The sequence below is a fragment of the Gemmatimonadaceae bacterium genome (genome assembly GCA_037721215.1).
Classification (GTDB): domain Bacteria; phylum Gemmatimonadota; class Gemmatimonadetes; order Gemmatimonadales; family Gemmatimonadaceae; genus UBA4720.
Map to the genome: position 1 here is coordinate 1 of JBBJNV010000015.1, position 57,671 is coordinate 57,671.

Below are 57,671 nucleotides of genomic sequence, written 5' to 3' on the forward strand. Positions count from 1 at the left end.
AGGGAGAATCACCGATGGTAAGAATTCGTCTCCGTCGCGTAGGACGGAAAAAGTCGCCGGTATACCGGATAGTCGTCGCCGATTCGCAGAGTCCGCGCGACGGCAAGTTCATCGAGATCATCGGTCAGTACGCTCCCCGTCAGATGGAGGGCGGGCTGAACGTGAACGAAGAGCGCGCCAACTACTGGATGAGTGTCGGCGCGCAGCCGAGTGATACAGTTCGCTCTCTGCTTCGGCGGGCGGGCGTGCTCAAGCGGCGGCACGAGAAGCGGCTCGGTCTCGCGTTGCAGCAGTCGGCGGTGCCGCTGCCCGAGCGAAGCGAGGACGAAGAGCGCGCTCTGCACGCCACCGAGGCCCGCCCGGAAGAGTCCACCGCGGAATAATGTATGGGAGCCCATGCATTTGCGGTCGTCGGGCTGATTCGCAATGCGCAGGGCATCCGCGGCGAGGTGGTGGTCGAACTGCTGACCGATGCGCCGGACGTGATATTCGCGTCCGGCGCTCGTGTGTTGATGGGCGATGCCAGAGGAAATGTCCGCGACGAGACGCCGCCTCTCGTGGTCGGGTCGTCCCGTCCGTTCAAAGGGGGTCTGATGGTGGCCTTCCAGGGAACGGCCGACCGGAATGCGGCCGAGCTTCTCAGGGGCCGGTACCTGCTCGTACCGTTCGCGGAGCTCACCCCGCCCGAGGACGACGAGATCTACCTGCATGATCTGCCGGGAATGCGGGTGGAGCTGGATAGCGGTGCGCACGTCGGCGACGTCAGATCATACTACGAGCTGCCTCAGGGGCTTACGCTTGACGTCATGACGCCCGAAGGGAGTGTACTTGTGCCTTATCGAGCGGAGGTGATCGAAAGCACCGACTCAATCGCGAGGGTGATCGTGGTAAAAAGCGCCTTGGGGCTCTTCGAATAGCTCGATGCCGCTTCGCATCAACATCATCACCATTTTTCCCGAGTTCTTCCATGCGCCGCTTGGGCTGAGCATTCCCGCCAGAGCGATGGCGGCCGGCAGCGTTGAATACAACATCGTGGATCTGCGTGACTACACGCACGACAGGCACCGCACGGTTGACGATGCACCGTATGGAGGCGGGGCGGGGATGGTGATGAAGCCCGGCCCCTTTTTTGAGGCGGTTGAAAACATCGGCGCGACTGCACCGATTCTGCTCCTGTCGCCCCGCGGCCGGGTGTTCTCTCACGCGGACGCGGTCCGTTATTCGTCTGGCAGCGAGTTGACGCTTTTGTGCGGTCACTACAAGGATGTCGATCAGCGCGTCGCCGACAATCTGGCGACGGAAGAAATTTCACTCGGCGATTTCGTACTCAGTGGTGGAGAGCCGGCGGCGCTGGCAATCGTCGACGCAACTGTGCGGCTGCTTCCAGGGGCGATGTCGGACCTCGACAGCGCGAGGGCAGACTCTTTCTACGACAGGGGGATCAGTGCTCCGAGCTACACTCGTCCACCTGACTTCCGCGGGCTGGGAGTTCCGGAGGTGCTTCTTTCAGGGGACCATGCGAGAATTGCCCGATGGCGTCGAGAGGAAGGCGAACGTCTGACGCGCGACCGGCGCAGAGAGGGATAGCCTCCACCCGTAGCTCCCAAAGTGGCATAACTGTCCGTCTTCGGTTATTTTGCAATTCTACCCTATTTACCCCGGGCCGACGTCCGCCCTGAGCTTGATATGCACCCATTTATTGAAACCCAGAAAGAGTGGCTACGTAGCGACGTACCAGCGTTCCGCGCCGGTGACACCGTGCGAGTGTCAGTCCGCGTGAAGGAAGGTGAAAAAGAGCGTCTTCAGGCGTTCGAGGGAGTCTGCCTCGCACGTCGTGGGAGTGGAATCAGTGCCACCTTTACGGTGCGGAAAATCTCGAGCGGTATCGGCGTCGAGCGCATCTTTCCGACGCATAGCCCGATGATCGCGACGATAACGGTGGTTCGCAGAGGGCGCGTGCGGCGCGCCAAGCTTTACTACCTCCGTCACCTCACTGGCAAGGCAACCCGCATCAAGGAGCGGAAGGTGCGCGTTCAGACTCCGAGCTCCAACGCCTAAGCCAGCTCATCGCAGGAAACGCTGGACGCATATCGAAAGGGATCTCCGCGCTGAGCGGGGTCCCTTTCTCGCTGGCGTCGATGAGGTCGGCCGTGGACCGCTGGCGGGTCCGGTAATGGCCTGCGCGGTGATCATGCCCCCTGAAATGCGGGCGATTGCCGGTGTCGACGACTCCAAGAAGCTCACGCCCGATCAACGCACCCGGCTGGCGGTGCGGATTCGCGACAAGGCGCTCGCCTGTTCACTCGGTGCCGCATCGGTGTGTGAGATCGAGCGAATCAACATCTATCAGGCAAGCGTCCTGGCGATGACCCGGGCATTGGCCCGACTGCCGGTCCGCCCCGATCACGTGGTGATTGACGGAAAGACGATGCGCACGCTTTCAACCGTGCACACCGCGGTGGTGCATGGCGACGCACGCTGTTTCAGCATCGCATGCGCTTCGATCGTCGCCAAAGTTACGCGCGACCGGCTGATGGCGCGGCTGGCACGCCGCTATCCCGCCTACACCTGGGAGACAAACGTCGGATACACGACCCCCGCCCACATCCGCGGCCTCGCCACGCACGGCATCACGGCCCACCACCGCCGGACGTTCTTCAGGATAAGCCAGCTTGTTCTCGACTTCGACGCCGCGATCGCGGAGGAAACCGCCACCGTCACCAACGAGCTCGGGCTGAGCCCGTGACGATTCGCGGCCCGCTCGTTGGCGTCATAATGGGGTCGAAGTCCGATTGGGAAACGATGCGGCACGGGGTCGACACGCTCGAGGCGCTCGGGGTTCCGGTGGAAACCAGAATCGTGTCGGCCCACCGAACCCCCGATCTCCTGTTTGAGTATGCTGCTGGTGCCATCGGCCGTGGTCTCCAGGTCATAATCGCGGGGGCGGGAGGCGCTGCGCATCTGCCTGGAATGATCTCCGCCAAGACGACGCTGCCCGTGCTTGGCGTTCCCATCGAGTCCAGAGCGCTGGGAGGAATGGACTCTCTTCTCTCAATCGTGCAGATGCCGGCTGGCGTGCCGGTCGGTACGCTTGCCATTGGAAAAGCAGGGGCAATCAACGCCGCGCTGCTCGCGACCGCCATACTTGCCATTGCGCACACGGAATACCGCGCGGCGCTGGAGAGTTTCCGTACCGGCCAGACGCAGTCGGTGATCGATCAGTCAAACCCGGCTGCCGCGGAGTGAAGGTCGGGGTGCTGGGCGCTGGCCAGCTCGGTCAGATGCTCGCGCTCGCCGGAATAAGACTGGGATTCGAATTTCGTTTCTTCTCTCCCGATCCTGACGCGCCCGCGGGCCGGATTGCCGAGCTCGTGATTGCCGACTACGAAAATCACGAGGCACTCGCGCATTTCGCGGATGGGCTGGATGTCGCCACGTATGAATTCGAGAGCATCCCCTCGGAAGCGGTAAAAATCGTCAGTGCGACAACTCGTGTTTTCCCCCCGCTGAATGCCCTGGAGGTTGCGCAGGACAGGGCAATGGAAAAAAAGTGCTTCGAACGGCTTGGCATCCCCACCGCGCCGTTCGTGTCGGTCGATTCACTGGGCGAAGTGCGAGCCGCATTACAACACACCGGGATGCCCGCGGTTCTCAAGACAAGGCGTTTTGGCTATGACGGCAAAGGCCAGTTCGTCATCCGCAGACTTGAGGACATTGCCTCTGCGTGGGTAGCGCTCAAAGGCGCTCCGTCGATCGTCGAGTCGTTCGTCGGATTTTCCCGCGAACTCTCGTTGATATCCGTGCGCAGCGGCGAGGGCGCAACGGCGTTCTATCCACTGGTAGAGAATCACCACATCGAGGGCATCCTGCGCTCCTCGCTTGCTCCAGCGCCCGGCGTTTCAGCGCTGCTGCAAAAACTGGCCGTGGATTACGCCCGGCGTCTGCTCATCGACCTAGATTACGTCGGAGTGCTGGCAGTCGAGTTTTTTGAGAATGAGGGTGGGCTTATTGCAAACGAGATGGCCCCCCGCGTGCATAATACGGGTCACTGGACCATTGAAGGCGCGGACACAAGCCAGTTCGAGAATCATCTCCGCGCGATCGCGGGGCTTGGACTGGGGTCTTCCGACATGGGGGGCGCGGCCGGGATGGTGAATGTGATTGGACGGGATCCTGACGTGCGGAAATTGTGTCTTATAGATGACGTTCACGTCCATATGTATGGAAAGGTTGCCGCGCCGCGGCGCAAGCTCGGGCATATCACTGTCACGGCGGATGATATGGACGGGGTACGCAGCAGGGTGGCCGAGATCCGGAGAGTGCTGTCGAGCGTTTGACTCGCAGAGAGTAAGCAGGTACTGTGGAGCGTCGTGACCCTCGCACGATCCAGGAGGATCCAATTCAAAAGGTTCGTCGTGTTGCAGTACTGGGCCTGCTTCTGGCCGCTGCATGCAGCAGTCCGTCCCAGCCGCTCGCTACGACCGGGAACGTTTCCGGAGCGAGCGTACAGCCCGGTCGCGATTTTCAACTTGCCGTGGGCGCGGCGGCGCGGATCGAAGGAACGGCATCGCGTATAGTCTTTCGATTGGTCAAGGATGACTCGAGGTGTCCGGCGGACGTCCAATGCGTCTGGGCAGGCAGCGCAAAGGTTGTGCTGACATTGCTGACGGAGGGACAGGCTGACAGGGAAATCGTCGTCAACACTGGGGTCGAGCCGCGTTCCGCTTCACTCTCCGGATTTGTACTGCGACTAACGAGCCTCAGTCCGGTGCCTCGCGCGGGTTCGCCCATACCTGCAGGCAGCTATGTGGCCACGTTCGAGTTGACTGCCCCGTAGCTCGGTAACGCACAGCAACTTTTCGGGGGATTCAAACGTTATGGGGATTGGCGATGTCAGACCGCCATCACCCATAACCCCGCCGGACAATGCCGAACGCGAAATTGCTGGTACGTGCCCTGATCGTCATCGCCGCCATAACGCCGGCAGTCCGCGCAGAAGGGCAGAACGATGATGCGGCGTGGATTCGCCAGTGTCGTGACAACCGGTGGAATGACCGGCGTGCAACGCATTGCGAAGTTCGGGAAATGCGGGTACGGGCGCCTGGCGGGACAGTAAGAATGGAAGGGCTTCGCAACGGCGGAGTTTCTGTTACCGGGTGGGACCGGGACAGCATCGCCGTAACGACGCGCATCCGCGCGCAGGCGCGCTCGGATGCCGACGCAAGAGCCATCGCCAGCCAGGTGCGGATTACGGTAAACGGTGCCAGCATCAGCGCGACCGGCCCGAGATCAGATGGCGATGAATCATGGTCAGCGTCGTTTATCGCATCTGTGCCGCGCCGATCCAATCTCAGGGTGGAAACCCGGAATGGCCCTGTCTCTGTTGCCGATGTCCGTGGCGATCTGAATGTCGAGACGCACAATGGTCCGCTCACGCTGAGAGATCTGGGTGGATCTGTCCACGCCCGTACAACCAACGGCCCCTTGAGCATTTCGCTATCGGGCAATCGCTGGGACGGTTCGGGCTTGGACGCGCGTACCACAAACGGGCCGCTGACCCTCAGCATTCCTGACGGGTACTCGGCGCACCTCGAGGCGGGAACGACAAACGGACCGCTGAGCGTCGGCTTTCCAATTACCGTATCAGGCCGGATCAGCCGTCACGTTTCAGCGGATCTGGGTGCTGGCGGGGCAACCGTAAGAGCCGAGACCACGAACGGGCCACTGGCTATTCGCCGCAGATAATTGGGCGGCCGTTCAAACCATCCGGTCCTCACGGCGATCTGAATTCTTACAAACGAGTGGCGAGACAAGGTTGGCATCTGCTCTGATGGTGGAGTCATCTGCGCCCGTTGATGACTCCAAAGACGTGGCATTGGCTGCCAGCGGGGACAGGCGCGCCTTCGAGCGACTCTACCATCTGCATGTGAGCAGGGTATTTACGCTCTGCACACGCATGTGCGGGAGCAGGATCAGAGGCGAAGAGCTAACGCAGGATGTCTTCGTAAGGAGCTGGGAAAAATTGCCGCAGTTCAGAGGTGAGGCTGCGTTCTCGACATGGATTCACAGGATCGCCGTGAACATCGTGCTCACTGACCGAAAGCAGGAAGGGCGCGACAGAATGCGGCTCGTTGACGATGATATTGAAACTGGTGGATCGGGTTTCGGCGTGACTCCTGCTTTTTCTCCGGGTTATGGGGACAGGATGGACCTCTCAGCGGCGATAGCGGGACTACCGCCGGGAGCAAGACAGATTTTCGTGCTTCACGACGTCGAAGGGTACAAGCACGAGGAGATCGCAAAGTTATGCGGGATAACATCGGGCGGCAGCAAGGCGCAGCTTCATCGGGCGCGGATGCTTTTAAGGGAGGCACTTTCACGATGAATCACCAGCCTGGCAAATGCGCGGATATCGAGGCGAGGCTCGCCGAGTACTTCGAAGGGACGCTCGACGGGGCACAGCGATCTGTGGTGGATGCTCACGCTTCAGTCTGCCTGCCGTGTGGATCCCTGATTCGCGACATCGAAAGCATCAGGGAAGACGCGGTTTCGATGCCCGGCCTCACCCCATCGCGGGACCTCTGGACTGGAATCGAATCGCGGATCCAGTCACCGGTGGTCAGTATTCAGCCGAAGCCATCGATCCGCGCGGTCTCGCGCAGTTGGCTGGCCGCTGCAGCGATGCTGCTGGTCGCATCGACTTCTGCAGTGACCTACCTCGCTACGTCCCGGTCGCTCGGCGAGGGCGGTCCAGCCACCGCAGGAGCGGTTGATAATCAGGTCGCGGCAACCATTGAGGATGCGAGCTCCGCAGAGCCTGAAGATGCAGGGCGGCTCGCGGCATCGCCGCCGGCGGTCGCGCCGCGTTCAGATAAGGGAGGTGTGTTCGCAAGTTCCAGCAATGCGACCGAGCTTCCATATGACGGCGAAATACGGCGGTTGCAGTCTGCCCTCGTGGAAAGGAGAACGCAGCTGGACCCGGCGACCGTGGCCGTTGTGGAGGACAACCTGAAACTGATCGACGCTGCGGTGCGACAGGCGCGTGCCGCACTTGCCGGCGATCCAGCGAGCGGTTTCCTCAGTGAGCAGTTGAACAATGTGCTCGAGAAAAAAGTCGAGCTGCTTCGTACGGCCGCGCTGTTGCCGTCGCGATCGTAGCCGGATTCACAGTTGACACATGCAATGCAATCATCGTTGAAGGCTGTGATCGCCTCAGCAATCCTTTGCCTGAGCGCTCGCGTGGCGGAAGCTCAGAATGAGCGATACCTCACGCAGATCGATACCGTCGTGACATTGAGCAGCCAGGGCACGGTGGACGTCTCTCTGCTGTCGGGCAAGGTGAACATCATCGGTGGCAGCGGGTCACGGGTCAGAGTCCGTGCAGTAAGCGGTGGCGACAATGTTCTGGAGTTCGACGCCAGCTCGACTCGGGTGAGGTTGAGAGTCGAGCATCATGGAGGTACGGGCGCGCGCTACCGGCCCCGGAGCCGGCGGAACGATGGCGCTGAGTTCGACATCACTGTTCCTCAAGGGACGCGCGTCGTCGTCGAGGCACTTTCGGCACCGGTATCTGTTAGAGGCGTGAAGGGAGAGGTGAAAGTGGAAACCGTGAGCGGTTCCATTACTGTTGCGGATGCATCGCGCAAGGTGACGGTCGAGAGTGTTTCGGGCAGTCTCGACGTCGCCAGAGTTGTCGGCGATGTCAGGGCCGAGACTGTGAGTGGGCAGCTCGGTATGGCGGCGGTTTCGGGAGAGATCGTGGGTGAGACCGTGAGCGGGCAAATCCGCATCACTGAGGCCAGATCCAAGTCGGTCCGCGCAGAGTCGGTGAGCGGGCGGGTGAGCTACGGTGGATCGTTCGACCCGGCCGGCAGCTACGATTTTTCATCTCACTCAGGAAGTCTTACGCTGAGCCTTCCCGCCAATGCGGGTGCGACGGTGAGGCTCGAGACTTTCAGCGGAAACGTGGATAGCGACTTTCCTGTCACGTTCGGCGCGAATCAGTCGCGCGCCTCGAATGACAGCAAGTTCGAATTCACGATCGGGAATGGACGTTCAAGCGTCGCTGCCAAAACCTTCAGCGGCAATATCAGGATTCAGCGCGGTGCCAGCCGCAACCAGCCGGAGTAACTGCATTACGAAATCTTAATCAACACGCACGATGCTCCGGGGATAATTTGTGCGACGTGGAGTCGCATTCTTCTCGTTTCCCGGTATTCAATTGATTCGACGTTTGCTGGCAGCGTGCGCGCTCGCGTTGGCTTTGGCGGGTGGCTCGTCTGGTCTCGCAGCTCAACAACCAGAGGCCGACCGGGGTCAGCTCCGGGTCTATATCGACTGCCAGTACGATGGATGCGATTTTGATTTCTTTCGCACCGAGATTCCCTTCGTCGACTACGTGCGTGACCGCCAGGACGCCGCGCTGAATGTCTTTATTACCCGACAGCGAACCGGCAGCGGTGGCAATGCCTTCACGCTGAATTTCATCGGCCAGAAGCAACTGGCGGGCGGGACCGATACGCTCCAGGTTTCGACGGCTCAGGAGGCGACGGAGGATGAAATCAGGAGGGCGCTGGCAAGAAGTATTAAGCTTGGCCTCGTGCGTTATGTGGCCCGATCTCCGCTCGGTGAACGGCTCCAGGTAACGCTTCTCCCCGTGGCGGCCTCGACGGCCAGGCCAGCCGCGCAGGTGGCAAGCGATCCGTGGAATTTCTGGGTTTTCAGGACACGAGCCAACGCGTTTCTCAACGGCGAAAAATCCCAGCGTTTCACAAATCTCAACGGATCGACATCCGCGAACCGGACCACCGAGGCGTGGAAGCTGAACGCATCGCTTTTTGGAAACTACAGCGAGGGGAAATTCACCTTCAGCAACGGTACGCGATTTTCCAACTACTCGCATTCCTACGGACTGAGTGAACTCATCGTCAAGAGCCTTGGTCCCCACTGGTCGGCGGGGCAACGTGCGTCCGCCAGCTCATCGACCTTTCTCAACCAGCGGCTTGCCGCGCGCTTCGCGCCTGCGCTGGAGTACAATGTTTTCCCGTATTCGGAATCGACTCGCCGACAGCTGACGTTCCTGTACACGGCGGGGATCAACTCATTTACCTACGAAGACACGACCATTTTCGACAAGCTGTCGGAGGTGCGCCCCGACCAGTCATTGACCGCATCGCTCGGGCTTAAGCAGCCATGGGGCTCGGTGAGCACGTCGCTCGAAGCAGCCAACTATCTGGACGATTTCAGCAAGCGCCGTCTGGTGCTTTTCAACAGCCTTGACATACGAGTGTTCAAGGGCCTGAGCGTCAATCTGTTCACGAGTGCTGCGCTCGTTCGAGACCAGCTGTATCTGGTCAAGGGCGACCTCACCGATGAAGATATTCTCCTCCGGCAGCGCCAGCTGGCAACTTCATACCGCTATTTCCTCAGCGGAGGTTTCAGCTACACATTCGGCTCTGTGCTGAATAACGTCGTCAACACCCGATTCGACGGCGCGAACCAGAACTTCTGACCTCTGGCCCGGCTTTCGCTGAAGACGGCGAGCACCCACACCTCAGAGTGACAAGTGACAGACGAAGCCGACACGACTCCGGCAGTCAAGCATAACGAGAGCAAGAGCAGATTCGAGGCGAATATTGGCGGTGACCTGGCTGTTGCCAGTTATGTGCGCGATGGAGACCGAATGACTTTCAACCACACCAGCGTGCCCACACAACATGAGGGCCGTGGTATTGGCAACGCGTTGGCCCGGGAGGCGCTCGAGTTTGCGTCGCGGGAGAAAGTCAGCGTTGTACCGCAATGCGAGTTCATCGCTGCGTACATCGAGAAACACCCTGAGTACCAGCCTCTGGTCAGCCAGGGTTCTTCGGGAACATAGCTTTACGTACCCGGCGCGTGTGAAGTGACTTTCGAGGATCACTTCTCAGCGAGAGCAGCGCTTTACGCGGCATACAGGCCTGGCTATCCGGAATCTCTTTTCGAGTATCTCGCTGGCCTTACGTCCCGCAACAATGTCGTTTGCGACTGCGCAACGGGAAGCGGGCAAGCTGCGATCGGCCTTAACCGGCATTTCGGGCGGGTTATCGCTATCGACGCCAGCCGGAGCCAGTTGCGGCATGCAGTCCGCGAAGGCGACGTTGCTTACGTGGCAGCCCGCGCCCAGGAGCTGCCGCTGAAGGCCGGATCGATCGATCTCATCACCGTGGCCCAGGCCTTACACTGGTTTGATCTGGAACAGTTCTACCAGGAGGTTCGTCGCATTGTCGCTCCTGGTGGTGCGCTCGCGGTATGGGGATATGGCGACCCGGTGCTGGATCATCCGGCTCTGAACTCCATCGTGCACGCCTACAATCGCGGGACAGTAGAAGACTACTGGTTGCCGGAACGGATGATTCTCCTCGACCAGTACTCGACCGTGCCATTTCCATTCCGGGAAGTGACTGTACCGTCGTTCACATTGACGTGCCGATGGACCCTTTCCGAACTTTGCGGCTATCTACGGACATGGTCGGCGACGGCTGCATACGTCGCGGCCCGGGGCGTTGATCCTGTTCTGCCAGTTGAGGCAGCACTGGCAAAACGCTGGGGGCCTCCGGAGACCCGGCAAACCGTGGAGTGGCCGCTATGCCTGCGCGTTGGCTACGCGTAACGTTTCAGAGCCCGACCAGCTGCCCGCCGGGTTCGAGCTTTCTGTGTGCGCTTGCAAGATTCTGGCTCAGGGTAGCACGCGATTCAGCCAGGTTCGCGCCATTGATGTGGTGCATCACCAGGCTGAAAACAAGAACATCGATCGAGCCATCGGGAAACTTGTTCAAGTCGCGCGCATCATCAACGATCTTCTGGATCCGGGGATCGGTGATTGCGTCCATCATCTGTGGAGCGACATCGACGGCAATGACACGAGCCGGCAACGAGGTATCGTAGGCGAAGCGCCCACCGTTTCCTACGTCGACTACCAGACGGCCCCTGACCAGCGGGTCCAGCTGTTGCCCTGCCTGCTCGTAAAATCATCTGCCACGATTCCGCAGACTTCTGATAATGCTGAGAGATATTGTCGAAGTGCTGCTGTTCGTGTGCCCGCATTGCGTGCAGTATCGCGCCGCGGACGCGGGTTTGAACAGAATCGCCAATAGCCGCGCGCGTGGCGGGCGGCATTGTCTATCGCGTAAATTTCCCTCGCAGTATTCACCTGACCCGGTAGCTCAGCTGGTAGAGCAACGGACTTTTAATTCGTAGGTCGTGGGTTCGAGACCCACCCGGGTCATTTCTCAATCGCTGTCTCTAGTATGAACTCTCTCCAGGGCATCGAGTAAGGCATGTGGCCGATGCCAATCTCTAACCTCAAACATATGAAATCGCTTTCCATTGTCCTCGTGACGCTTACCCTTGCGGCAGTCTCCGCCCAGGCTCAGGAGATTGCGATCCCGCACCGCAATACCTCGGTGATGGCTGCCCTGGCGGCGATCAAAGCCGACAATGCGTGGACGCTGGATCAACAGCAATCGATTTGCGAGATACCGGCGCCCCCGTTCAAGGAAGCAGTCAGGGCAGTTGAGTATCGCAAGAGATTCGAGAATCTCGGCTTCAAGAGCGTCAGAATCGACAGCGAAGGCAACGTGATTGCCGAACGGCCGGGTATTGGCAAGGGTCCGACGGTAATGATCATGGGCCACCTCGACACGGTGTTTCCGGAAGGAACCAACGTTGCCGTTACCCGCACGGGCACAGTCATGAAAGGCCCGGGAATCGGGGACGATTGCCGCGGGCTCGCCGTTCTGCTGCAGGTGGCAAAATCGCTGAACGTGGCGAAGGTGAGAACCGAAGGGACAATTTATTTCGTGGGAAATGTAGGCGAGGAGGGCGAGGGAAACCTTCGTGGCACCCGTCATCTGCTGCTGAAGGAATTTCCAGGTAAAATCGACTTTTTCATTTCCGTGGATGGAACGGGGCTCGGAGTGACCAGCAGAGCCGTGGGAAGTCACCGGTATCGCGTTACCTACCAGGGTCCCGGCGGTCACAGCTACGGGGCATTCGGAATGCCCAATCCGATCCATGCTCTTGGGCGAGCCATCGCCGGAATCTCGGAAATCAAGGTGCCGGCCTCGCCGAAGACGACGTTCAGTGTCGGAATTGTGGCGGGTGGTACGTCTGTCAACACGATCTCCCCGGTAGGCACCATGGACGTGGACATGCGCTCGGAGTCAGTCGCTGAGCTCGACCGCGTCGATGCCAGCATCCAGAAGGCGCTTCGCGCGGCGCTGACCAGTGAAAATGCCCGTTGGCCGGGGCGGCATCCGAGAATCACGATGAAGATCGATACGATTGGAATCAGGCCTACCGGCGCGCAGTCGGATGGAGCTCCCATCGTCCGTGCCGCGCTCGCGGCAGGCAAAGCGCTTGGATTTGGCGAGCCAACCAGCGCGAGCAGCACGGACGCCAATCTTCCGATCAGCATGGGGATTGCAGCGATAACTATCGATGGCGGCGGAAAAGGTATGGGATCCCATTCACTTTCGGAGTCATACGACGACACCGACCGCGGGTACCTCGGCCCCCAGTGGGCTGCCCTGATCGTTGCCGCACTCGCCAGAGTGAGATGAGGGTTGCGTTCTGCCAGTTCGATCGTCATAAGAAGGGCGCCCCGCTTGCTGCGAGGCGCTTCATACATTTGAATACCGGCCGAAAGGCCATCAGAGAGGTCAGTGATGTTGGCAGTGATTTGTAGCCTGCGCAGTTTGACGGTGATCGCCGCGGTCGTCCTCCCCAGCGGGTGCCAGGCCTGGAAAGTGGACAACCGCCCCGCGCCGACGGTGATCGAGCAGGCAGGCAACAACAGAGTCGCGATAACGATGGACGACAGGCGCTGGGTGGTGCTGAACAATGCCCAGGTGCAAAGTGACAGCATTGTCGGAATGAGAGTTACCGGGAATACAGTCGGCATCGGACGTACGGCCCTGTCGCTTCCGCGCGTCCGTGCGATCGAAACCCGGCGGTTCAGTATCACCCGGACGCTAGGGCTGGGAGTCGTCGCCTTGTTCATTCCAAGCCTCTACCGTTTCGCGATCATCGAGGAAGAATGACAACGGATCTGGTTGGTTGACTGGATTCGGATGCGCAGTCGGGGCGCGTCCTGATTACGCGGGAGTGGCGCATTCATCCAGACTTCCTGCAAGCACTGGCATGACGAACTACCCGCCAATTACTTCAGCGCAATGACTCGAAGATCCTGCCGACTGCTGGCGAGCGTGATACTGCTTTCCGGGTGCATACCGTTCCGCCAGCCCACGGCCACGCCGGTGAATACCGTCGAGCTGCCCACCCTTGACGATGCTGCCGCCGACTCTCTGCTGGTCGATGTGCAGCGTCTCGACAGTACTCTCGTCGTCGATCTGCGGTACGCGACCACAAACAATTTTACGGGCGCAGTGCTACCCGGGTACGAGGGCAACCGGGCGTATCTTCGCGCTGAAGCGGCCACCGCGCTGGCGCTGGTGAACGCGGATCTGAAATCGCAAGGTTACACTCTCAGGGTGTTCGACGCCTATCGTCCCGTTCGTGCAAGCGAAGCGATGGTGGATTGGACGCAGCGCACCAACCGGCCGGACCTACTGCGGGATGGCTATATCGCAAGCCGAAGCCGTCACAACCTCGGCGCAGCCGTCGACGTCACACTCGTGAATACCGCATCAGGAACCGATGTCGATATGGGGACTCGTTACGACCTTTTCTCATACGCCGCTCACACCGCCAACGCGCGCGGGCATGTAGCTCGCAATCGTCAGCTGCTGAAGCGGGCGATGGAGCGACAGGGCTTCGAGAATTACGACAAGGAGTGGTGGCACTTCAGCTACTCGCTGGACGATCCGGCGCGGTTCGACAAAGTCGTCCGCTAGTCGTCCGGGGATTCACGTCGTCGTAAGCTAGCTGTCGCTCCCTGTTGCGTCGCGGGCGGCTTCCAGCGCAATGGCGTCCCGGGCGCGCCGGGCGGGAAGAGTGAATGCAAAGACACTCCCTTCCTCCGGAAACTCGGCCCAGGCCGTGCCGCCAAGCGACTGAGCGGTGTCGCGCACGATGCTCAGTCCCAATCCGGTCCCGTCGGCGCCTGTTCTGGCATCGTCGTGGGCACGAAAAAACCTCTCGAACAGACGCGCACGCTTCGCTTCCGGCACGCCCAAGCCGTTGTCGCGAACTTCGACCACAACTGCTGACTCGCTGTCGGCACCGCTTACGCCTCCAGCGTCGACCGTCCGCCGCGCGCCGACCTCGACCCATCGTTCCGGTTTTGACATGTCGGAATATTTGATCGCATTCGCTACGAGATTCGTCAGGCACAGCTCCACCGCCGCGGCGTTGACCTCCACCTCCGGTAAGCTGCTCGAAATCCGCACCTCGACGTTCCTCGCCTGCGCGTTGTCGCGAAGCTGTCGCGCAACCTCGGCCGCGGCACGTGGCAGCGTGATGTGCCGCTGCTGTCGCACATCCGCGTCGAGCTGACTCAGCTCCATGAGGTTGTCAAGCACAGCCTGCATCCCCAGCACGTTACGGCCGATCACTGCGGTCAGCCGCTCCTTCTCGTCGGCGCTCAGCGAAGGAAGCTCCAGCACCGCCGCCGCACCGGTAATCGCGCCGAGCCTGTTCTTCAACTCGTGCGACAAGGTTCTGTTGAAGCCACGAAGGCGATTCTCCCGTTCATGGAGCCGCTCGCGCACGAGCGTGAGATAACGGGTGAGCGTCGCCTGCTGGATGAGAGCCACAGCGAGGTAGAGACGGTGCGCGCAGTTGAGCAGCTCGCTCCTGCTGCAGGGCTCTTCGATGTCGTCCACAATCCGACCCATGAACGCAAACAGAATTCCGCCGAACAGCTCATATTCTTTCAACACTTCGTATTCATCGAACTTCTGGTTGTAGCGAAGTTCGCCGAGCTCACGCGCCTTGGCGATTACCGGTGCATCCGTGATGACGATACTGTCGGGATTCTCGATGAATGCAGCTATTCCATGAATCAGCAGCGGCACGTGGTCGAGCAGCTGATCAGTCGGAAATATCCGGTTAGGGTCCCCCTGAACCCGCGCAACGATGCGATCGAGCCATCGCCGCGTCAGATCGATACTGTCTTCCCGCATCCGACGCGCAAGCGTTGCAGCCAGCGGGCAGTTTTCCGTAATTTCGGCCGTCGGCGCAGCTCCCGCTTCGCCCCCCATCATCGCGTTGACGTTCCCCTGATTTCAGTGGTAGTCGGTACAATCGCGGCCAGCCCCGCAGACTGCAACAGGCCGTTGACGGCCGGCAGCAGCCTCATGGCGGAAGCAACCCGCCCCAGTTGAACGTCGAGCTGTGCCGAAAGATTCCGGAACACTTCCAGCGTCTGATCGGTAGGCCGAGCGTCCGAGCTCGAGGCAACGCCGGCAAGCGCGGCGATCTTGTTGTTAAGTCTGATGGGATAGTTGAGCGGGTCCTGCCCCGACTGGTTTCGGACCTGATAAATCTGCGACTCCGCATCAGAAAGCTGGCTCACGAGTACCGATGATGACTGTCTGAAGGCGGCCGACTGTGCCGTCGGTATTTTCGCGCTGCGATCCGTCACTTGTGCCTTGATGCTGCGAATCTTTTTGACCGCGTCGTTTGCTTCGCTGGTACGGTTTCGGATGGCGAGCAGGAATGCGAACTGCTCGTCGAGCTCAGCCTGGCTTGCAGTCGACCGCGGATCTTTCATGAGCCGGAAAGTGCGAGTCTGCGGTGCGCCGCCCGCCCGCATTCGGACGGAATATGTACCAGGCACTGTAACCGGGCCCTGCGTTCCCCCAGCCCAGAGAATCATGTTTTCAAAAGTGGATGCGTCAGGGTGTCTGAGGTTCCACGCAAAGCTGTTGAGCCCCGCCTTGTTGGGGACCCTCGGAGGCACAGGTGTGCGGCGCGGACCATCGTCCGAACCATCCTCACTTCGTAACTCCGCGCGGATCGATGAATCCGCCTTGACACCGGCGCGTTTGAGGCTGTCTGCGCGCGCGACTCGAACACTGTCCGCACGAACGGAGTCGCGCGCAACGACCGGATCCTGCGCGCTTGTAAATGTTCTGATTACTGCGCCCCGGGAATCCATGAAGTCGAGTGTCACGGGCTGATTGGCATTCCTGAGCCAGTAATAGACCACTGCCCCGGATGCCGGATTCTGACCCGACGGCTGGCCGCCGGCAGCACCGGTACCGCCGCCGCCGCCGAACGTAGCCCGGTAGGCATCTCGCGGCTTGAAGAGATGAGCCGCGCTGCGTGTGATTTCGGGACTCATCTGCCGCAACGCCGAGAGGTCGTCCATGATCCAGAACGACCGTCCGTGGGTACCGGCGACCAGATCACCCTCTTTTACGGCGATGTCGTGGACAGGGACTATCGGCAGATTCTTACGGAGCGATTGCCATGAGACACCATCGTTGAAACTCACCCACACCCCTCGCTCGGTTCCCGCGTACAACAATCCCCGGCGTACCGGGTCTTCCCGCACGACCCGTACGAATTCAGTCGCGTTGATGCCGCCTACAACCAGACGCCACGTCGCGCCGTAATCGTCCGTCGCGTAGATGTACGGCCGCATGTCGTCCATCTGAAAATGATTCGCGGCCACGTAAGCCTTGCCGGGAGCGTAGCGTGACGCCTCGATCATCGAGATGCGGCTCCACTCAGGTATTCCTGCAGGCGTGACATTCTTCCAGCTTCGACCGTTGTCGCGGGTAACATGAACAAGCCCATCATCAGATCCCGCCCAGATAATACCTTTTGTCCCCGGCGACTCGGCAATCGTGAACACGGTGCCGTAATACTCCACCGAGGTCTGGTCTTTCGTGATCGGGCCACCGGACGGCCCAAGTGTCTTCGGATCGTTTCGCGTGAGGTCGCGGCTCATCGGCGTAAAGGTCTGCCCTTCGTTGGTGGATCTGAACACCACGCTGCTCCCGATATACATCGTCTTGGGATCATGCGGTGAGAGTACGATAGGGAAAGTCCACTGAAAACGATACTTCGCGTCTGCAGCGTCGTGGCCCATCGGATTGTCGGGCCATGGATTGATGTTGCGCTCGAAACCCGTGCGGTGGTCATATCGCGACAGATATCCGCCGTAGGAACCCGCGTAGACGATGTTCGGATCGTCTGGCCGAACCGCTATGTACCCACTCTCGCCTCCGCCCACTTCATACCAGTCCGAAATGTCGATGCCGCCGTTCGCGCGGCTTGGACCACAGAGCGTTGAATTGTCCTGCTGGGCCCCACAGACCTGATAGGGAAAATGATTTGTAGTTGTCACGTGGTAGAACTGCGCTGTCGCCTGGTCCTGCGCAGTCCACGTACGGCCGCCGTTGAACGAGACGTTCGCTCCTCCGTCATTGGCGTTGATCATCCGCGATGCGTCATCCGGCGCAATCCACAGGTCATGATTGTCGCTGTGGGGCACTGAGATGGGACGAAAGGTCTTACCGCCGTCGGTCGACCGATGCATTCCGACGTTGAGCGCGTAGACGGTAGCTGTATCCTTCGGGTCTGCGTAGATCCGCGTGTAGTACCAGGCGCGCTGACGAAGACTGCGGTCAGAGTTTATCCGCGCCCACGTTGCGCCTGCGTTCTCGGAGCGATACACGCCACCGGAGTCGGCTTCGATCAATGCCCAGAGCCGTCCTGGCCGGGCGGGTGATACAGTGATGGCAATTTTGCCGAGCACGCCGGCAGGAAGGCCGGCGTTGCGGCTGATGTCCTTCCAGGTCAGCCCAGCGTCGACCGATTTGAAGATGCCGCTGCCGGAGCCACCGGACACGAGTTTCCATGGCGTCCGATGCGCGTGCCAGAAAGTGGCGTACAGGATGTTGGCGTTCGAGGGATCGAGGATGAGGTCGACCGCCCCGGCCGAGTCTCCCCGAAAAAGCAGTCGGCCCCAGGTTTTCCCGCCGTTGACAGTCTTGAAAACTCCGCGTTCGGGGTTTGGACCCCACACGTGCCCGAGAGCGGCAACGTAGGCAATATCCGGGTTCGTGGGATGGATGCGGACGCGACCGATCTGACGTGTGTCGCCAAGGCCGACGGAAGTCCAGGTCTTGCCGGCGTCGATCGACTTGAAAACTCCATCACCATGCGAAACGTTGCCGCGGATTGGTGTTTCGCCTGTGCCTGCGTAAACGATGTCGGGATTGGATTCGCTCACCGCGAGCGCTCCGACGGTTCCACCGAAGAATTTGTCGGTGACCGGCGCCCATGTCATGCCGCCGTCGACAGTCTTGAACACGCCGCCGCCGGTGGTTCCGGCATAGTATTCGTGCGGTCTCGCCCGCGATCCGGCCACCGCGACGGAGCGTCCGCCTCTGAACGGCCCGATCTCGCGCCATCGGAGTGCCGCGAAAGCCGACGTGTCGTAAGCCGCTGGGGCAATATCTGGCCGCTGACCCGGAGAAGCAGTCTGACTCCACAACGGATTCATTCCGGCAAAGACTGGAAACAGAAGTGCAGAAGCGAAGAAAAGGCGGATGATGAAGGTCACAGTTCCTGGGGTCGGGGGCGGCGTGTCATGGCACTATCTAGCGGTCGGGACCGATTGGCTGCAAGTGGATCAGCGCGAAGTCACGCGATTTGCATCTGAGCCTTTCACACAACAACGGGAGAAAACCAGATGCAGCTGCCGCCAGAAAGCTCCGAGCAGCGGAGCGAAATGCTCGACCCGCACCGGAGGGAGGACAGACAGGACGCAGCGACAGAGATCGCGGGCCGGCTCGCACAGAAGGGACTCGATGTCGACTCGGACGAAGACTCGGCAGTCCTTGCCGACCTGATGAGCGCCGTCGAGAGATTCGAGGCCGCGGTCATTTGGAGGGGAGGCGACCCGATGGTAAACATGCCGTCGTCAACCGATCCGGAGAACCGTGCTTACGTTCTTCCCGAACGAACCAGCGGCGAAACTCTCCAGGTTTATGCAGGCCGCGTTGACGATGCTGCGGCCGGGCTGGAAGGGCCGCGAATAGCATAGGGCAGTCAGGGCTGAAGCTCGGCCCGGCGCCAAGTGCCGGAACGGCCGCCACTTTTCTCGCTCAAGGCGATACCGGTGATCTCCATTCCGCGGTCGATTGCCTTCGCCATGTCGTAGATGGTGAGCAGGGCCGCCGTAGTTGCGACGAGCGCTTCCATCTCGACGCCCGTCCTGCCGATGGTTGCGGCGCGGGTTTCGACCCGGATACCAGGCAGGGTATCGTCGAAGGCGAAGTCGAGCCCGATGTCGGTGAGGGCGATCGGGTGGCACAGCGGGATGGTATCCGATGTTCTTTTCGCGCCCATGATTCCCGCGATGCGTGCCACCGAAAGGACATCGCCTTTGGCCATTTGATTATTGCGGATTGCATCGAGCGTCGCCGGGCTCATACGAATTGCTCCTGCGGCCCTCGCGACGCGAACGGTCTCGGGCTTATCACTGATGTCCACCAGTCGCGCGCGACCAGTTTTGTCTGCGTGTGTCAAATCGCTCACTGTAGCTCTGAAGCTATCTCGCGGAGGAGCCGGGAGGTGATGAGCATTGGATTGACGTTCCCGGCAGCGCGGATTCTGGCGCGCCCGACGGCATCGCTGGCGCGGGCTGCACCCAGCGCCGCCGGTTGATCGTCATCGAGCATTGCGCGGCGCATACGTTCGCCGAGCGCTACGACCAGCGCGTCGAGAATGTCGGTATAAGCACCGCGCGCGCCCGATGAGCCAACCGAAAGCGTAGTGGCGTGGAGTGCCGACCTTCGTGGCGAAACGGCGGCATCGATGAAGGCCCGTGCTGCTTTCATGGCGGATGCACGTGCCTCATCGCCGAGCAAGGTTCCCGGTGCGCCGGCAGCGAGTTGGATTCGATGCTCGACTGAGCTGGGATGGCCGGCTGTGTCCAGCGCTTTTTTCACCTCGGGATTGGACAGGAATGCGCGCGCAGCGGCTTCCGCCAGAAGCGGCACGCGAACCGGTATTACTCTCGATCGGATCGTTGGGAGAAGGGAGCCTGGCTCACTGGATGTAAGGATGATCGTCGTATTCGTTTGTGGCTCCTCGAGCAACTTGAGAAATGCGTTGGCCGCCTGATCGGCGCCTTCCTGCGAAACCATCCTCTCGGCGTCACCGATAATGAAGACTTTTCGTCGTGCCATCGCTGGCGTCAGAGACGCCCGCTGTAGAATCGCCCGAACAGTGGCGACGTAGATCCCGTGATTGCCGGGCGGGGCAGTGTACAATCCTCCTGTCTTCACCCGCGCAAGGATCGCCTCATGGATGTCCTCCTGGACATCGGAGACGTCAGGGTCGGCGTCCTTGAGCCGGGGACGGGGGAAGTACCAGTGGAGATCCGGATGTGTGAGATTGCGAGTATACTGGCAGTTCTGGCAGCTTCCGCATGGCCGCGGGGGATTGTCGCAGATTATCAGTTGCGCCAGCCATAAGGCGAGTCGCTGCTTGCCGATTCCGCGAGGCCCCTGCAGCAGAAGGCTCGCAGGCAGGCACCCGGCGTTGGCGCTGCGGGATAACTGATTACGAAGGTCTTCGTGGCCGTAGAGGTCAACGAGGGTCATGGCTCAATATGGCACGTTTTCTGACTTCACAGAACGAGTCACAGGTTCAATAACAGCCGGGAGTGGGGATGGCCGGGGATCTTACAGGTCGGAAGGTCGCTGTGCTGGCGACTGATGGTGTTGAGCAGGTTGAATTGACGGCTCCGTGGCAGGCGCTCAAGGAGGCCAGGGCGGAAGCGTCGCTGGTGTCGTTGAAGGCGGCTGAGGTTCAAGGTTTCATCAATGGAGAGAAAGCCGACACATTTGTGGTGGACCGGGTAGTGACTGACGTCCGCGCAGGTGATTTCGATGCGCTCGTGATTCCCGGGGGTCAGCGCAGTACCGAGGCGTTGAGGGCCAATGCCGGTGCAGTTGATTTCGTGCGGGGATTCATGGAAGCGGACAAACCAGTCGCAGCGATTTGTCATGCGCCGCGCCTGCTGGTAGAAGCCGGGGCAGTGAAGGGACGGACACTCACATCGCACGCGGATCTGGCCGATGAGATCCGGGCCGCGGGGGGAGTCTGGGTCGACAAGCAGGCGCAGGTGGATCAGAAACTTCTGACCAGCCGGCGGGCAGAGGATTTACCGGCTTTCTGCGCCAACCTGATCGCGTTGCTTGCATCGGCGATCGACGAACGCCGGCTCGACCGGATGGTGGAGCAAAGCTTTCCCGCCAGTGACCCGCTTCCGGGACCGATCTCTCCGCGATGAGCCGGATCCGGACCTGATCCGGACTTTGAACGGCAAAGTACTTGACACGGATGCAGGTCTGAGCATATGATACGCAAATGACATCAGTCCGGCCGTTGCGGCCTCCCCCGCACCAGGACCCCCCCGCGCTTCACCACCGCGCGATGGATAACCTTGCATTCATTCGAGATACAATGGAGGCAGCCGGCTCGTTCACGGCGGTCTCGGGATGGGGAATGGTGGCAATCGGATTGCTGGCCATCATTGTAGCAGTCATTGCCGGTCGCGAACCAGCCCAGTTAGCCGCACTGAATGTCTGGCTCGCGTCTTCTTTCATGCCCCCTGTGATCATGCTATGGGCGATGGTGCGAAAGGCGCGGGCGGCACGCATGCCTTTGTTGTCGGGTCCGGGCCGCAAGTTCGTTCTCAGTTTTTCTCCGCCCATGCTCGTTGGCGCGCTTCTGACGCTGGTTCTCTATCGCGCCGGATTTCTTGAAGCAATCCCCGGTGTCTGGCTATTGCTTTACGGAACAGCGGTCGTTGCCGGTGGAGCTTTTTCGGTGAAAATCGTCCCTGTCATGGGATTGTGCTTCATGGCCGCCGGCGCGGTCGCCCTGTTTGCGCCTTTGTCATGGCAGATGTGGATTCTCGGGGCGGCGTTCGGCGGACTGCATATCGGATTCGGCCTTCCCATTGCCCGGAGGCATGGTGGCTAAGCATAGTGTCGCGCAGGACGATACCACTCGGCCGCCGAACCACATGAGGGGCGGTGTGTCACGCCGCGCTGCGAATAACACGGCGCTCGATCTCGACCGACTCATTCACGAAAGGATGCGGCTCGGAATCGTCAGCGCGCTGGCGGTGAACGATTCGCTCAGCTTCAGTGACCTCAAGAAGCTGATGGGTACCACTGATGGAAATCTCAGCGTGCATGCCCGAAAGCTGGAAGAAGCGGAATACATTGCGTGCACAAAATCGTTCGAGGGGCGAATGCCGAAGACACAATACCGGCTGACCCAGGCCGGCCGTCGGGCACTCGAACGGTACCTCGATCACATGGAAGCCCTGATCCGCGTCACGCGGGATCGTTAGGCGACAACGAGACAGGGATGACTGGACAAACGCCCCGTGGAATTCACGTAGCTATCATCATGGACGGCAACGGTCGCTGGGCAACTGGGCGTGGCCAGTTGCGCACGGCCGGGCATATAGCTGGGGCACGAACTGTTCGAAAGATCGTCGAAGCGGCGCCCGGTTGCGGAATCGGGGCGCTTACCCTCTATGCTTTCTCCGCGGACAACTGGCGGCGTCCTTCAAGAGAGGTCGCACTGCTCATGCGGCTCTTTCGAAGATACCTCATTTCTGAAGTTGCGCGATGCGTGACCAACGGTGTCAGGATGCGCATCATCGGAAGGCGCGATCGAATTCCGGCGGAGCTGCTGAGGGCAATCGTGAACGCCGAGCAGGCGACTCGAGCGGGACGCACTCTGGACCTGCGCATTGCTGTCGATTACTCCTCACGGGACGCCATTTTGCGGAGTGCTCGCCTGCTTGCTGCCCGCATGCCTGGCAGCCCAGACCAGGAGCGAGCCGAATTCGCGGAACTCCTTGCTCACGTAGATCATGGGGCAGGGGGGTCACGTGATGTCGACCTTCTGATTCGCACCGGCGGCGAACAGCGTCTCAGCGATTTTCTGCTTTGGGAATGTGCCTACGCCGAGCTCCATTTTACACGGCGGATGTGGCCCGAGTTCTCTCCTGTTGACCTGCTCGCGGCTGTCGAGGATTTTTATGCGCGCGAGCGACGTTTCGGGACGGTTCCTACTGCTGCCGCCGGCTGATCCCACCGGCGAGGTGATAGCGGCGAGCACGCAGGTTGGACAAGTGTGAGCAGTCGAATGCGCAATAACAACGGCCGCCGGAAGGCGGCTTTTCTTTTTCCTTCCTGCGCTGGCTCTGCTGTGATCTCCCGTCTACATTAGCCGCACCACTCACTCTTCCAAAAAAGGAAACGCCGCATGCCGATAAAGGACGGGAAGCGCTACTGCGTCAATCATCCAGGCAGCCGAATGAATCGCACTGGTACCTTCAAGGCACTCGCGAATGTCGAGGGCACCGCTACAGAAGGCACCATCAACTCGGCTTCGGGGCTGGTGGTGATGCCATTCGTATGTGACGAGTGCGGCTACCTCGAGCTGTACGTCGCCGACAAGACGCAGAACGAAAAGAAGTAGGCCGTGGGTGCAGAAGTAGTTCAGATCAGGCGTCGCGGTTGGGGCGAGACCGCTCGCCGCGATGCCTGGTGGATCCAGCCTGTCGTCGTATTTGTCGTTCTGTCGGGATTCCTCGGTTACGCGACGTGGGCGGCGTTCCAGAACGCGCACTACGAAGTCGGCAATTACCTGTCCCCGTTTTATTCGCCGCTGATCTTCGGTGACTCACCAGCGAGCTGGTTCGGTCCCAAGCCGGGGTGGTGGCCGGCACTGCTCCCGTTTTCGCCCGCGCTCCTGATACTGCCGTTTCCCGCCGGATTCCGCTTCACCTGCTACTACTACCGCGGCGCCTACTACAAGGCATTCTGGTCAGACCCGCCAAGCTGCAGTGTCGGCGAGCCCCGCAAGGGATATCGCGGCGAGTCGTCTTTTCCACTTATCATCCAGAACGTTCACCGCTACTTCCTCTACTTCGCGCTCGTGTTCATCGTGTTCCTTGGCCACGATGCGTGGAAGTCGATGTGGTTCACCGATGCGGCCACCGGCGCATCGCGTTTTGGCGTCGGACTCGGCACACTGCTTCTCACGGCTAATGTCGTTTTACTGGGCGGCTACACACTGGGGTGTCACTCATTGAGGCATCTCGTCGGAGGTTATCGCGATCGGCTTTCTTCCGCGCCGGTAAGAAAAAAAGCATATGATTGCGCGAGCTGTCTCAATCGCGGGCACATGAACTGGGCGTGGTGCAGTCTCGTGATGGTCGCGTTCTGCGATTTGTACATCCGCATGCTGTCGATGGGCATCTGGCAGGACTGGAGGTTGTTCTAGGTGGGGCGGTATGACACTCACCAGCACGATGTGCTCATCGTCGGCGCCGGGGGCGCGGGACTGCGCGCCGCAATTGCCGCTGCCGCCGCGGGTGTAAGAGTAGGACTTGTCTGCAAATCGCTGCTGGGCAAAGCGCATACGGTAATGGCCGAGGGTGGAGTTGCCGCCGCGCTGGCAAACGTCGATGACCGGGACAACTGGCGGGTGCACTTCGCCGACACCATGCGTGGAGGCCAGTATCTCAACAACTGGCGGATGGCGGAGCTTCATGCGAAGGAAGCTCCTGCGCGCGTCAACGAGCTCGAAGCGTGGGGAGCAGTCTTCGACCGCACCACCGACGGGCGGATTCTTCAGCGCAATTTCGGGGGTCACAAGTACCCGCGACTGGCGCACGTGGGAGACCGCACCGGACTCGAGATGATCCGAACACTTCAGGACCACGCCGTCCACCTCGGTATCGACGTTCACATGGAATGCACGGTCATCTCACTCCTCAAGGATGGCGACCGCATTGCAGGCGCTCTTGCGTACGATCGCGACCGGGGACGATTCCGTGTGTTCCACGCGCCAGCGGTCGTCCTTGCCACCGGGGGAATCGGCAGGGCGTTTCATATCACGAGCAACAGCTGGGAGTACACAGGCGACGGCCAGTCGCTTGCGTTCCAGGCGGGCGCTGCGCTCCAGGACATGGAGTTCGTGCAGTTTCATCCGACAGGCATGGTGTGGCCGCCAAGCGTGCGGGGGATTCTGGTTACCGAAGGCGTACGCGGAGAAGGCGGGATTCTCGTGAACAAGGACGGGCGCCGGTTCATGTTCGACGATATTCCAGAGAACTATCGCTCGCAGACCGCGGATAGTGAGGAGGAAGGCTGGCGCTACGTGCAGGGTGACAAGAATGCGCGCCGGCCGCCGGAGTTGCTGACGCGCGATCATGTCGCTCGCTGTATTGTACGGGAAGTAAGGGAGGGACGCGGCAGCCCTCATGGCGGGGTATTTCTCGACATCTCCTGGATAAAATCAAAGATCACCGACGCACCCGCACACATCCGGAAAAAACTGCCGAGCATGTATCACCAGTTCAAGCAGCTGGCGGACATCGATATTACATCGGAGCCGATGGAAGTTGGGCCGACGACCCATTACGTAATGGGCGGAATCAGGGTCGATGGTGATACGCAGATGTCCACCGTGCCGGGACTCTTTGCGGCAGGCGAATCAGCGGCCGGACTTCACGGCGCAAACCGCCTCGGGGGCAACTCGCTGTCCGATCTGATCGTCTTTGGCAAGCGCGCCGGTGAGTACGCGGCCCGGTACGCGTCGGACAACGTTGCCGGGAACATAGACGCCGCTTCAGTGGAGGACACGGTTCAGCAGGCACTCGAACCATTTGGCCGAACCGGAAACGGCGCGGCCTCCGAAGGCCCGTATCAGGTGCAGCAGGAGCTGCAGGAGATGATGCAGGAGCATGTCGGCATCGTGCGCACTGAGAGCGAGATGAATAGCGCGCTGGAAAGCATAACCAGGCTGGCCGAGCGCGCGGCCAGGGTTCAGGTCAACGGCAACCGCGACTACAACCCGGGCTGGCACACTGCGCTCGATCTCTCCAATCTGCTCGCGGTTTCCGAGGCGGTGACTCTCTCGGCGCTCGAGCGCAAGGAAAGCCGCGGGGGGCACTTCAGGAACGACTACCCGGAAAAGGATCCTGCGTTTGCCGGATTCAACATCCTGGTGCACAGAAATAACGATGGGTCGATGCGTATCTCACGCGAACCGATTCCCGAAATGCGGGACGACCTGAAGCAGATTATCGAGGAGAACAAGTAGCGTGACGGCACCGACGTCGGTTTCGCGCGATATCGTCGAGAGCGGGCAGCGCGCCGCCAGGCGGAGCGACTCGAGCGCCGGCAGCCAGACTCGCCAGGCACGCTTTCGCGTGTGGCGCGGCGACTCGAGCGGCGGCAGGTTCGAAGATTATGAGACGCAGATATCGGAAGGTATGGTTGTGCTTGACGCGATTCATCAGATTCAGGCCGAAAGCGCAAACGACCTTGCCGTGCGATGGAACTGCAAAGCGGGCAAGTGTGGATCATGTTCAGCCGAGGTGAACGGGATGCCGCGGTTGATGTGCATGACGCGGCTCAATGATCTGGATCTGGAGCAACCGGTGACAGTGGAACCGATGCGCGCATTTCCTCCGCTCCGTGACCTGGTGACGGACGTGTCGTGGAATTTCGAAGTGAAAAAGCGCATCGCGAAATTCAAACCGCGCCCCCCCGATGCCGCCGATGGCACCTGGCGAATGGCGCAGGCGGACGTGGACCGGGTGCAGGAATTCCGGAAATGCATAGAGTGCTTCCTGTGCCAGGATGTGTGCCATGTGCTTCGGGACCACAGCAAGCATGATTCATTCATTGGTCCCCGGTTCCTCACCTACGTTGCGGCGCTCGAGATGCATCCGCTTGATACAGTCGTCCGCACCGCTGAGCTCAAGGAGGCGCACGGGATTGGCTACTGTAACATCACTAAATGCTGCACCAAGGTCTGCCCTGAAAACATCGCCATCACCGACAATGCGATCATTCCGCTCAAGGAGCGAGTGGTGGACGATCACTACGATCCGCTGAGCGCCCTGGTGCGGCTGTTCCGGCGAAAGCTGGCGCGAGACGACTAGTCAATGTTCGAGCTGAAGCCCATCTCGCGGGATGCCATTCCGCGCGCAATTCAAAAGGCCGAGCGTTACCGTCTGCTGAATCAGTCGTGGGCCGCCGAGAGTATCTGCCTGGACATACTCGAAGTGGATCCCGACAATCAGCAGGTGCTGACGATGCTCGTGTTGGCGCTGACCGATGTACAGGGCGGTGTGGCTCAATCCGGTATGAAGCGGGCAAGAGAATTCCTCGCCCGAATTCGCGACGACTATCAGCGGACGTATTACTCGGGAATGATTTCCGAGCGGCGTGGCCAGGTCCTGCTCGCACAGGGAGGAATGGGCTCGGGTTCCATGGCTTACGAGCTGCTGCGGGAAGCCATGGATTTGTATGAGAAAGCCGAGGCGATAAGACCTGAGGGGAACGATGATTCGCTGTTGCGCTGGAATACCTGCGCCCGGGTTCTGCATGCCAACCGGCATCTCGCCCCCGGTGGTGACGGGGGTTACGAGCCATCGCTGGAGGAATGACACTCGGCGCTCCGCTAGCTTTACAGGAGGATGACCAATACTGCGCTGCACTGGTTTCGCCGCGACCTCCGCCTTTCGGATAACGCCGCACTTGCTGCGGCCCTCTCGGCGAGCGAACGCGTCTACTGCGTGTTCGTATACGACACCGAGATCCTCGACGAGCTGCCACGCCGAAATGACCGGCGGGTCGAATTTATCTGGCACAGTGTTTCTGAACTTGCGACTGCGCTCGAGGATGCTGGTGGAGGCCTCGTTGTTCTTCATGGGCGAGCCAGTGAAGAGATTCCCGCTCTTGCCGCCCGACTTGGCGTCGATTGCGTATACGCCAACAACGATTATGAGCCCGCGGCCATTCTGCGCGACGCTGTCGTCGAAGAGGCTTTGCGAAACAGCGGGATTGCTTTCCGGACGTACAAGGACCAGGTGATTTTCGAGAGGGATGAGTTGATGTCGCGCGAAGGGCGCCCGTTTACGGTATTCAACGGCTACAGGAAGACATGGTTGAAGGAACTGCCGATGGTGGATCTCGGGCCGCACGAATCGCGATTGCCTCGAGGCCGTTTCGCTGGATCGTCCGACGCGCCTCCGCTGCCAAACCTCGAGAGTCTGGGATTCGAGACCACCAACCTGTTGTCCCTGGGTTTCAAGCCGGGCGAAAGGGGAGCGGCGGCCACCTTCGCTCAATTCGAGCCACGAATGAGCGATTACGGGGAAGCTCGCAATTATCCTGGACGTCCGGGGGTATCGTACCTCTCGGTTCATCTGCGATTCGGAACGATATCGGTCCGCACGCTGGCGAAGGCAGCGCTCACGGAGGGCAGCGAGGGCGCGCAGACCTGGCTGAGTGAGCTCACCTGGCGCGATTTCTATTTCAGCATATTGTTTCATTTCCCGCACGTGGTCGGCAACGCCTTCCGGCCGGAATTCGACGCCCTTGAATTTCCCAATCGCAGGGATCACTTCGACGCATGGTGTAAAGGCCGCACCGGCTATCCGCTCGTTGACGCAGCAATGCGCCAACTCAACCACTCGGGCTACATGCACAACCGATTGCGGATGGTGACTGCGTCATTCCTCGTCAAGGATCTGCATGTGGACTGGCGGTGGGGAGAACGCTACTTCGCTGACGAGCTCAATGATTTCGATCTCGCCGCAAATAACGGCGGCTGGCAATGGTCGGCTTCCACGGGCAACGACGCGCAGCCATGGTTCCGGATTTTCAACCCTGTGCTCCAGTCCCGGAAGTTTGACGCTGACGGAAAGTTCATTCGCAAATATGTGCCCGAGCTGGCCGGGTGCGACGACAAGTCGATTCATGAACCATGGAAAATGAGCGAGGCCGAGCAGCGTACGGCCGGCGTCGTCATCGGCGTCGATTACCCTCAGCCGATTGTGGACCACGCGACTGCGCGCACGTCAACGCTGGAGATGTTTGCAAAAGTGAGAGACCAATGACCGTCAACAGGCAGCCCCTCGTGGCAACGAACGATTCATCACGCGCAGAGGATTACGCGCACACTCCACCAGGCCGTGGTTTCGGCAGGCGCTCCCTGCTGATCGCAATGGCTTTTGCCGCCGCCTCCTGCAGTTCCAGCTCCGAAATGGTCGCGCCACCCGCGGCGACGGTTGTGCTGCGCGCCGAGGAAGTCGTGCGTGGTCTCGTGAATCCGGTTTACCTCACAGCGACATCGGGCGACTCGCGGGTATTCATCGTCGAACAGCCTGGCCGGATCCGGATTGTCAGAAACGGTCAGCTGGTGGCAACCCCTTTTCTCGATATCACGAGCCGGGTGTCCAGCGGTGGGGAGCGAGGTCTGCTCAGTGTCGCGTTCCACCCCCAGTACCGAAGCAATGGCCATCTCTTCGTCAACTTCACCAATCTTTCCGGTAACACGCGAATCGAGCGATTTACCGTCTCGACGAATCCTGATGTCGTCAGTGCCTCGTCGTCAAAGCTCATACTCGAGATCGCCCAGCCCGCAGCCAATCACAACGGTGGTCTGAACCTGTTCGGTCCCGACGGTATGCTCTACATCGGGATGGGCGACGGTGGCGGTGCCGGCGATCCATTCGGCAATGGGCAAAACAGGAACGCATTGCTCGGCGCAATGCTCAGAATCGACATCGATCGCGGTGACCCTTACGCAATTCCACCTGACAACCCGTTTGTTGGCCAGCCCGGCGCGCGAGGCGAGATATGGGCAATCGGGCTCCGCAACCCGTGGCGGTTCGCGTTCGATCGCCAGGCATCGCTTCTTTACGTCGCGGACGTCGGGCAGGGGCGGCTCGAGGAAGTCGACGTGGTTCCTTCCAGCCGCCCTGGCGTGAACTATGGATGGAATGTCATGGAAGGATCGGCCTGCTACAATGCTGCCAGTTGCAACCGCCAGGGCCTCGAGCTTCCTGCGCTCGAGTATGATCATACAGGCGGAGCGTGTTCGGTCACCGGTGGTTTCATCTACCGTGGCACTCTCATACCTGAGATCGACGGCCAATATTTCTACTCTGATTTCTGTGCTGGATGGGTACGCAGCTTTCGCTACGCCGGCGGTTCGGTGCTCGACAGACGCGAGTGGAATATGGGCGACGTCGGATCTGTAACGTCGTTTGGTGAGGATTCGTCGGGCGAGCTGTACATCGTATCGGCCAATGGCCGCGTCTATCGCATCGTCAGAGCTGCCCCTTAAGTCTGGCGCGCCGTTCCGTCTGCGCGTACACTGACTGATGCAGGTCATCGCCGGCTTTCGAACCACCGGCGATAGACGGGGGCAATGCAATCCATGGATTTGCGCGAACGGCTGCAGTCGGTTCTGGGCACTGCATACGTACTCGACCAGGAGTTGCAGGGCGGCGGAATGTCGCGCGTCTTTGTCGCGACCGATACTTCGCTGAGCCGCAAAGTCGTCATCAAGGTCCTGCCTCCGGACCTGGCGGCGGGCGTCAAGGTCGAGCGGTTCAGGAGGGAAATACAGTTTCTCGCGCGGCTTCAGCACGCGCACATCGTACCGATCCTCTCGGCCGGTGGGAGCGCTGACCTTCAGTTCTACGTGATGCCATTCATGGATGGCGAATCACTGCGCGAACGCATGTCGGGGCATGAGGGCCTGCCCCTTGCCGAGGCTCTGCGAATACTGCGTGAAGTTGCGTCCGCACTGGCTTTCGCACACTCGCACTCGGTGGTGCATCGCGACATCAAGCCCGACAATGTTCTGCTCTCTGGCGGTGCGGCAATGGTGACCGACTTCGGTGTCGCAAAGGCACTATCCGCATCGACATCCGAGTCGAACGTCAGTGGCCTCACTTCGCTTGGCATGGCACTCGGCACACCCGCGTACATCGCGCCCGAGCAGGCAACAGCCGATCCTCACACAGATCATCGCGCGGATATCTACTCGTTCGGCGCGATGGCGTATGAGATGCTGAGCGGAAAGCCGCCCTTCGCCGCGCGCTCACCGCAGGCAATGCTGGCGGCGCACGTTACAGAAACGCCGATACCGATTTCGCTGAAGCGTGCGAGCCTGTCTCCGCGGTTGTCGGAACTCGTGATGGAGTGCCTCGCGAAACAGCCAGCCGATCGTCCGCAAACCGCCGTCGATCTGATCGCGCGTCTGGACAGTATGTCGGTTGTTTCCGAACCGCGGGTCACTCCCCTGGCAACAGCACCGGTAATGCCTCATCCACAGGGTGTGGGTTTGGATGTCACCGACATTGACGGGCAGCAGTCACCGTCGCGGCCCCGCTTCATCACTATACGGCGGCGGTATGTCGTCGCAGCGATTCTTATCGCCATCGCTGCATTTGGCTCGGCGCGCGCAAGGTCGAACGCCGTCATTGTCGCCGGGAAGGATACGGTTGAGGCGGTTGTCACGCCCGCCGCGATTGCCCGTGACCGGAAATCGATTGCGGTTCTTCCTCTGGTGAACGTCAGGGGTGCGGCCGAAGACGAATATTTTTCGGATGGAATGACCGACGAGCTGTCGAGCGCGTTGAGCCGGATGCCGGGACTTCGCGTCGCTTCGCGCACGTCGGCTTTCGCTTTCAAAGGTGTAAAGGGAGACGCACGCGAGATCGGCCGGAAACTGAACGTCGGCACGTTGCTCGAAGGCACCGTTCGCCGCGACGGTAATCGTCTTCGCGTCCAGGTGCAGCTCACCAACGCAGTCGACGGGCTCAGCATCTGGGGACAGAGCTATGAGCGGACAATCAAAGATGTTTTCGCTGTACAGGACTCGATTTCGCGCGCGGTCGTCGATGCCTTGCAGCTCGAACTGACGCGTATGGACGAAGTCCGGCTTTCCCAACGCGGTACCGACGAGATTGAAGCCAATGATCTCTTCCACAAGGGTCGCTTCCTTGTAAATCGGAATTCGGAGCCGGATATCAGGAAGGGCCTCGAGTTTTATCGGCAGGCGCTCGAGAAGGATCCGGATTATTCACGGGCGTGGGCCGGCGTTGCCTTTGCCTGGATTGCACTGGCCGATGACTTCGTTGCTCCGCGCGATGCATACCCAACCGCGAAGCTGGCTGCCGGTCGCGCAATCCGCAGTGACTCGACACTGGCCGAGGCAAGGGCGGCACTCGGTGCTGTGCACCTGTGGTTCGACTGGGACTTCAATGCTGCGTCGCGCGAGCTCAAGGAGGCAATCCGGCTCGAGCCAAATGGGGTTTACGCATACAGATACTACGGCAATCTTTTAAAGGCGGCTGGAAGATTCGACTCGGCGATGGTCGTTATTCGGAAGGCCCAATCTCTGGAGCCGCTCTCCGCCGGGCGTACCGTGTCAGTTGCGCTGATGCATACGAGCCGGGGCGAGTACGACCTGGCAATACGCGAATCGAAACGCGCCATTGAGTTGAATCCGAACTATGCCGATGCGTTTCTCAGTCTCGGAAATGCGTTGCTCGAGCAGGGTAAAGTGAACGAAGCAATCGACGCATTCCGCCGAGCGCCCCAAATGGGGAATCGAATGCGTTCGGCCATTTCAAGCGCGGAAGCGGCGCGCGGGAATCGACAGGCTGCGGCCGCAATTCTGAAACAGCTGGAGAAAAAGTCAGCAACCAGCTATGTGGGTGCAGAGGCGATTGCGGCTGTGCATTTTCGGCTTGGCAACCGTGACGCAGGCTTTGCCTGGCTCGAGCGTGCTTACGAGGCCCGGAGCGCATACATGGTCCTGCTGCTGTCCGACCGCCGATGGGACCTTGTGCGGCGTGATGCGCGTTTCAGTACGCTCGTCAGGAAGGTCGGCTTAGAGCGCTTCTGAAAACCCAGACAATAAGCAGCGGCTGGAGCGGAAGTCGCAACCACAGAAGTGCCTTCCGAACCGGCGAAACCGCGCTCGACAATCCATCCACCAGCATCTGCACATTCGCGGGGAACACTGCGATGAGAAGGAGTATAAGACCAATGGCCGCCCATCTTCGAACAGGCCGCACCAGCAACCCCGCGCCACCCGTCATCTCGAGGACACCTGTGGCATACACCAGCTCGATCTGGTACGGAATCCATGAGGGCATGATGGCGGCGTAACTCATTGGGGCAACGAAATGCATCGTTCCGGCAACGATGAAAATAGCCGCCAGGACCAGAAGACTTCGGGGCGAGTGCATTCTCCATAATAGTTGTTTCGAATAGCTGCACCACACCCGCGGAGGTGCAGCGGCTGCTTTTCATAATTTCACCGGGATCTGGCTTTGAAGCTTTCGCCCAACATCCTTGCCGTTTCTCTTCCGCTGCTTTTCGGAATGCAGTCAGCGCACCTTCGCGCGGCAAAGACTGAAGGTGCGTCGCCGGAGGTGAACTCCCGTCTCACCCAGACGGCGCAATCCGACAAAATTTTTCAGCAGACCGCGGGCGAGGCACGAGCTCTCTGGGTGACGAGGTTCGACTATGACTCGGAAGCGAAGATCGGCCGTATCATGGAGACAGCCGCGCGCGCGAACTTCAACATCATCTACTTTCAGGCGCGCGCGGCCGGCGACGCGTATTACAGATCGTCTATTGAGCCGTGCGCCACTCTCCTCTGCGGCAGGCTCGGGGGGACGCCGGCCTACGATCCGCTTGAGGTTGCGGTCCGGGAAGGCCACCGCCACGGGCTTGAGGTGCATGCATACCTGAATGCACTGACCGCGCGGCCGGCAGGCATCGAAGGGCAATGCAGAGCGATTCCGCAGCCGGATTCCGGTAACCCGCGGCATGTGCTGCTGGATCATCCCGAATGGGTGATGAGTGACCGAACCGGCAGGCGGCTGCCATGCCCGAACAGCGAAGAGTATGTCTGGCTGTCGCCGGCGTACCCTGAGGTGCGCACGAGGCTCGCGGCGGTGGCTGCAGATATTGCCAGGCGATATGCAATCGATGGAATCCATCTCGACCGTATCCGTTACCCCGGCCCGGCCTGGTCGCACGACTCGGCGAGCCGGGCCGGATTTGGGCGAGATCCGGCGTTGAATCGCGCTGACTGGCTCAAGTTCCGCATCGGACTTGTGAATCAGATGGTGCGCGAAACCCACGATAGTGTAACAGCTGTGGATCCGGAGCTCGTGATGTCGGCGGCGGTATGGGGAATCTATGACGACATCTGGAAGTGGCGCACTTTGTCGGGCGCGAAGGATCTGATGCAGGACAGCCGGGCCTGGGCGCGAGATGGTTATATGGATGTGCTGGTGCCGATGACATACTCGAAGATCAAGAGCGTTCGGTGTGCCCGCATCGACTGGAACTGCATGCTCGATGAGCACCTCGCGGGGGATGATGCGGACACAGGACGGCACATGTACATCGGAATCGACGCCAGCAAAGGTGCGAACGAAATACTCAAGCAGGTGCGACTCGCGCGCAGTCGCGGGGTTACCGGGATGGCAATCTTCTCATTCAGGGATGCGGATAATGCGCGCGTCTGGCCGCTGCTGAAGGCGGGTCCATTCGCGTTGCCGGCTGCCGTGCCCGCAATGCCCTGGAAGGATGAATCGCTGCCTGACCAGGCTGAACCTTCGCGGGATTAGCAACGGCACTCGGTGGCGCTTCGATGATTGAGCGTGTATGTGTAATCCTGAACCCTGCGGCGGGCCGGAGGCGAGGTGCGCGCATGCTGCCGCAGGTGCGTACGGCTTTCAGCGGCGTGGGAGTAGGCGACATTTTCGTGACGCGCTCGGCCGGCGAAGAGCGCGACCTGGCGACGCGGGCAATACGCTCGGGATTCACTACGATTGTGGCGGTTGGCGGGGACGGCACGAGCAGCAACATTGCAAACGCGATTCTCTCTGACGGAAGCGACATCAGGATCGGAATCCTGCCGGCGGGGACGGGCAACGACTTTGCCAAGACCCTCGGTACAGCTCGCATAGGCATTCAGGAGATCGCCCGCCTCTCGAAGGAATATTCCGAGATTCGCGTGGACGCTGGGAGAATTGAGAACACCTGGTTTCTCAATTCGTGCGGATTCGGGTTTGACGTTGCGGTTATCGAGCGAGTGGCACGGTCCAGGCGGCTGCGTGGCAATGCCGTGTACATTGCTGCGGCACTGCAGAACCTGATGCGTTACCGCGGGCTGGATATCGAAGTAGCCGGCAGTACGGCTCGAAGGCACATGATGCTCGTGATCGCCAACTCGCCACGCTTCGGGGGCGCGTTCACGATCGCGCCAGGTGCGTCGGTGGTCGATGGCCAACTCGAAGCGATTTCCATTCTGGATGTTGCCGTGCACCGCAGGATTGCGTTGCTGGCAGCGGCTTCCCGGGGAGCGCACGGGAGTTTCCGCGAAGTGACGACCAGCACATCTGCTGCCTTTGAGGTCAGGTTTACCGAGCCTCCATCCTACCAGGCCGATGGAGAGATTCACCATGCGACGTCACGCGCACTGAACATCTCCTGCTCTCCGCAGGCACTTCGTGTGCTTACCGGAGCATCGGGTCTCGCGACACGAGCCGGCAGGTGATTGATTTTCCCAGGGCGGCGCCGCGTTTGTAGCGCCGTCTGCTTAGTCCGGCGTTAACCAGTCAACAATTTTACCAGTGAGCCCCATGTACAGAGACGACATCGAGAAGCTTGCGCGAATGTTCAGGCGTCACCGCGTGTTGTTGACAATGGCCACCGCAGTCGTGCTCGCGTCGACATCCGTCGCTTCAGGCCAGCAGCAAGCCGCGCCCACAACCGTTCTCCGTGCCGCGCGGATGATCGACGGCACTGGAGCCGGCCCGGTTGCGAACGCGGTGATCGTCGTTACGGGCGACCGGATCGTCGCTGTCGGGACGACTGCATCCGTACGGATTCCGGCCGGAGCGCGTGTCATTAATCTGGGCGATGCCACGCTTTTGCCGGGGTTCATCGACACGCACACGCACATCATCGGGCGTACGCTTGGCGACCCGATGGCCGATCTGGCGGTCGTAAAGGATCACCGTTCTTACGGCGCGATCATTGGTGTGGCGAACGCCGAGAAGACATTGATGGCGGGCTTTACGACGATTCGCGTCGTAGGGTCGGGTGACTTCGATGATATCGCTTTGCGACAGGCAATCGATGACGGACGGATACCCGGGCCGCGGATGCAAAGCGCCGGACATTCGCTTGGCATTACCGGAGGCCATTGTGATGAGAACGGATTTCGGCCCGGGCTGCTGGAAATGGGAGTAAAGGAAGGCGTCGCCAACGGCGCCGAAGAGGTACGGGCGTCAGTGAGATACCAGGTGAAGTACGGGGCGGACGTTATCAAGACCTGTGCGACGGGAGGCGTTCTGTCCGAGGGAGACGCGGTCGGTGCAACGCAGTACACGTACGAGGAGATGAAGGCGATGGTGGATGAGGCCGGGAAGCTGGAACGCAAGGTTGCCGCGCATGCGCATGGGACCGAGGGCATCAAGATAGCAACGCGGGCTGGAGTTGCCTCGATCGAGCACGGGTCTTTTCTCGACGCCGAGGGGGCGAGGATGATGGCGCAGCGCGGCACGTATCTGGTGCCGACGCTGATGGCGGGCGAAGCTGTTGATCGCTTTGCTCGCAACGGCGTTCTCAAGGGCCTTCGGGCGGAGAAGGCGATTGCCGCGGCGGCAGCGATGAGGAAAGGAATCCGGCTTGCTGCCGCCAATCGGGTTCCGATTGCGTTCGGAACGGATGCTGGGGTGATCCCTCATGGAACGAATGCACGCGAGTTCTGGCTGATGGTGGACTGGGGCGGGCTGACTCCGCTGGCCGCGCTCAAAACGGGGGCGATGAATGCGGCCCGGCTTCTGGGGTGGGAGGCGCGCGTTGGGTCGCTCGCTGTCGGCAAACTGGCTGATATTGTGGCGGTTCCGGGGGACCCTCTCAGTGACATCCGGAGCACGGAGCGGGTGGCATTCGTGATGAGAGGCGGCGTGGTCTACAAGGGGGAGAGCGCTCGCTGAGCAACTTGCAACGGGTGAAAGATCACAGTAAATCCAGTCAGTCGATAGTAACAAAAGACGGGCGCTCCCTCACGGAAGCGCCCGTCCTGACAATATTCACTGGAGCCGCGTCTGAGCTCCCGAGGAGGGACTTGAACCCCCGACCCGGTGATTAACAGTCACCTGCTCTACCACCTGAGCTACTCGGGAATGGTCTCGGAAAACTAGGGTACGAGGATAGCTAAATCAACCGCGAGTGCGCTCGCAGCCAGCGTTTTCGCACCAGTTCAGTAGATTCATTCGTGACCAACCAAAGCCATGCCTGACCTGTCTCCCTCCCCGCACAGAACCACTGCGCTCGTGACCGGCGCTTCAATGGGCATCGGACTCGAGCTTGCGCGACAATTCGCGATCCACGGCCACGATCTCATTCTCGTGGCCCGCCATCGAGAGACCCTCGAGACCGTCTCCAAAATGCTAGAGGCACAGCACGGCGTTTCTGCAACTGTCATGGTCGCCGATCTGTCCGATCCGAATGCACCGGCGGCGCTGTTCGATGAGGTCCGGAATTCAGCCATTCATATCGATTTCCTGATCAACAATGCGGGTTTCGGTCTTGGAGGAGAATTCAGCAATACCGACGGCAAGCGGGAGCTCGACATGATTCAGGTCAATATCGCGGCTCTAACTCACCTGACGAAGCTGTTTCTCCCTGGAATGCTGGAGCGCCGTGCAGGAGGAATAATGCAGGTTGCATCCACAGCAGCATTCCAGCCCGGCCCGCTGATGGCGGTTTACTATGCAACAAAGGCCTACGTTCTCAGTTTTTCACAGGCGCTATCAGAGGAACTGCGCGGCACTGGAGTAACGGTGACTGCGTTATGTCCCGGCCCCACGGCAACCAACTTTGCCGACACGGCGCGGATGTCGAACTCCAGGCTTTTCGTGCACGCGGGCCTGGCGAGCGCGAGCGAGGTTGCCCGGTATGGCTATGCAGCCACGATGCGCGGAAAGAGAATCGCCATCCCTTCAGTTCGCGACAGAGTGATGGTCCAGCTGGTTCGACTGACTCCCAGGGCAATGGTCACGCGGATCGTCAAGGCGATCCAGCAGAACCGCTAACGTGCCAGCGCCAGGCGCTCCTCGGCCGGCACTGGGAGGGCGGTTTTTTTCAACAGGGGGGCAAGCCACCTTCCGGTGTGCGACTCGGGCACAGCGGCGACCGCTTCAGGCCGGCCCATTGCAACCAGCTTACCTCCGCCGACGCCGCCTTCCGGGCCGAGGTCGATTACCCAGTCGGCGAGCTTTATCACTTCAAGGTTGTGCTCGATCAACAGCAGCGTGTGGCCCTGATCGATCAGCCGGTCGATCACTTCCGCCAACTTGCGGATGTCATCGAGATGGAGGCCAGTTGTCGGCTCATCCATGATATATAGTTTGCGCCCGCGCTTTCTCGTCGAAAGAGACAACTCCCGCGCAATCTTCACACGTTGGGCTTCGCCACCGGAAAGATTTGTGGCGGGCTGGCCAAGTCGCAGATAACCGAGCCCCACCTGCTGGAGCTGCCAAAGCGCCTGACCGAGTTTTTCTTCACGCGGGAAGAATCGGATTGCCTGATCGACCGTCAGCTCCAGCACCTGGGCGATGTTCCGCCCGCTGACTTTGACATCGAGAACCTCCGGCTTGTACCTCGCTCCACCACATGCATCGCAGGGTACATGCACGTCGGCCATGAAAACCATTTCGACTTCGATCGACCCTGCGCCTTCACACTCTTCGCAACGGCCGCCCACGACGTTGAAGCTGAACGTGCCAGGCAAATACTTGCGCTGGCGGGCGAGCGGGGCGTCGGCGAAGATGCACCGGATCTGGTCAAATGCCTTGATGTACGTCACCGGGTTCGACCGGGGCGAGCGGCCAATCGGGCTCTGGTCGATCATCACGACCTCGTCGATTCCCTCGCAGCCGGTGATGCTCGAGAACGCACCCACCGATTCGCCCAGGTGCCGCTTGGCGCTGTGTCCACCATTGAGATGGGTTTCGAGTGCGCGGTACAGCACGTCATGCACGAGCGTGCTTTTTCCAGAGCCCGATACGCCCGTGACAACCGTGAGTGCGCCGAGGGGCACGCGGATGCTGACGTCCTGAAGGTTATGCTCGGTGGCCCCGGAGAGCGTTATCCACCGCGGGCCCGTTCTTCTGCGTTCGGCGGGCAGGGGGATCTCCTTTGCACCCGTGAGATACTGACCTGTCAGCGGGCTCTCGTTGATTCGTGAAATGGGGCCGGAGAAAACAATCCTGCCCCCATGCTCCCCGCTCCCCGGGCCAAGCTCCACCATGTAATCGGCTGCCTCGATTGCGGCAGGATCATGCTCGACCACGAGTACCGTATTGCCAGCATCCCTGAGCCGCTGCAGCAGGCCGAGTAGTCGGCTCATGTCCCGGGAATGCAATCCAATCGAGGGTTCGTCGAGGACATAGAGCGTATCGACCAGTTGCGAACCGAGCGAGTTGGCCAGACCGATTCGCTGAGCCTCGCCGCCCGACAGTGTCCGTGTCGCGCGGTTGAGCGATAGATAATCGAGGCCCACATCGCGGAGGAAACGAACGCGGTCTCGTGCTTCGCGCAGAATCGCGTCGGCGATGTGTTGCTCGAACTGCGACAGCGACAGTGCATCGAGCCAGGCACTCAACGAACCAATCGACATTCCGGCAACTTCGGCGATGGTGCGGTCGGCGACACGAACGTTCAATGCCGCTGGCTTGAGCTTCGAGCCCATGCACACCGCACATGGCTGCGCCGTCTGATACTGCCGCAGAAAAATACGGATGTACTGCTTGTACTTCTTTTCCTCGAGCTCGTGCAGAAAGGGCACGATTCCCTTGTAACCGCGCGTCTTCGAATTGAGGAGAAACTCATGCTGATCTTCAGAAAGATCCTGCCAGGCACGGTCCATCGGAATTTTTTCGCGGCGCGCATAATCGGCGAGGGCGCGGCGCTTGTTGTCATACCGCGGTTTTGTCCACGGATCGATGGCGCCATCGCGGAGAGTGCGCGACGGGTCGGGTACGATGAGTGTCAGATCGTACTCAAGCGTAGCGCCGAACCCGTTGCACTTTTCGCATGCGCCGCGGGGATTGTTGAACGAGAACAGTTGCGGAGAGGGGGAGGGCGCCTGCGTTCCGTCGTAAGGACACTCGAACCGTTCAGTAAAGCGCAGCTGCTCGTCGTTATCCGCGAGAATTATGACGCACTCGCCATCTCCGTCGGCGAAGGCCGTGCCTACCGCGTCACTCAGACGGCCGGCGACCACATCAGAAACGGCCAGCCGGTCGACTACCACCAGCACCGCCGGAGACGCGGCAAGATCGATGCGCTCAGCGTCGACATCATCGAGATGTATCACTCGCTTGTCAACGCTGACCCTCAGGAACCCCTGTGCACGCAGATTTTCGGCGACCACTTTGTGTGTAACCAGCGCCGAAATCCTGAGCGGGAACGCTACGTGAAACCTGGTTCCCGCCGGAAGTTTGAGCACGGTGTCGGATACTGACTGAACCGTGTCGGGTTTAAGCTCGCCCCCGCAAAGTTGACAGTGGGTGTGTCCTACGCGGGCCCAGAGCAACCGCAGGTAGTCGTAGATTTCCGTGGCGGTTCCGACCGTCGAGCGGGATGTCCTCGTTGGATTCCGCTGCTCGATGGCGACGGCAGGTGAGAGACCGTCGATCGAATCGACATCGGGTTTCTCCATCCTTTCCAGAAATTGCCTGGCGTAGGCTGAAAGCGATTCGACGTATCGGCGCTGGCCTTCGGCGTAGATGGTGTCGAATGCGAGGGAAGACTTGCCCGAGCCGGACGGGCCGGTAATGACGGTGAGTGTGCGTCTCGGGATTTCGAGATCGAACCCCTTCAAATTGTGTTGTCGGGCGCCGCGGATGACTATGCTGTCCTTCACATTGTCAATCTATCGCGTGTTCAGGGCTAACAGTGTTGGGCCGATACGGCACGTTGCAGCGGCGACAAATCCGGTCGACACAACAAACCGGAAGTACAAATTGGTGCCTTGTCAGATACGCCGAACGAGGCGCCCAATGAGGAGAAGGACGATGGCGCCAAGAGTCGCAAGGGCGACCGATCTGAAATCGAAGGTACCGGCGTTCACTGCACCCCATCCAAACCTTGTTCCGACGAAGCCGCCGATGAAAGCCCCGATGATGCCAAGAAGTATGGTGATGATACAGCCCGAAGGGTCCCGCCCTGGCACCAGGAACTTGGCCAGTGTTCCAGCTACCAGGCCAAGCAGAATCCAGTAGAGCCAGAGCGGCAAGCTAACCCTCCGTCACCCTTATGAAGCGAAAAGCGTTACGGAACGCGGCTTCGGCCGCGTGTGGTCATGCGGTAGATCCAGAGGAGAATCAGGGCGCCGACAATCGATAGCAGAAGACTCTGCCACGAGAATCCCTGAAGACCCGTGCCCAGCAAAGTGCTGCCGAGGAAACCGCCAATGACGGCACCGACAATTCCGATGATCATCGTGACGATGATTCCGCCAGGGTCGTTGCCCGGCATAACTGCCTTGGCGATCGCACCGGCGATCAAACCAAGAACGATCCATGCGAGAATACTCATTTCTCCTCCGAAGGGTGGTTGGCAATCAGAAATCTGGATTGCAAGACTGAGGGAAGTGCAACCTGCGTACCACTCCCAGACCGCCAGGGCTTGGTGCCCGCTGTGGGTACCATACCGCTCAATAGCGCGTCCCGCAACCCTGGAGAGCAATACGGGGTTGTGAGCCCGGATGTTGCAAATCGCCCGCGCCTCGCCGCGCGCGGTTCTGCGCTTGCCGCTTCCCCAGGCTCTGCGGTAACTTGGTTCACTCAAACCCAATTACAAGCGAGATCATTCCTTGATTCCTTCTTGCCCGCCACAGGCGGGGAGTGCGCGTTAGTGCATCTGGCCGTTTCAGCACAAACAGATACGGGCAAACTGCGAAAGGGGAACGAGGACAACCTCTACGTAAGCGCAAATGAGTATCGCGGCCTGTTCATAGTCGCCGATGGAATGGGTGGCCACGCCGCTGGTGAAGTGGCGAGCCAGATGGCCGTCGACTTCATCTCGAGCGAGCTCTCCGATCTCAATGATCTTGCGGCGGAGGGGTCGGGCCCCCGGTTATCCGACACGCTCCGGTCGGCCAATCGCAAGGTTTTCGAGCGAACCAGACGTGAGCTCGAGAAGACCGGGATGGGGAGCACTGCATCGGCGTTGCTTATCTCGGATTCGAGATATCTGATTGGGCACGTAGGCGACTCGCGAATCTACCTGGTCCGCGATGGCGCGATGCGCCAGCTGACGCGCGATCATTCGCTGGTTCAGGAACAGGTCGACGCAGGTCTGATCACTGCCGAGCAGGCCCGGCATCATCCTCAAAGCAACGTCATCACGTGCTGCATAGGGATGAGCAGCGACATCGAGCCGGACATACTGACCGGCGAAACGCATGTCGGCGACGTTTTTCTATTGGCCAGTGACGGGCTAACCGGGATGGTGGAAGACCGCCGCCTCCAGCAGCTGCTTCAGTCGCGCGCTGAACCAGAGCGGATCGTGAGAGCGATGATCTCCGACGCGAACAACAATGGCGGCATCGACAACATTACCGCCATCGTGGTGAAGGTCATCACTGCGGATACTCGGTTTGTTACAGGAGACGTCACACCGGTCCCCCAGGGCCGGGTGCATGGCTGATGAAGCGGCAAATGAAGTTTCCGATTGCGTTTCCGGGGTCGCAGAACTGTACCTCGGGAATATCCTGTATGCTCTCGAACTGGCAGCAATGGGCCTCGACGAACAGCAGAAACCGGCCGATGCTGCATTCTACAGGGGCATTGCCCGCAAGCTTGCCGAAGCGCGGGGCAGGGACTCCGGTAAACGGGCATAGGACTCGCAACACGCAATAGCGCCGTCGTGTCAGCCGGCATTTCTCACCTCGAGTCGGAGCATCGTATGGCAACTGCTACTCTTCCTGACGCCGAAACTGCCCCAGACACGTTCCCCATCAATGGCACCGACTACGTGGAGTTCTACGTAGGGAACGCGAAGCAGGCCAGTCATTTTTATCACGGGGCCTTCGGTTTCGATGTCGTCGCCTACAGAGGGCCGGAGACAGGTGTGCGCGACAGAGCGAGTTACCTGCTACAGCAGGACAAGGTGCGCATCGTCCTGACGACGTCCATAAAATCGGGAGGGCCGATCGCCGATCATGTCCACCGCCATGGCGATGGAGTGAAGGACATTGCCCTATGGGTGGACGATACGCGAATGGCGTTCAAGCTTGCCGTCGACCGTGGTGCGTTGCCGGTTCGGGTGCCTGAGGTAATGCAGGATGAGAACGGCGAGATCGTGATTGCCGCCATTCGCACTTACGGTGACACCATTCACAGCCTGGTGGAGCGACGCAACTATCGCGGTCTGTTCATGCCCGGTTACGTGGCAGTGGAGTCGCCACGTCAGTCGGCGCAGGTAGGACTCAAGTACATCGACCACTGTGTCGGCAACGTCGAGCTAGGGGCGATGAACCAATGGGTAGGGTATTACGCCAATGTGCTGGGATTCACCCAGCTCATATCGTTCGACGACAAGGCCATTTCGACCGAGTATTCGGCTCTGATGTCGAAGGTGGTGGCAAATGGTAACGGGCGGATAAAGTTTCCGCTGAATGAGCCGGCTGAAGGCAAGAAGAAATCTCAGATCGACGAGTATCTCGAATTTTATGAGGGCCCCGGTGTTCAGCACATCGCCATCGCTACCGACGACATCATCTCTACTGTGACCCAGCTGCGGGCGCGGGGTGTCGAGTTCCTGCGTGTGCCGGCGACGTACTACGACAGCGTGCTCGACCGTGTCGGCCATATAGATGAGGACATTGGTCCGCTTCGCGAACTGGGAGTCCTCGTTGACCGGGACGACGAAGGATATCTGCTTCAGATTTTCACGAAACCGGTCGAGGACAGGCCAACCGTTTTTTACGAGATAATCCAGCGAAAGGGCGCAAAGAGCTTTGGTGCCGGCAACTTCAAGGCGTTGTTCGAGGCGATTGAGCGCGAACAGGCACTCCGCGGAAATCTGTGATCGCGTGCCCGACGACATACAACTGAGGAACAACTGAGATGCCACACTATCACACGCTCGGGTCGATACCACGGAAGCGGCACATTGCGTTCCGCAAGCCGGACGGAGGACTCTACGCCGAGGAGTTGATGGGCCACGAGGGATTTACGGGCACATCGTCGCTCCTCTACCATGTTTACCCACCGACGACCGTCAAGTCGGTTCGCCGGGTAACCGAAATGAAGTACGTGGCAGATCCTGACCAGACGCTTCATCACCGCCACTTCCTGACGTCGCGTGTAAAGCCCGGCGGAAGCGCGACGCTCGACCGGATGCCGCTGTTGTTCAATCAGGACATTGCGATGCTGTATGTCGAGCCGGACAAACAGGACGAGCACTTTTATCGTAATGCGCAGGCCGACGAGCTTGTCTACGTTGCCAAGGGCGCCGGCGTGCTCGAGTCAGTGTACGGCGACCTTCCTTATGGCGAAGGCGATTATCTGGTAATCCACCGTGGGATCCTGCATCGTTACCGCATCGATGTGAGCACGGAGCAAACCAAGCTCCTGGTAATGGAAAGCCGGGGTCATGTGCGGTCCCCGAAGCGGTATCGCAATGAGTTCGGACAGCTGGTCGAGGGGGCGCCGTATTCCGAACGCGATATCAGGCGCCCTCTAGAGCTGCGGTCACATGACGAAAAGGGAGACTTCCCACTTCTCGTAAAACAATACGACGGAATCAACGAGCTGGTGCTCGATCATCACCCGTTCGACGTCGTCGGCTGGGACGGTTATTTCTACCCCTGGGCGTTCAACATCCGCGACTTCGAGCCGATCGTCGGCCGGGTTCACCAGCCGCCGCCGGTTCACCAGACATTTCAGGGCGACGGGTTCGTCGTCTGTTCATTCTGCCCGCGGCCCTACGACTTTCACCCCGAAGCGGTACCGGCGCCCTACAATCACAGCAACGTCGACTCGGACGAAGTGCTGTATTACGCATCGAGCGAGTTCATGAGCCGGAAGGGCATCGAGTTTGGCAGCATCACGCATCATCCCGATGGCATTCCGCATGGCCCGCATCCAGGACGCGCGGAGGCGAGTGTGGGAGCCAAATACACAGAAGAGCTGGCGGTGATGATGGACAGCTTCCGTCCGCTGAAGGTTGCGAAAGCGGCGATGTCGATCGAGGATCCGGATTATCACAAGTCGTGGCTGGATATTCAACATGAGCAGTTCAGTCCACCGTCGAGCTGAGCTCCACTCCGCACGGTAGTCGGCACCACACGAGACGGCGGCTGCCTCAGTGACTGCGAAGGATCCGGTAGGAGATGCCGCTGCGCGCGCAGTCGGCATCATCGAACCCATCTGGACGCCACCCGAAGATCGCGTCGCAGGCGCGCGCATGACCGAGTTCCTGCGTTACGCCAGTGACGGCTCCCCGCTGTCGTTCGAAGAATTGTACAGCTGGTCGGTGCTGCATCCGGAAGAGTTCTGGCCTGCGGTGTGGCAGTTCTGTGGAGTGATCTCCGAGGACCGTGGCGACGGCTCGCCGTGGGATCAGGTGGTCGTGGGGCTGGACCGGATGGGCCCGCCGGACGCCACGCTTGGACCGCGATGGTTTGTCGGGGCCCGGCTCAATTTCGCGGAGAATCTGCTTCGTTTCAGGGACGACGGAGATGCGATCGTGGCCTGGAACGAGCAGGGTCGCCAGCGTGTCATCTCGTACGCGGAGTTGCACGAGCAGGTTGCGCGGGTTGCAGCGGCACTGAGGTCGGCGGGAGTGCGCGAGGGTGACAGGGTCGCGGGCTTTCTGCCGAATATTCCGGAGTCCGTAATCGCGATGCTTGCCGCGGTTTCGCTGGGCGCCGTATGGTCGGCATGCTCGCCTGATTTCGGAGTGCAGGGGGTTCTCGATCGCTTCAGTCAGATCGAGCCAAAGGTTTTGTTCTGCGGCGCCGAGTACAGCTACGCAGGGAAGCGCATTCCAACGCTCGACCGCGTGGCCGAGCTGGTGAGGAGAGTTCCAGCTATCGAGCAGGTGGTGGTAGTGACCAGCGGTGCTCAGGCTGATTTGCTGGAGATTCCGAACGCGCTCACCTGGGAGGCCTTTGCGCCCGCCGTTGCCGACCCTGTCGACTTCGAGCGGTTCCCGTTCGATCATCCACTGTACATCCTGTATTCATCGGGCACGACGGGATTGCCGAAGTGCCTGCTACATGGCGCCGGCGGAACTCTCCTTCAACACATGAAGGAGCTCGTCCTGCATACCGATCTCAGGCGGACAGACCGTGTGTTTTACTTCACCACCTGTGGCTGGATGATGTGGAACTGGCTGGTGAGCGCGTTATCTGTCGGATCGACGATTGTTCTTTACGACGGGGGCCCGTTCTCGCCGCGCTCCGACAGTTTATGGGAGCTGGCGGCGAGCGAGGGAGTCACCGTTTTCGGAACCAGCGCAAAGTATCTGGCAATGTGTCAAAAGCACGGGTATACGCCGGCCGAAAAATTCGACCTGTCGGCGCTGAAGACCATTCTGTCGACCGGAAGCCCGCTTTCTCCAGCGAGTTTTGACTACGTCTACGAAAAGGTGAAAGCGGACGTGCACCTCGCGAGTATCAGCGGCGGTACCGATATCGTTTCATGTTTTGCGTGCGGCAATCCGACAGCCCCCGTGTACCGCGGCGAATTGCAGACCCGGGGGCTTGGCATGGCCGTGCATGTATTCAACGAGGCTGGCAGGCCAGTCATCGACGAGCCGGGCGAGCTCGTCTGCACCCGGCCATTTCCGAGCATGCCGGTATCATTCTGGAACGACGCGGACGGGGCGAAATATCAAGCCGCGTATTTCGAGAAGTATCCCAACGTCTGGCGACACGGCGACTGGGCAGAGCTTACCGATCGCAATGGGGTGATCATCCACGGCCGCAGCGACGCGACTCTCAATCCGGGCGGAGTGCGAATTGGTACTGCCGAGATTTACCGGCAGGTCGAACAGATTGCCGAGGTACTCGAAAGCGTCGCGGTCGGGAGGGAAATCAGGGGCGGGATTTCAGGTGATATCGAGGTAGTGCTTTTTGTCCGGCTTGCCGAGGGAGTGTCGCTGGATGGGCCGCTGAGAGATCGCATCCGCCAGCAGGTCCGGGAAAACACCAGCCCGCTGCACGTTCCTAGAAAAATTGTCCAGGTTGCGGAGATTCCGCGTACAATCAGTGGAAAGGTCAGCGAGCTGGCGGTGCGGGAGTCGGTTCATGGACGGCCGGTTGCCAATATCGAATCGCTCGCAAACCCTGCTTCCCTCAAGCTGTTCGAAGACTTCGGAAGAATCAGCGTTTAAGCACTGACGCAGCCGAGTCGCGCCGCCTCTCCCGCCGCGACCGGGAATCGACGCTGAGCATGCCCGTGGTTTTCAGCGGGACCACCTCGGTCACCTTCCGCGCCGGGTAATACAGCAGAAAGAACCTGCTTGTCGTAGCCGGCTCACGCGGCTGCGTCAAGGATCGCCCTGACCCTAGCGGGCGACACTTCGGCCGGCCGGGCAACAAACACTCGCAGCCAGCGCGCGCTGCGATAGAGATCTTCGGACAGTGCCGGGAGATTCATCGTTCCCGGCCAGCCACCACCAGTAAGCCGTTCCACCCTGCCATCGCGGCGGCGGACGGGAATGTCCAGTCCCAACATCTGAGTTTTGGCGGGGAAGTCGAGCAGTGCCTCACCCGGTGCCAGCCCGGCGTCATTCGCGATTTCGTCCTCGGCCAGCCGCGTTCGCTCACGATCGGTGGCGATCCACTCGCCGAACCCGTCGCCCAGTGTGCTGGCGGGCCATTCGAGCGCGCGCTTGTATAGGCGCCTGCTTCGCAGCGCGTCGAGCAGTGAAGACGGGTGCGCATGCTCGAGCCGGTGCAGCAGCCCTTCGTCGGTATACGACACGAGCAACGCGGCGTCCACGGCTCCGCCTCGGAGCGCGTCATCCACCATCCTCTTGTACATCGCGGTCGCGCTGCGTACCGCGTGATGCCAGTACACGTTCCGGTACATCTGGTATTTGGCGAAAAGCAGCGACTCGAGCGCCGAAAGCCCCTTCTCGTGGACGCCAAGCACAGTCTTACCGGTGTCGGGATCGTTGAGAATCACCATCGAGTTGGTGAGGCGGTCAACATCTATTTCGCCGTATGGCACGCCGCACATGAATGCGTCGCGCTTGAGATACTCGATTTGGTCGAGATCGAGGGAGCCGGAGATAAGTCCCTGCAAGGGACTGGAGCTCGTGCCGCGGATGAGCTCGAAAACACGTTCGGGCGCGTCGGCACCAATTGCCTGACGCAGAATCGAGGCTATCGTCCCCGAGGTTATGAGTGGCCTCGCAACATCTTCGTGGTGGAGCTGGCCGATCTCTTCGAGGGCGTGCGAAAACGGGTAGTGTCCGACATCGTGCAGGAGGGCTGCCGCGCGAACCACCGTCTGTTCTTCGGTCGCGCTGCCAGTGCTGCCGTCCTCCTCAGCCAACAGCGCGAGTGCGCCACGCGACAAATGATACGCGCCGAGTGCGTGCTCGAAGCGGGAGTGAGTCGCCCCCGGGTAAACGAGATACGCGAGGCCAAGCTGTCGGACGTAACGCAGGCGCTGAAAAATATCCGTGTCGATGAGGCTGAGAGTCAGCTCATCGACACGGATGTTGTTCCAGAGAGGGTCGCGCAGAATTTCAAATCGCATGCGCGACGGGCTCTGCTATTCCTTCGGACCCGCGTTTTTGATCGCTTCTCCCGCACTGCTGAATCTCTCGAAGTTCGCGCGAAACATTCCGGCCAGCTTTTTCGCTTGCGCATCGTAAGCGGCTGGATCGCTCCATGTGTCACGGGTTTTCAGGATCGATGGCGGAACATCCGGAACGGCCGTCGGTACCGCGAGACCAAAAACAGGATCGAGCTCGTCAGGCGTACCGTCGAGGGAGCCGGATAGCGCGGCCCGGACCATCGCGCGTGTGTAGCTGAGCTTCATCCGCTTGCCGACGCCGTATGCGCCACCGCTCCACCCCGTGTTCACAAGCCAGACTTTCGACTTGTGTTCCCTCAGCAGATCGCCGAGCATGTCGGCGTACTTCGTCGGCGGCCAGACGAGAAAGACAGCTCCGAAGCAGGCGCTGAAAGTCGCCTGTGGCTCGGTCACTCCACGCTCGGTGCCGGCGACCTTTGCCGTATACCCGGAGAGGAAATAGTACATCGCCTGTTCCGGGGTGAGGCGCGCAATCGGAGGGAGAACCCCAAATGCATCGGCAGTGAGGAAGATGACATTCCTCGGGTGCCCACCGCGGCCATCAGGCACGTTGTTGGGGATGTAGCTGAGCGGATAGGAAGCGCGCGTGTTCTCGGTGATAGATTGATCGTCGAATTTCACCTGTTTTGTCGTCGGGTCGAGTACGACGTTCTCGAGAATGGTGCCGAACATCTGCGTCGTCCGGTAAATGTCAGGCTCGCTCTCCGGGGAGAGGTTGATCACCTTGGCGTAGCAACCGCCTTCAAAATTGAACACCCCATTTTTCGACCACCCGTGCTCGTCGTCGCCAATGAGAGACCTCTCCGGATCGGCGGAAAGCGTAGTCTTGCCGGTGCCTGACAGGCCGAAGAACAATGCCGTCTCTCCATCGCTGCCGGTATTGGCCGAGCAATGCATCGAAAGCAACCCGTCTTTCGGCAGCAGGTAATTCATCACCGTGAACATGGATTTCTTCAGCTCGCCCGCGTAGCGCGTACCGCCGATCAGGATCGTCCGTTCCGCAATGTGAAGGACGATGAATGTTCCGGTGCGGGTTCCGTGACGCGACGGGTCGGCCTGGAATTCCGGAGCGTGCAGAACGGTGAAATTGGGGTCGAAAGTCGGAAGATCAGTCAGTTCCGGCCTGATGAACATGTTGCGCACAAATGCCATGTGCCAGGCATTCGGGGACACATAGCGAACCGACAGCCTGTGCGAAGAATCTGCGCCGCAGTAGAGATCCTCGACAAACAGCTCGTCGCGACTGTCGAGGTGCACGCGCACATCCGCCAGCAACGCCTCGTAATGGTCTGGCGAAATCGGCTGATTGACCTTGCCCCATTCGACGTCGTTCTCCGATGACGGCTCGCGGACGACGAACTTGTCGTTCGGAGAACGCCCGGTATGGGGCGACGTCACCGCGACAAAGGGCCCCATCGCTGCAAACTCGCCCTCTCCGCGTCTCGAGGCAGCCTGCATCAGCTCAGGCGAGATCAGGTTCCAGTGCACCTCGCCCGACGGCTTCAATCCCTGGCGGCCAAGTCCGACATTGCTCTCACGAACCGCGGAAGCAGGTTCCATTTTCAGCTCAGTTGCCATGTGCGCTACTCCTCTTCTGCAAATAAGTTTTTGGGATCAAAGCTCACGGCTGCGACCGCCGCTCGTGCGCTCCTGCGCGTCCATCACTGCAACTGCCGCCATGTTGACGATGTCCTGCACGTCGGCTCCCCGCTCGAGCACATGCACCGGCCGGTTCATTCCGACAAGAATGGGGCCGATAGCGGCCGCTCCCCCCAGGTGATTGAGCAACTTGTACGCAATGTTGCCTGCGCTCAGGTTTGGAAATATCAGAACGTTGGCCCGCTCGCTGAGTGAGCTGAAAGGATATGCCGACTTCAGGAGGTCTTCATCGAGCGCGGTGTCGGCCTGCATCTCTCCATCCACGACAATCGACGGATCCAGCTCGCGCAACAACTGCACCGCCCGAGCCATTTTCTCCGTCTCAGGGTGCCTTACAGATCCGAAGTTGGAGAAAGAAAGCATCGCGATTCGCGGCGTGATCCCGAAAGTACGAACGATCCGGCCAGCCGAGTATGCGATCTGCGCAAGCTGCTCGGCGGACGGATCGATATTGACTGTCGTATCCCCGCAAAAGATAACATGTTTATCAAATACGAGCATGTAGAGGCCGCTCACGACTTCGGCCCGTGGATGCGGTCCGATCACCTGGAGCGCCGGGCGGATGGTTTCCGGATAGTGCATGTTCACGCCCGATACGAGCGCGTCGGCGTCGCCGCACGCAACCATGACAGATCCGAAGTAGTTGCCATTGAAAAGAAGCTGGTGCGCTTCGCCATGGCTGAGTCCCTTGCGCTGGCGGCGCCGCCACAGGTAGTCGGCGTAAGCATCGCGGCGTGTTGACGTCGCTGGATCCTCGATCGCGATGTCGGCAAGCGGTATCGAGCTCTCCCGTGCTATCCGCCTGATCGACTCGGGATTGCCCAGCAGAACCGGGAAGGCAATTCCTTCATCGACGAGCATCTGCGCGGCGCGGATGACTTTCGGCTCTTCTCCCTCCGGGAACACCACCCGCTTCGGGTCTCGCACCGCACGGTTGATGATGCCGCGGATGATTCCGCGCGCGCGTCCAAGCCGGACCTCGAGCTTCTCGCGGTAGTCGTCGAGATCGATGAACTCCTTAGTCACTCCTGTCGCCACCGCCGCCCACGCCACAGCGGGCGCGACCCAAAGCAGAATCCGCGGATCGAAGGGGAACGGAATGAGGTAGTCGGGACCAAACCTCACCGAGCGCAAACCGTAGAGGCGCGAGACGCTTTCCGGAACGTCCTCCTTCGCGAGAAGTGCGAGTGCGCGCGTGGCTGCCATCTTCATGGCTTCATTCACCTCGGTGGCGCGCACGTCCAGCGCACCGCGGAAGATGAAAGGGAACCCAAGCACGTTGTTCACCTGGTTTGGATAGTCGGACCGGCCGGTGGCGACAATTGCGTCGGGCCGCACCTGGCGGACGATATCCGGCAGAATTTCGGGCTCGGGATTCGCGAGCGCGAACACTATCGGGCGGTTCGCCATTCTCGCGATCATCTCTCCCGTCACGGCTCCGGCTACCGACAGCCCGACGAACACGTCCGCGTCGACCAGAGCATCGGCGATACTGCGTGCTGTCGTTTCGCTTGCGAACCGCGCCTTGTAACGATCCATTTCGCCCGGCCGGCCGGCATAGACGACACCCTGCCGATCGGTGAGGAGGATGTTCTCGCGGCGAACGCCGAGTCTCACGTAATGCTCGGCCGTGGAAATCGCTGCGGCGCCCGCCCCCGAGAAAACGCATCTGACCGTCGCGATATCCCTGCCCGTCAACTCGAGAGCGTTGATCAGTGCAGCCCCGGAGATGATCGCGGTTCCATGCTGGTCGTCGTGAAAGACGGGGATGTTCATCGTCTCCCGCAGCTTCTCCTCGATGTAGAAGCAATCGGGTGCGCGGATATCTTCGAGATTTATCCCGCCGACCGTAGGCTCCAACAGCTGACAGAACCGGATGACGTCGTCGGGATTCTCAGACCCGACTTCCAGATCGAATACATCGAGATCTGCGAACTGCTTGAACAGATTCGCCTTGCCTTCCATCACCGGTTTGGACGCCAGCGCGCCAATATTGCCGAGTCCGAGCACTGCAGTGCCGTTGGTGACTACGGCAACGAGATTTCCGCGGGCGGTGTACTTGTAGACATCCTCCGGATTGTCTCGAATTTCAAGACATGGCGCCGCAACACCGGGCGAGTATGCAAGCGCCAGGTCACGCTGGTTGTTGAGAGGCTTGGTAGGGACGACGGCGATTTTTCCGGGCCGTCCCGACGAGTGATAATCGAGGGCGTCTTGACGCTTCATGATACCGCAACTTACGGGCAGTCATTGAGTTTGGGCACCGCTCGCCAGCCGCCAGCGCCGCTGACGCCGCTAACGCCGCTGCGCCAGCCGTACGAAGAAACCGACGAGTGCAAGCGCACCCGAAACGGCGATAATGGCCGGTCCGGACGGCAGGTCGAACGGGACGGATAACGTGAAGCCGAGAACGCCCGCAAGCAACGCCGACATAACTGACCAGAAAAACGTCCCGCCCATGGTTCGTGAAACGAGCAACCCCGTGACCGCCGGCAACACGAGGAAATTGAATACGAGCATCACGCCGGCAAACTGCATCGCGAACGCAATCACCAGGCCGAGCGTGAGGTACAGGAACAGATTCCAGAATCCGGCGCGGAAGCCCAGAGTGCTAGCGGTCTCGCGATCAAAAGAAACGAAAAGAAACTCCTTATAGAAAATTATGTGCGCGAGCAGAACTGGAATGGCGACAGCCAGCAGCACAATCGTGTCCCCACGGGTTATCCCCAGGATGTTGCCATGGAGGAACAAGTCATGCGCCTCCCCCGCGGCGGCCTTGGAGATAAGCAGGATGCCGGCGGCGCCCGCCACAGCGTATGTGACGCCGATCGTTGCATCGGGCGGAATGCGCCCGCGTCCGCTGCCGGAACCGAAGAACAGTACTCCCGCGAGTGTGACCATCAGCGAAACCGCGATTGGATGCGTGGTGAGGCCCATGGCGAAGCCCTGGCCGGCCAGCCAGAGCGCGAGGGCAATGCCGGCAGACGAAAGCTCGGCGAGCGCGGCACCGACAAACACAATGCGCCGAAGAACGACATACACACCGAGCACGCTGCATGCTGCCGCAATCACCAGGGTCCCGTAGAGCGATTCCCGAAAGAGCAGAACGGTGTCAATCAATTGCTGCGCTCACCGCCATATCCGCTCGAGGCGGAGACGCGCCCGGAGGTGGAGCTTCCGGCGCCAGTGGCTCGCGCCTGGCGACAACGATGCGGTGGCCGTTCACGCAGTCTACGTCCACCGGAATACCATACATGTCGCTCAGCACTGATGACGACATGATCTCGCCTACCGTACCAATTCTGAACCCACCGTTCATCACCAGCGCTATCCGCTCGACGTAGTTCGCCACTTCATTCAAGGCGTGACTCACCATCAGCACCGTCAGTCCGTCGCGTTCGTGGAGCTGTCGGACAAGTCCGAGGATCTGCGTAGTGGAAACGAGGTCCATGCCGTTGGTTGGCTCGTCCAGAATGAGAACATTGGGATCGCCTACCAGCGCCCGCGCGATGAGCGTGCGCTGTTTCTGTCCTCCCGAAAGCGCGTTCAAGGGTTGTTCGGCGAGCTCCAGAATCCCCACGTGTTCCAGCGCCGCGTGAGCAAGGTCACGATCCTTTCGGCCGGGCCTTCTGCCAAGTCCGACTCGGTCGTAGCGGCCCATCATGACAACGTCCTGCACTTTGAGTGGAAAGTTATAGTCCACCTGATCCCTCTGGGGGACGTATCCGTAGCGCAATCCCGGCGCGTGGGTTACGGTGCCGCCAATGGGGTTCAGCGATTTCAGGATCGCACGCAGGATTGTTGTCTTGCCGGAGCCGTTCGGCCCGACGATCCCGAGAAAATCACCCTCGGGAATCGAAAATGTCAGCTTCGAAAGGATGACGCGACGCCCGTAGCCTAATGTCGCGTTGTCGAACGACACTAGGGCCGTCACCGGACTGCCGCCGCCACCTGCTGAATGTCCGAGCTGAGGAGCTGTACGTAGTCGTTGATGCCTTTCGCTCCGCCGACCGAGGGGGGCAGCATCAGCACTTTGATGCCGGTTTTGCGGGCGACGAAATCAGCGGTCTTCCGGTCGTAGAACGGCTCCATGATGATCGCCTTTGCTCCCGTGCGCTTGATGGTCTGGATCAGGCCGGCAATGTGCGACGGCGAAGGTGGAACGCCAGGCTTTGGCTCGATGAACCCGACGATGTTCATGCGGGTGAACTGGGCGAAGTACCTCCAGCTCGTGTGCCACGCGACGACTGGCTTTCCCGCGATAATAGCGAGAGCCGGTTTCCAGGTACGCTGGGCGGCGTCGAGCTTACCTTCGAAAGCGCGCGTGTTGGCGGAGTACGCCGCCGCGTTCTTCGGATCCAAGTCGCTGAATCGCTTCTGGAACAGGCGTGCAATGCGCCGCCCGTTTTCGGGGTGAAGCCAGTAATGCGGATTGCCAAGTGCGTGAACGTCGCCCTGACTTCGGTCGACGTCTCCTGCAGGCACATCCAGCAGGGGGACAGCCGAAGACACATCTACATATCCGACAGAGCCAGGCCGGATCTTCGGATTGCGCGCGCCGTCGAGCAGGAGTGGCATCCATCCAACTTCAAGGCCGAGGCCGACGAACGCCCACACATCGGCATTCCGAAGCTGGAGAACGAAGCTCGGCTTCGCTTCAACGAAATGCGGGTCCTGGTATCCCTCGCTGACATGGCGTGTCGTGACCATTCTTCCGCCTACTTCCGAGGCGATTTCCGCAAGGTCAGAGGTGCTGGTTACAACCTTCAGCTGGGCGCTTGCGGTATTACCGGTGATAGCGATCGCCAACACGGCGACCAGCCATCCGCGCATGAAAAATTGTCTTTTCATTTTATTACTGCTCCAGAGAATGGGTAGAAATCAGAACGGATGTGGGCGGTGCGGGCCAACGGCAAACGTGCTTTGCAACAGGATCCTGTTGACTCCCTTACGCTCGCCTGCGGCGAACTGTCGCTCAAATCCAAGCACGAACTTCGAGAACTCACTCGGGAAGAACTGGAGGTAGCCCGATGCCGCGGTGAGGGTTTTCTCTCCTGAACCGGCGTCAGCGAGCGCGTCCTGTACCCAGTCATACCGGGCTCCCAGATACGTGCGACGGGATAGCTGATAGCGCGAAAAAAGGTAAGCGCCATTTGCATTGCGGGTGGGTCCGGAGAATTCTGCCGATTGAACCTCGCGGCGCAGGTCATCGTCCCACTGATTTATCTGTCGCATCACTTCGGCCTGCACGATGAAAGATTTGTACAATCCCCGCTGCAGCGGTCGCCACCGGTACGTCAGGTCCGCGCCAATGAGGCTTTGACGTGCATTGACTGCGTTCACCTCGACTGCGAATTGACAGTCAATTGCCAGATCGCAGCTTGCTGGCTGCGCTCTTCTGCCAGTGGCAGCGCTTCCAGAAAGCTCGAGATTCGTGGATTCAGAGAGGTCCCAGTAGTTACGAAGCCGCGCCGAAACCCCGAGTCCGGCCAGGCTGCGATTCGCCGCTTCCGCCGCAATCAGGTCTCCTTCCGGCTCACCGATCTGGTTCACGCCCGTCAGTTGAAGTTCCTGATAGAATCCCAAAGGAGCGAATACTCTGCTCAGCCACAGCCCCGTACCTTTTAAACCTTCGGGCCCGAGAAACTGCTGAATCACATGGGGATACTCGATAGCCTGAAGTTCCGCCCTATGCGTTGTGTTCTGCTTTCCGAACGGCATGTGAAAGCGACCGATCCTGGCGGCGATCTGTTTTGGTAGCGCGGTTGCGGTGATGTATGCTTCTTCGACCGCAATTCCTTCGAGGTCGGATATCCCAAGGATGAAATCCGCGCGGAAATACGGGTCGACGGCAGAGCTGAGCGCGAGCTCGATTTCGCGGATGTCGACTCTCTTTCCGCTCTCCTGAGTGCTGCCCTTGGGCGAGAAATCACCGATGACCTCGCCAATAGCGCTGATGTCGGGCATCAATCGCGGATTCGATGGTCCTCCGCGAGCCGGGACTGTCGGGGAGTCGGGAGACGAAGAGCCGGGGTTCGCTGCTCCAGCCTCGAGCTCGCGGACGATGGCGATTGAATCGGCACGCGCAATGCTGTCCGCTCGTGCGACAGAATCACGCGCTGGAGTCGGTCTTGGTTGAGGCGTCTGCGCTTGAAGCACCGTGGGTGCAACAATGGCAAACGCGCAGAGGAAAAAACGTCCTCGCATTTGTCCTTCCGTATGTGATTGTTATTCCGTTGTGCGCACGACGGTTGAGTCGAACGCATGGCGCATTGGAGGCGACTCAGCCAGCGTAGCCGCGGATGGCCAGCGGCGAGAGTGGCTATACGGAAGCGGGAGGAGCGCGGGGTCGGGAGTCTGTCTGCGGCTCGAGGCCGGCAAACGATATGTGCGCAGGCACGCGCAGACGCGAGGCGCGGTCAAGTGATACGCCCTGTTGTCGTCCAGGCTCGGAGGAGGCAAGGAGCTGGCGTGCGAGACAAGCGGTGCAGTTCGCGTCGTCATGCGCGTGGTGCAGCCCTGTGCCCGTGGATTCCACATGCGCGTCAGCGCTTGCGCCAAGTCGTCCTTCCAGTATGGGCGCGAACGCAAGCACGATCTGCGCGACAGCGAAAAACAGCATCGCCGGACGCCAGAACACGCGCGGAAGGGATCGAGATGAAGGCACGAAGGTCATACCCGCCGAAGTCTACACCCGTTCCGATCGGGTCGCGAGCAACCTTTCAAACAAAAAGATCGATCAGGTTTCGACATACCCGCGCAATCGCTCGAGCATTGCACGGTCGGTGACATCGGGCTCGACCTTCGGAGTTTCGATGACCTTGGCGATGCGCGCCAGATGCGCGTCGTTCATGATTCGACGGAAGGCCGATTCTCCAATGGCTCCCTCTGCAATCAATTCGTGCCGATCGCGCCGCGAGCCCAGTGGAGTCTTCGAGTCGTTGAGATGCATCATCCGGAGTCGCTCGTAGCCGACGACATTGCTGAATCGGGTCCATACGGCGTCGTAATCGTTGCTGATGTCGTACCCGGCGGCAAAGATGTGGCAGGTGTCCACGCAGACACCCACTCGTGACCGGTACTGGGCCGGGACCGCTTCGATGATTTCCGCCATCTCCTCGAAACTGGCGCCGAGAGCGGTGCCGCTCCCAGCGGTGGTTTCAAGTAGTACGATCGTCTGCCCCGGCACCCGCTCGAGGGCAACCCCGATTGCCTCGGCGTTCCGCGCGATTCCGCTCGCACGATCGTCCATGAAATTACCGGGATGAGAAACGAGATAGTTGAGCTTGAGCGCTTCGCATCGATTCAGCTCGGCGGCGAAGGA

At 60.2% G+C, this 57,671-nt stretch carries 57 protein-coding genes, 2 tRNA genes and 1 pseudogene (1 of these 60 running past the window's edge); 41 read left to right on the forward strand and 19 right to left on the reverse strand.

Annotated features, from left to right (window positions below; genetic code table 11):
* The first annotated feature begins 14 nt into the window (after nucleotides 1–14).
* The 15 genes and pseudogenes from rpsP to WKF55_09485 all read left to right on the forward strand — a co-directional run bounded on the left by rpsP (nucleotide 15) and on the right by WKF55_09485 (nucleotide 10,648).
* Nucleotides 15–242: pseudogene (gene rpsP / locus WKF55_09415) on the forward strand (30S ribosomal protein S16).
* Nucleotides 243–386: 144 nt separating this feature from the next.
* On the forward strand, nucleotides 387–917 hold the full coding sequence (gene rimM / locus WKF55_09420) for a ribosome maturation factor RimM (GenBank protein MEJ7759792.1): 531 nt from the start codon (nucleotides 387–389) through the stop codon (nucleotides 915–917).
* 4 nt (nucleotides 918–921) lie between these two features.
* Nucleotides 922–1,587 (forward strand): tRNA (guanosine(37)-N1)-methyltransferase TrmD, encoded by a 666-nt coding sequence (trmD, locus tag WKF55_09425; GenBank protein ID MEJ7759793.1) that lies wholly within the window; start codon nucleotides 922–924, stop codon nucleotides 1,585–1,587.
* Between the two features lie 99 nt (nucleotides 1,588–1,686).
* Nucleotides 1,687–2,058 carry a 50S ribosomal protein L19 gene (gene rplS, locus WKF55_09430; protein MEJ7759794.1) on the forward strand — a complete coding sequence of 124 codons (372 nt, stop codon included), beginning with the start codon at nucleotides 1,687–1,689 and terminating at the stop codon, nucleotides 2,056–2,058.
* A 31-nt stretch (nucleotides 2,059–2,089) separates the two neighbouring features.
* Complete coding sequence (locus WKF55_09435; GenBank protein MEJ7759795.1) at nucleotides 2,090–2,746, forward strand: ribonuclease HII; 657 nt, start codon at nucleotides 2,090–2,092, stop codon at nucleotides 2,744–2,746.
* Nucleotides 2,743–3,246, forward strand: coding sequence for a 5-(carboxyamino)imidazole ribonucleotide mutase (purE, locus tag WKF55_09440; protein MEJ7759796.1), 504 nt, complete (start codon nucleotides 2,743–2,745; stop codon nucleotides 3,244–3,246). The genes WKF55_09435 and purE overlap by 4 nt, the downstream gene beginning before the upstream one ends.
* Complete coding sequence (locus WKF55_09445) at nucleotides 3,243–4,337, forward strand: 5-(carboxyamino)imidazole ribonucleotide synthase (GenBank protein MEJ7759797.1); 1,095 nt, start codon at nucleotides 3,243–3,245, stop codon at nucleotides 4,335–4,337. Before purE ends, WKF55_09445 begins: the two co-directional genes overlap by 4 nt.
* A gap of 23 nt (nucleotides 4,338–4,360) precedes the next feature.
* The gene (locus tag WKF55_09450; protein ID MEJ7759798.1) at nucleotides 4,361–4,837 is read left to right on the forward strand and encodes a hypothetical protein; all 477 of its coding nucleotides are present in this window, start codon (nucleotides 4,361–4,363) and stop codon (nucleotides 4,835–4,837) included.
* Between the two features lie 89 nt (nucleotides 4,838–4,926).
* Nucleotides 4,927–5,745, forward strand: a complete 819-nt coding sequence (locus WKF55_09455; protein ID MEJ7759799.1) for a DUF4097 family beta strand repeat-containing protein — start codon at nucleotides 4,927–4,929, stop codon at nucleotides 5,743–5,745.
* Between the two features lie 70 nt (nucleotides 5,746–5,815).
* On the forward strand, nucleotides 5,816–6,385 hold the full coding sequence (locus WKF55_09460; protein MEJ7759800.1) for an RNA polymerase sigma factor: 570 nt from the start codon (nucleotides 5,816–5,818) through the stop codon (nucleotides 6,383–6,385).
* Nucleotides 6,382–7,158: a zf-HC2 domain-containing protein gene (locus WKF55_09465; GenBank protein ID MEJ7759801.1), complete on the forward strand. Its 777-nt coding sequence runs from the start codon at nucleotides 6,382–6,384 to the stop codon at nucleotides 7,156–7,158. The genes WKF55_09460 and WKF55_09465 overlap by 4 nt, the downstream gene beginning before the upstream one ends.
* Nucleotides 7,159–7,170: 12 nt before the next feature.
* Nucleotides 7,171–8,130, forward strand: a complete 960-nt coding sequence (locus WKF55_09470) for a DUF4097 family beta strand repeat-containing protein (GenBank protein ID MEJ7759802.1) — start codon at nucleotides 7,171–7,173, stop codon at nucleotides 8,128–8,130.
* A gap of 91 nt (nucleotides 8,131–8,221) precedes the next feature.
* Entirely contained in the window at nucleotides 8,222–9,511 is a 1,290-nt protein-coding gene (locus WKF55_09475; GenBank protein MEJ7759803.1) for a hypothetical protein, read from the forward strand.
* Between the two features lie 54 nt (nucleotides 9,512–9,565).
* Complete coding sequence (locus tag WKF55_09480) at nucleotides 9,566–9,877, forward strand: GNAT family N-acetyltransferase (GenBank protein MEJ7759804.1); 312 nt, start codon at nucleotides 9,566–9,568, stop codon at nucleotides 9,875–9,877.
* 24 nt (nucleotides 9,878–9,901) lie between these two features.
* Nucleotides 9,902–10,648, forward strand: a complete 747-nt coding sequence (locus WKF55_09485; GenBank protein MEJ7759805.1) for a class I SAM-dependent methyltransferase — start codon at nucleotides 9,902–9,904, stop codon at nucleotides 10,646–10,648.
* Nucleotides 10,649–10,652: 4 nt separating this feature from the next.
* Here WKF55_09485 and WKF55_09490 read toward each other — a convergent pair whose 3' ends face one another.
* Nucleotides 10,653–10,982, reverse strand: coding sequence for a class I SAM-dependent methyltransferase (locus WKF55_09490; GenBank protein MEJ7759806.1), 330 nt, complete (start codon nucleotides 10,980–10,982; stop codon nucleotides 10,653–10,655).
* A 208-nt stretch (nucleotides 10,983–11,190) separates the two neighbouring features.
* Here WKF55_09490 and WKF55_09495 point away from each other — a divergent pair.
* The 4 genes from WKF55_09495 to WKF55_09510 all read left to right on the forward strand — a co-directional run bounded on the left by WKF55_09495 (nucleotide 11,191) and on the right by WKF55_09510 (nucleotide 13,892).
* Nucleotides 11,191–11,263 (forward strand) — tRNA-Lys (locus tag WKF55_09495).
* Between the two features lie 85 nt (nucleotides 11,264–11,348).
* The gene (locus tag WKF55_09500; protein MEJ7759807.1) at nucleotides 11,349–12,599 is read left to right on the forward strand and encodes a M20/M25/M40 family metallo-hydrolase; all 1,251 of its coding nucleotides are present in this window, start codon (nucleotides 11,349–11,351) and stop codon (nucleotides 12,597–12,599) included.
* 141 nt (nucleotides 12,600–12,740) lie between these two features.
* On the forward strand, nucleotides 12,741–13,079 hold the full coding sequence (locus WKF55_09505) for a hypothetical protein (protein ID MEJ7759808.1): 339 nt from the start codon (nucleotides 12,741–12,743) through the stop codon (nucleotides 13,077–13,079).
* Nucleotides 13,080–13,211: 132 nt separating this feature from the next.
* The gene (locus WKF55_09510) at nucleotides 13,212–13,892 is read left to right on the forward strand and encodes a M15 family metallopeptidase (protein ID MEJ7759809.1); all 681 of its coding nucleotides are present in this window, start codon (nucleotides 13,212–13,214) and stop codon (nucleotides 13,890–13,892) included.
* A gap of 27 nt (nucleotides 13,893–13,919) precedes the next feature.
* Here WKF55_09510 and WKF55_09515 read toward each other — a convergent pair whose 3' ends face one another.
* Together WKF55_09515 and WKF55_09520 are read right to left on the reverse strand one after the other, a co-directional pair.
* On the reverse strand, nucleotides 13,920–15,203 hold the full coding sequence (locus WKF55_09515) for a HAMP domain-containing sensor histidine kinase (GenBank protein ID MEJ7759810.1): 1,284 nt from the start codon (nucleotides 15,201–15,203) through the stop codon (nucleotides 13,920–13,922).
* A complete protein-coding gene (locus tag WKF55_09520) occupies nucleotides 15,200–18,517 on the reverse strand; it encodes a glycosyl hydrolase (GenBank protein ID MEJ7759811.1) in 3,318 nt (1,105 codons plus the stop codon). The genes WKF55_09515 and WKF55_09520 overlap by 4 nt, the downstream gene beginning before the upstream one ends.
* 129 nt (nucleotides 18,518–18,646) lie before the next feature.
* Between WKF55_09520 and WKF55_09525 the strand changes: the two genes are divergently transcribed.
* Entirely contained in the window at nucleotides 18,647–19,000 is a 354-nt protein-coding gene (locus tag WKF55_09525) for a hypothetical protein (GenBank protein MEJ7759812.1), read from the forward strand.
* A 5-nt stretch (nucleotides 19,001–19,005) separates the two neighbouring features.
* On the opposite strand, the gene moaC is transcribed toward WKF55_09525, so the two are convergent.
* Nucleotides 19,006–19,494 (reverse strand): cyclic pyranopterin monophosphate synthase MoaC, encoded by a 489-nt coding sequence (gene moaC / locus WKF55_09530; protein ID MEJ7759813.1) that lies wholly within the window; start codon nucleotides 19,492–19,494, stop codon nucleotides 19,006–19,008.
* Nucleotides 19,491–20,564: a hypothetical protein gene (locus WKF55_09535; GenBank protein MEJ7759814.1), complete on the reverse strand. Its 1,074-nt coding sequence runs from the start codon at nucleotides 20,562–20,564 to the stop codon at nucleotides 19,491–19,493. The genes moaC and WKF55_09535 overlap by 4 nt, the downstream gene beginning before the upstream one ends.
* Nucleotides 20,565–20,632: 68 nt before the next feature.
* Here WKF55_09535 and WKF55_09540 point away from each other — a divergent pair, with 68 nt between their 5' ends.
* The 12 genes from WKF55_09540 (at nucleotide 20,633) to WKF55_09595 (ending at nucleotide 32,715) form a co-directional block, all read left to right on the forward strand.
* Entirely contained in the window at nucleotides 20,633–21,256 is a 624-nt protein-coding gene (locus tag WKF55_09540) for a DJ-1/PfpI/YhbO family deglycase/protease (protein MEJ7759815.1), read from the forward strand.
* A 77-nt stretch (nucleotides 21,257–21,333) separates the two neighbouring features.
* Entirely contained in the window at nucleotides 21,334–21,951 is a 618-nt protein-coding gene (locus tag WKF55_09545; protein ID MEJ7759816.1) for a hypothetical protein, read from the forward strand.
* Between the two features lie 55 nt (nucleotides 21,952–22,006).
* Nucleotides 22,007–22,327: a transcriptional regulator gene (locus WKF55_09550; GenBank protein ID MEJ7759817.1), complete on the forward strand. Its 321-nt coding sequence runs from the start codon at nucleotides 22,007–22,009 to the stop codon at nucleotides 22,325–22,327.
* A 17-nt stretch (nucleotides 22,328–22,344) separates the two neighbouring features.
* Nucleotides 22,345–23,076 carry a di-trans,poly-cis-decaprenylcistransferase gene (locus WKF55_09555; GenBank protein MEJ7759818.1) on the forward strand — a complete coding sequence of 244 codons (732 nt, stop codon included), beginning with the start codon at nucleotides 22,345–22,347 and terminating at the stop codon, nucleotides 23,074–23,076.
* A gap of 228 nt (nucleotides 23,077–23,304) precedes the next feature.
* Nucleotides 23,305–23,469: a hypothetical protein gene (locus tag WKF55_09560; protein MEJ7759819.1), complete on the forward strand. Its 165-nt coding sequence runs from the start codon at nucleotides 23,305–23,307 to the stop codon at nucleotides 23,467–23,469.
* Between the two features lie 3 nt (nucleotides 23,470–23,472).
* The gene (locus tag WKF55_09565; GenBank protein ID MEJ7759820.1) at nucleotides 23,473–24,276 is read left to right on the forward strand and encodes a hypothetical protein; all 804 of its coding nucleotides are present in this window, start codon (nucleotides 23,473–23,475) and stop codon (nucleotides 24,274–24,276) included.
* The gene (locus tag WKF55_09570; protein MEJ7759821.1) at nucleotides 24,277–26,100 is read left to right on the forward strand and encodes a fumarate reductase/succinate dehydrogenase flavoprotein subunit; all 1,824 of its coding nucleotides are present in this window, start codon (nucleotides 24,277–24,279) and stop codon (nucleotides 26,098–26,100) included.
* 1 nt (nucleotide 26,101) lies between these two features.
* Complete coding sequence (locus WKF55_09575; GenBank protein MEJ7759822.1) at nucleotides 26,102–26,947, forward strand: succinate dehydrogenase/fumarate reductase iron-sulfur subunit; 846 nt, start codon at nucleotides 26,102–26,104, stop codon at nucleotides 26,945–26,947.
* Nucleotides 26,948–26,950: 3 nt separating this feature from the next.
* A complete protein-coding gene (locus tag WKF55_09580; protein ID MEJ7759823.1) occupies nucleotides 26,951–27,454 on the forward strand; it encodes a hypothetical protein in 504 nt (167 codons plus the stop codon).
* Between the two features lie 30 nt (nucleotides 27,455–27,484).
* Complete coding sequence (locus WKF55_09585; GenBank protein ID MEJ7759824.1) at nucleotides 27,485–28,909, forward strand: deoxyribodipyrimidine photo-lyase; 1,425 nt, start codon at nucleotides 27,485–27,487, stop codon at nucleotides 28,907–28,909.
* A complete protein-coding gene (locus tag WKF55_09590; protein MEJ7759825.1) occupies nucleotides 28,906–30,141 on the forward strand; it encodes a PQQ-dependent sugar dehydrogenase in 1,236 nt (411 codons plus the stop codon). Before WKF55_09585 ends, WKF55_09590 begins: the two co-directional genes overlap by 4 nt.
* Nucleotides 30,142–30,225: 84 nt before the next feature.
* Nucleotides 30,226–32,715: a protein kinase gene (locus WKF55_09595; GenBank protein ID MEJ7759826.1), complete on the forward strand. Its 2,490-nt coding sequence runs from the start codon at nucleotides 30,226–30,228 to the stop codon at nucleotides 32,713–32,715.
* Here WKF55_09595 and WKF55_09600 read toward each other — a convergent pair.
* Nucleotides 32,687–33,061 (reverse strand): DoxX family protein, encoded by a 375-nt coding sequence (locus WKF55_09600; protein ID MEJ7759827.1) that lies wholly within the window; start codon nucleotides 33,059–33,061, stop codon nucleotides 32,687–32,689. The two genes, WKF55_09595 and WKF55_09600, sit on opposite strands and share 29 nt — an antisense overlap.
* Nucleotides 33,062–33,145: 84 nt before the next feature.
* Here WKF55_09600 and WKF55_09605 point away from each other — a divergent pair, with 84 nt between their 5' ends.
* From WKF55_09605 to WKF55_09615, 3 genes are all read left to right on the forward strand, one after another.
* A complete protein-coding gene (locus WKF55_09605; protein MEJ7759828.1) occupies nucleotides 33,146–34,456 on the forward strand; it encodes a family 10 glycosylhydrolase in 1,311 nt (436 codons plus the stop codon).
* A 23-nt stretch (nucleotides 34,457–34,479) separates the two neighbouring features.
* Nucleotides 34,480–35,388, forward strand: coding sequence for a diacylglycerol kinase family protein (locus WKF55_09610; protein MEJ7759829.1), 909 nt, complete (start codon nucleotides 34,480–34,482; stop codon nucleotides 35,386–35,388).
* 85 nt (nucleotides 35,389–35,473) lie between these two features.
* A complete protein-coding gene (locus WKF55_09615; protein MEJ7759830.1) occupies nucleotides 35,474–36,835 on the forward strand; it encodes an amidohydrolase family protein in 1,362 nt (453 codons plus the stop codon).
* A gap of 116 nt (nucleotides 36,836–36,951) precedes the next feature.
* Here WKF55_09615 and WKF55_09620 read toward each other — a convergent pair.
* Nucleotides 36,952–37,024: transfer RNA gene (locus WKF55_09620), tRNA-Asn, on the reverse strand.
* A 108-nt stretch (nucleotides 37,025–37,132) separates the two neighbouring features.
* Between WKF55_09620 and WKF55_09625 the strand changes: the two genes are divergently transcribed.
* A complete protein-coding gene (locus WKF55_09625; GenBank protein MEJ7759831.1) occupies nucleotides 37,133–37,936 on the forward strand; it encodes an SDR family oxidoreductase in 804 nt (267 codons plus the stop codon).
* Here the strand turns inward: WKF55_09625 and uvrA are convergent.
* From uvrA to WKF55_09640, 3 genes are all read right to left on the reverse strand, one after another.
* On the reverse strand, nucleotides 37,933–40,770 hold the full coding sequence (gene uvrA, locus WKF55_09630) for an excinuclease ABC subunit UvrA (GenBank protein MEJ7759832.1): 2,838 nt from the start codon (nucleotides 40,768–40,770) through the stop codon (nucleotides 37,933–37,935). The two genes, WKF55_09625 and uvrA, sit on opposite strands and share 4 nt — an antisense overlap.
* A 111-nt stretch (nucleotides 40,771–40,881) precedes the next feature.
* Entirely contained in the window at nucleotides 40,882–41,142 is a 261-nt protein-coding gene (locus tag WKF55_09635) for a GlsB/YeaQ/YmgE family stress response membrane protein (protein ID MEJ7759833.1), read from the reverse strand.
* Between the two features lie 35 nt (nucleotides 41,143–41,177).
* On the reverse strand, nucleotides 41,178–41,444 hold the full coding sequence (locus tag WKF55_09640) for a GlsB/YeaQ/YmgE family stress response membrane protein (protein MEJ7759834.1): 267 nt from the start codon (nucleotides 41,442–41,444) through the stop codon (nucleotides 41,178–41,180).
* 318 nt (nucleotides 41,445–41,762) lie between these two features.
* Between WKF55_09640 and WKF55_09645 the strand changes: the two genes are divergently transcribed.
* The 5 genes from WKF55_09645 to WKF55_09665 all read left to right on the forward strand — a co-directional run bounded on the left by WKF55_09645 (nucleotide 41,763) and on the right by WKF55_09665 (nucleotide 47,252).
* Nucleotides 41,763–42,557 (forward strand): Stp1/IreP family PP2C-type Ser/Thr phosphatase, encoded by a 795-nt coding sequence (locus WKF55_09645; GenBank protein ID MEJ7759835.1) that lies wholly within the window; start codon nucleotides 41,763–41,765, stop codon nucleotides 42,555–42,557.
* The gene (locus tag WKF55_09650; GenBank protein ID MEJ7759836.1) at nucleotides 42,550–42,750 is read left to right on the forward strand and encodes a hypothetical protein; all 201 of its coding nucleotides are present in this window, start codon (nucleotides 42,550–42,552) and stop codon (nucleotides 42,748–42,750) included. Before WKF55_09645 ends, WKF55_09650 begins: the two co-directional genes overlap by 8 nt.
* 65 nt (nucleotides 42,751–42,815) lie before the next feature.
* Complete coding sequence (gene hppD, locus WKF55_09655; protein ID MEJ7759837.1) at nucleotides 42,816–43,940, forward strand: 4-hydroxyphenylpyruvate dioxygenase; 1,125 nt, start codon at nucleotides 42,816–42,818, stop codon at nucleotides 43,938–43,940.
* A 38-nt stretch (nucleotides 43,941–43,978) separates the two neighbouring features.
* Complete coding sequence (locus WKF55_09660; protein MEJ7759838.1) at nucleotides 43,979–45,172, forward strand: homogentisate 1,2-dioxygenase; 1,194 nt, start codon at nucleotides 43,979–43,981, stop codon at nucleotides 45,170–45,172.
* Nucleotides 45,173–45,221: 49 nt separating this feature from the next.
* Nucleotides 45,222–47,252, forward strand: coding sequence for an acetoacetate--CoA ligase (locus tag WKF55_09665; protein MEJ7759839.1), 2,031 nt, complete (start codon nucleotides 45,222–45,224; stop codon nucleotides 47,250–47,252).
* 143 nt (nucleotides 47,253–47,395) lie between these two features.
* On the opposite strand, the gene WKF55_09670 is transcribed toward WKF55_09665, so the two are convergent.
* The 9 genes from WKF55_09670 to WKF55_09710 all read right to left on the reverse strand — a co-directional run.
* A complete protein-coding gene (locus tag WKF55_09670) occupies nucleotides 47,396–48,628 on the reverse strand; it encodes an HD domain-containing protein (GenBank protein MEJ7759840.1) in 1,233 nt (410 codons plus the stop codon).
* 15 nt (nucleotides 48,629–48,643) lie between these two features.
* On the reverse strand, nucleotides 48,644–50,266 hold the full coding sequence (pckA, locus tag WKF55_09675; protein ID MEJ7759841.1) for a phosphoenolpyruvate carboxykinase (ATP): 1,623 nt from the start codon (nucleotides 50,264–50,266) through the stop codon (nucleotides 48,644–48,646).
* A 36-nt stretch (nucleotides 50,267–50,302) separates the two neighbouring features.
* Nucleotides 50,303–52,573: an NADP-dependent malic enzyme gene (locus WKF55_09680; protein MEJ7759842.1), complete on the reverse strand. Its 2,271-nt coding sequence runs from the start codon at nucleotides 52,571–52,573 to the stop codon at nucleotides 50,303–50,305.
* A 69-nt stretch (nucleotides 52,574–52,642) separates the two neighbouring features.
* Nucleotides 52,643–53,467, reverse strand: coding sequence for a metal ABC transporter permease (locus WKF55_09685; GenBank protein ID MEJ7759843.1), 825 nt, complete (start codon nucleotides 53,465–53,467; stop codon nucleotides 52,643–52,645).
* Nucleotides 53,460–54,281 carry an ABC transporter ATP-binding protein gene (locus tag WKF55_09690; GenBank protein ID MEJ7759844.1) on the reverse strand — a complete coding sequence of 274 codons (822 nt, stop codon included), beginning with the start codon at nucleotides 54,279–54,281 and terminating at the stop codon, nucleotides 53,460–53,462. Before WKF55_09690 ends, WKF55_09685 begins: the two co-directional genes overlap by 8 nt.
* Nucleotides 54,278–55,198, reverse strand: a complete 921-nt coding sequence (locus tag WKF55_09695; protein MEJ7759845.1) for a metal ABC transporter substrate-binding protein — start codon at nucleotides 55,196–55,198, stop codon at nucleotides 54,278–54,280. Before WKF55_09695 ends, WKF55_09690 begins: the two co-directional genes overlap by 4 nt.
* 30 nt (nucleotides 55,199–55,228) lie before the next feature.
* A complete protein-coding gene (locus WKF55_09700; protein ID MEJ7759846.1) occupies nucleotides 55,229–56,554 on the reverse strand; it encodes a hypothetical protein in 1,326 nt (441 codons plus the stop codon).
* A 115-nt stretch (nucleotides 56,555–56,669) separates the two neighbouring features.
* Nucleotides 56,670–56,987 (reverse strand): hypothetical protein, encoded by a 318-nt coding sequence (locus WKF55_09705; protein MEJ7759847.1) that lies wholly within the window; start codon nucleotides 56,985–56,987, stop codon nucleotides 56,670–56,672.
* Nucleotides 56,988–57,086: 99 nt separating this feature from the next.
* A protein-coding gene (locus tag WKF55_09710) for a deoxyribonuclease IV (GenBank protein MEJ7759848.1) crosses the window boundary here: on the reverse strand, nucleotides 57,087–57,671 show its 3' portion. 408 nt of this gene lie beyond the right edge of the window; 585 of the gene's 993 nt are visible here — the last part of the coding sequence; the start codon falls outside the window, past its right edge — the gene reads right to left on this strand; its stop codon occupies nucleotides 57,087–57,089.

Bases quoted from the DNA above. Each gene is read 5' to 3' on its own strand.
- WKF55_09595 (MEJ7759826.1), top strand. From the start codon at position 30,226: ATGCAATCCATGGATTTGCGCGAACGGCTGCAGTCGGTTCTGGGCACT.
- WKF55_09640 (MEJ7759834.1), bottom strand. From the start codon at position 41,444: ATGAGTATTCTCGCATGGATCGTTCTTGGTTTGATCGCCGGTGCGATC.
- WKF55_09555 (MEJ7759818.1), top strand. From the start codon at position 22,345: ATGACTGGACAAACGCCCCGTGGAATTCACGTAGCTATCATCATGGAC.
- WKF55_09680 (MEJ7759842.1), bottom strand. From the start codon at position 52,573: ATGAAGCGTCAAGACGCCCTCGATTATCACTCGTCGGGACGGCCCGGA.
- WKF55_09455 (MEJ7759799.1), top strand. From the start codon at position 4,927: ATGCCGAACGCGAAATTGCTGGTACGTGCCCTGATCGTCATCGCCGCC.
- WKF55_09515 (MEJ7759810.1), bottom strand. From the start codon at position 15,203: ATGATGGGGGGCGAAGCGGGAGCTGCGCCGACGGCCGAAATTACGGAA.
- WKF55_09510 (MEJ7759809.1), top strand. From the start codon at position 13,212: ATGACTCGAAGATCCTGCCGACTGCTGGCGAGCGTGATACTGCTTTCC.
- WKF55_09600 (MEJ7759827.1), bottom strand. From the start codon at position 33,061: ATGCACTCGCCCCGAAGTCTTCTGGTCCTGGCGGCTATTTTCATCGTT.
- WKF55_09580 (MEJ7759823.1), top strand. From the start codon at position 26,951: ATGTTCGAGCTGAAGCCCATCTCGCGGGATGCCATTCCGCGCGCAATT.
- WKF55_09660 (MEJ7759838.1), top strand. From the start codon at position 43,979: ATGCCACACTATCACACGCTCGGGTCGATACCACGGAAGCGGCACATT.
- WKF55_09500 (MEJ7759807.1), top strand. From the start codon at position 11,349: ATGAAATCGCTTTCCATTGTCCTCGTGACGCTTACCCTTGCGGCAGTC.
- WKF55_09670 (MEJ7759840.1), bottom strand. From the start codon at position 48,628: ATGCGATTTGAAATTCTGCGCGACCCTCTCTGGAACAACATCCGTGTC.
- WKF55_09700 (MEJ7759846.1), bottom strand. From the start codon at position 56,554: ATGCGAGGACGTTTTTTCCTCTGCGCGTTTGCCATTGTTGCACCCACG.
- pckA (MEJ7759841.1), bottom strand. From the start codon at position 50,266: ATGGCAACTGAGCTGAAAATGGAACCTGCTTCCGCGGTTCGTGAGAGC.
- rplS (MEJ7759794.1), top strand. From the start codon at position 1,687: ATGCACCCATTTATTGAAACCCAGAAAGAGTGGCTACGTAGCGACGTA.
- WKF55_09590 (MEJ7759825.1), top strand. From the start codon at position 28,906: ATGACCGTCAACAGGCAGCCCCTCGTGGCAACGAACGATTCATCACGC.
- WKF55_09525 (MEJ7759812.1), top strand. From the start codon at position 18,647: ATGCAGCTGCCGCCAGAAAGCTCCGAGCAGCGGAGCGAAATGCTCGAC.
- trmD (MEJ7759793.1), top strand. From the start codon at position 922: ATGCCGCTTCGCATCAACATCATCACCATTTTTCCCGAGTTCTTCCAT.
- WKF55_09535 (MEJ7759814.1), bottom strand. From the start codon at position 20,564: ATGACCCTCGTTGACCTCTACGGCCACGAAGACCTTCGTAATCAGTTA.
- WKF55_09650 (MEJ7759836.1), top strand. From the start codon at position 42,550: ATGGCTGATGAAGCGGCAAATGAAGTTTCCGATTGCGTTTCCGGGGTC.
- WKF55_09610 (MEJ7759829.1), top strand. From the start codon at position 34,480: ATGATTGAGCGTGTATGTGTAATCCTGAACCCTGCGGCGGGCCGGAGG.
- hppD (MEJ7759837.1), top strand. From the start codon at position 42,816: ATGGCAACTGCTACTCTTCCTGACGCCGAAACTGCCCCAGACACGTTC.
- WKF55_09540 (MEJ7759815.1), top strand. From the start codon at position 20,633: ATGGCCGGGGATCTTACAGGTCGGAAGGTCGCTGTGCTGGCGACTGAT.
- WKF55_09465 (MEJ7759801.1), top strand. From the start codon at position 6,382: ATGAATCACCAGCCTGGCAAATGCGCGGATATCGAGGCGAGGCTCGCC.
- WKF55_09545 (MEJ7759816.1), top strand. From the start codon at position 21,334: ATGACATCAGTCCGGCCGTTGCGGCCTCCCCCGCACCAGGACCCCCCC.
- rimM (MEJ7759792.1), top strand. From the start codon at position 387: ATGGGAGCCCATGCATTTGCGGTCGTCGGGCTGATTCGCAATGCGCAG.
- WKF55_09585 (MEJ7759824.1), top strand. From the start codon at position 27,485: ATGACCAATACTGCGCTGCACTGGTTTCGCCGCGACCTCCGCCTTTCG.
- WKF55_09615 (MEJ7759830.1), top strand. From the start codon at position 35,474: ATGTACAGAGACGACATCGAGAAGCTTGCGCGAATGTTCAGGCGTCAC.
- WKF55_09695 (MEJ7759845.1), bottom strand. From the start codon at position 55,198: ATGAAAAGACAATTTTTCATGCGCGGATGGCTGGTCGCCGTGTTGGCG.
- WKF55_09560 (MEJ7759819.1), top strand. From the start codon at position 23,305: ATGAATCGCACTGGTACCTTCAAGGCACTCGCGAATGTCGAGGGCACC.
- WKF55_09625 (MEJ7759831.1), top strand. From the start codon at position 37,133: ATGCCTGACCTGTCTCCCTCCCCGCACAGAACCACTGCGCTCGTGACC.